51 protein-coding genes and 1 tRNA gene are annotated in these 55,290 nt (G+C 72.2%); 25 read left to right on the forward strand and 27 right to left on the reverse strand.

The genetic code is table 11. The annotated features are described in order from the left end of the window. Positions 1 to 121: 121 nt before the first annotated feature. Positions 122 to 541, reverse strand: coding sequence for a hypothetical protein (locus ACFWFZ_RS29215; protein WP_387126032.1), 420 nt, complete (start codon positions 539 to 541; stop codon positions 122 to 124). Positions 542 to 667: 126 nt separating this feature from the next. Between ACFWFZ_RS29215 and ACFWFZ_RS29220 the strand changes: the two genes are divergently transcribed. Next, the gene (locus ACFWFZ_RS29220) at positions 668 to 1,339 is read left to right on the forward strand and encodes a response regulator (RefSeq protein WP_387126034.1); all 672 of its coding nucleotides are present in this window, start codon (positions 668 to 670) and stop codon (positions 1,337 to 1,339) included. 282 nt (positions 1,340 to 1,621) lie between these two features. Here the strand turns inward: ACFWFZ_RS29220 and ACFWFZ_RS29225 are convergent, their stop codons facing one another. The 4 genes from ACFWFZ_RS29225 to metH form a co-directional block, all read right to left on the reverse strand. Continuing rightward, positions 1,622 to 3,205, reverse strand: a complete 1,584-nt coding sequence (locus ACFWFZ_RS29225; protein WP_387126036.1) for an ABC transporter substrate-binding protein — start codon at positions 3,203 to 3,205, stop codon at positions 1,622 to 1,624. A gap of 71 nt (positions 3,206 to 3,276) precedes the next feature. Further along, on the reverse strand, positions 3,277 to 4,881 hold the full coding sequence (locus ACFWFZ_RS29230) for an ABC transporter substrate-binding protein (RefSeq protein ID WP_387126038.1): 1,605 nt from the start codon (positions 4,879 to 4,881) through the stop codon (positions 3,277 to 3,279). Positions 4,882 to 5,461: 580 nt separating this feature from the next. After that, positions 5,462 to 6,163 carry an HAD family hydrolase gene (locus tag ACFWFZ_RS29235; RefSeq protein WP_387126040.1) on the reverse strand — a complete coding sequence of 234 codons (702 nt, stop codon included), beginning with the start codon at positions 6,161 to 6,163 and terminating at the stop codon, positions 5,462 to 5,464. Between the two features lie 111 nt (positions 6,164 to 6,274). Next, entirely contained in the window at positions 6,275 to 9,784 is a 3,510-nt protein-coding gene (gene metH, locus ACFWFZ_RS29240; RefSeq protein ID WP_387126042.1) for a methionine synthase, read from the reverse strand. A gap of 274 nt (positions 9,785 to 10,058) precedes the next feature. On the opposite strand from metH, the gene ACFWFZ_RS29245 reads away from it, so the two are divergent. From ACFWFZ_RS29245 to ACFWFZ_RS29265, 5 genes are all read left to right on the forward strand, one after another. Further along, a complete protein-coding gene (locus tag ACFWFZ_RS29245; protein ID WP_387126044.1) occupies positions 10,059 to 10,826 on the forward strand; it encodes an IclR family transcriptional regulator in 768 nt (255 codons plus the stop codon). Between the two features lie 314 nt (positions 10,827 to 11,140). Next, positions 11,141 to 11,923: an MIP/aquaporin family protein gene (locus ACFWFZ_RS29250; protein WP_387126046.1), complete on the forward strand. Its 783-nt coding sequence runs from the start codon at positions 11,141 to 11,143 to the stop codon at positions 11,921 to 11,923. Between the two features lie 79 nt (positions 11,924 to 12,002). After that, positions 12,003 to 13,544 (forward strand): glycerol kinase GlpK, encoded by a 1,542-nt coding sequence (gene glpK / locus ACFWFZ_RS29255; RefSeq protein ID WP_387126048.1) that lies wholly within the window; start codon positions 12,003 to 12,005, stop codon positions 13,542 to 13,544. A 40-nt stretch (positions 13,545 to 13,584) separates the two neighbouring features. Beyond that, the gene (locus ACFWFZ_RS29260; protein WP_387126050.1) at positions 13,585 to 15,192 is read left to right on the forward strand and encodes an FAD-dependent oxidoreductase; all 1,608 of its coding nucleotides are present in this window, start codon (positions 13,585 to 13,587) and stop codon (positions 15,190 to 15,192) included. A gap of 126 nt (positions 15,193 to 15,318) precedes the next feature. Next, positions 15,319 to 16,314 (forward strand): PAC2 family protein, encoded by a 996-nt coding sequence (locus tag ACFWFZ_RS29265; RefSeq protein WP_387126052.1) that lies wholly within the window; start codon positions 15,319 to 15,321, stop codon positions 16,312 to 16,314. Between the two features lie 345 nt (positions 16,315 to 16,659). On the opposite strand, the gene mshC is transcribed toward ACFWFZ_RS29265, so the two are convergent. From mshC to ACFWFZ_RS29285, 4 genes are all read right to left on the reverse strand, one after another. Beyond that, positions 16,660 to 17,889 carry a cysteine--1-D-myo-inosityl 2-amino-2-deoxy-alpha-D-glucopyranoside ligase gene (mshC, locus tag ACFWFZ_RS29270; RefSeq protein ID WP_387126054.1) on the reverse strand — a complete coding sequence of 410 codons (1,230 nt, stop codon included), beginning with the start codon at positions 17,887 to 17,889 and terminating at the stop codon, positions 16,660 to 16,662. Positions 17,890 to 17,999: 110 nt separating this feature from the next. Next, complete coding sequence (locus ACFWFZ_RS29275; protein WP_387126056.1) at positions 18,000 to 18,848, reverse strand: SCO1664 family protein; 849 nt, start codon at positions 18,846 to 18,848, stop codon at positions 18,000 to 18,002. After that, positions 18,812 to 19,402 (reverse strand): DUF3090 domain-containing protein, encoded by a 591-nt coding sequence (locus ACFWFZ_RS29280; protein ID WP_387126058.1) that lies wholly within the window; start codon positions 19,400 to 19,402, stop codon positions 18,812 to 18,814. The genes ACFWFZ_RS29275 and ACFWFZ_RS29280 overlap by 37 nt, the downstream gene beginning before the upstream one ends. A gap of 77 nt (positions 19,403 to 19,479) precedes the next feature. Then, complete coding sequence (locus ACFWFZ_RS29285; protein WP_387126060.1) at positions 19,480 to 20,199, reverse strand: histidine phosphatase family protein; 720 nt, start codon at positions 20,197 to 20,199, stop codon at positions 19,480 to 19,482. Between the two features lie 72 nt (positions 20,200 to 20,271). On the opposite strand from ACFWFZ_RS29285, the gene corA reads away from it, so the two are divergent. Then, entirely contained in the window at positions 20,272 to 21,264 is a 993-nt protein-coding gene (corA, locus tag ACFWFZ_RS29290; protein ID WP_387126062.1) for a magnesium/cobalt transporter CorA, read from the forward strand. Positions 21,265 to 21,318: 54 nt separating this feature from the next. On the opposite strand, the gene ACFWFZ_RS29295 is transcribed toward corA, so the two are convergent. After that, positions 21,319 to 22,107: a ferritin-like domain-containing protein gene (locus ACFWFZ_RS29295; RefSeq protein ID WP_387126064.1), complete on the reverse strand. Its 789-nt coding sequence runs from the start codon at positions 22,105 to 22,107 to the stop codon at positions 21,319 to 21,321. Positions 22,108 to 22,371: 264 nt separating this feature from the next. Beyond that, positions 22,372 to 23,421 carry an LLM class F420-dependent oxidoreductase gene (locus ACFWFZ_RS29300; RefSeq protein WP_387126066.1) on the reverse strand — a complete coding sequence of 350 codons (1,050 nt, stop codon included), beginning with the start codon at positions 23,419 to 23,421 and terminating at the stop codon, positions 22,372 to 22,374. Between the two features lie 100 nt (positions 23,422 to 23,521). Between ACFWFZ_RS29300 and ACFWFZ_RS29305 the strand changes: the two genes are divergently transcribed. Together ACFWFZ_RS29305 and ACFWFZ_RS29310 are read left to right on the forward strand one after the other, a co-directional pair. After that, positions 23,522 to 24,505: an aldo/keto reductase gene (locus ACFWFZ_RS29305; protein WP_387126068.1), complete on the forward strand. Its 984-nt coding sequence runs from the start codon at positions 23,522 to 23,524 to the stop codon at positions 24,503 to 24,505. After that, a complete protein-coding gene (locus tag ACFWFZ_RS29310; protein ID WP_387126070.1) occupies positions 24,502 to 26,790 on the forward strand; it encodes an ATP-binding domain-containing protein in 2,289 nt (762 codons plus the stop codon). The genes ACFWFZ_RS29305 and ACFWFZ_RS29310 overlap by 4 nt, the downstream gene beginning before the upstream one ends. Positions 26,791 to 26,858: 68 nt before the next feature. Here the strand turns inward: ACFWFZ_RS29310 and ACFWFZ_RS29315 are convergent, their stop codons facing one another. Then, positions 26,859 to 27,518, reverse strand: coding sequence for a hypothetical protein (locus ACFWFZ_RS29315; protein WP_387126072.1), 660 nt, complete (start codon positions 27,516 to 27,518; stop codon positions 26,859 to 26,861). A gap of 47 nt (positions 27,519 to 27,565) precedes the next feature. Here ACFWFZ_RS29315 and ACFWFZ_RS29320 point away from each other — a divergent pair, with 47 nt between their 5' ends. Next, complete coding sequence (locus ACFWFZ_RS29320) at positions 27,566 to 27,754, forward strand: DUF5703 family protein (protein ID WP_387126074.1); 189 nt, start codon at positions 27,566 to 27,568, stop codon at positions 27,752 to 27,754. A gap of 40 nt (positions 27,755 to 27,794) precedes the next feature. Here the strand turns inward: ACFWFZ_RS29320 and ACFWFZ_RS29325 are convergent, their stop codons facing one another. From ACFWFZ_RS29325 to ACFWFZ_RS29335, 3 genes are all read right to left on the reverse strand, one after another. Next, positions 27,795 to 28,574, reverse strand: coding sequence for a chaplin (locus tag ACFWFZ_RS29325; RefSeq protein ID WP_387126076.1), 780 nt, complete (start codon positions 28,572 to 28,574; stop codon positions 27,795 to 27,797). 156 nt (positions 28,575 to 28,730) lie between these two features. Continuing rightward, positions 28,731 to 28,964 carry a chaplin ChpH gene (gene chpH / locus ACFWFZ_RS29330; protein ID WP_030770277.1) on the reverse strand — a complete coding sequence of 78 codons (234 nt, stop codon included), beginning with the start codon at positions 28,962 to 28,964 and terminating at the stop codon, positions 28,731 to 28,733. Between the two features lie 131 nt (positions 28,965 to 29,095). Continuing rightward, entirely contained in the window at positions 29,096 to 30,421 is a 1,326-nt protein-coding gene (locus tag ACFWFZ_RS29335; RefSeq protein WP_030655868.1) for a M20/M25/M40 family metallo-hydrolase, read from the reverse strand. A gap of 185 nt (positions 30,422 to 30,606) precedes the next feature. On the opposite strand from ACFWFZ_RS29335, the gene ACFWFZ_RS29340 reads away from it, so the two are divergent. Further along, positions 30,607 to 30,694: transfer RNA gene (locus ACFWFZ_RS29340), tRNA-Leu, on the forward strand. A gap of 160 nt (positions 30,695 to 30,854) precedes the next feature. On the opposite strand, the gene ACFWFZ_RS29345 is transcribed toward ACFWFZ_RS29340, so the two are convergent. From ACFWFZ_RS29345 to ACFWFZ_RS29355, 3 genes are all read right to left on the reverse strand, one after another. Then, on the reverse strand, positions 30,855 to 32,294 hold the full coding sequence (locus ACFWFZ_RS29345) for an amino acid permease (protein WP_387126079.1): 1,440 nt from the start codon (positions 32,292 to 32,294) through the stop codon (positions 30,855 to 30,857). Between the two features lie 209 nt (positions 32,295 to 32,503). Further along, positions 32,504 to 34,048 (reverse strand): APC family permease, encoded by a 1,545-nt coding sequence (locus ACFWFZ_RS29350; protein ID WP_387126082.1) that lies wholly within the window; start codon positions 34,046 to 34,048, stop codon positions 32,504 to 32,506. 98 nt (positions 34,049 to 34,146) lie between these two features. Beyond that, complete coding sequence (locus ACFWFZ_RS29355) at positions 34,147 to 35,094, reverse strand: hypothetical protein (protein WP_387126084.1); 948 nt, start codon at positions 35,092 to 35,094, stop codon at positions 34,147 to 34,149. Positions 35,095 to 35,538: 444 nt separating this feature from the next. Between ACFWFZ_RS29355 and ACFWFZ_RS29360 the strand changes: the two genes are divergently transcribed. Further along, positions 35,539 to 35,964, forward strand: coding sequence for an ASCH domain-containing protein (locus ACFWFZ_RS29360; protein WP_387126086.1), 426 nt, complete (start codon positions 35,539 to 35,541; stop codon positions 35,962 to 35,964). A 78-nt stretch (positions 35,965 to 36,042) separates the two neighbouring features. Here ACFWFZ_RS29360 and ACFWFZ_RS29365 read toward each other — a convergent pair whose 3' ends face one another. Next, positions 36,043 to 37,698: an FAD-binding dehydrogenase gene (locus ACFWFZ_RS29365; RefSeq protein ID WP_387126088.1), complete on the reverse strand. Its 1,656-nt coding sequence runs from the start codon at positions 37,696 to 37,698 to the stop codon at positions 36,043 to 36,045. 83 nt (positions 37,699 to 37,781) lie between these two features. On the opposite strand from ACFWFZ_RS29365, the gene ACFWFZ_RS29370 reads away from it, so the two are divergent. The 6 genes from ACFWFZ_RS29370 (at position 37,782) to ACFWFZ_RS29395 (ending at position 42,083) form a co-directional block, all read left to right on the forward strand. Further along, on the forward strand, positions 37,782 to 38,303 hold the full coding sequence (locus ACFWFZ_RS29370; protein WP_387126090.1) for an NUDIX hydrolase: 522 nt from the start codon (positions 37,782 to 37,784) through the stop codon (positions 38,301 to 38,303). 9 nt (positions 38,304 to 38,312) lie between these two features. Continuing rightward, complete coding sequence (locus tag ACFWFZ_RS29375) at positions 38,313 to 38,711, forward strand: YidH family protein (RefSeq protein WP_387126092.1); 399 nt, start codon at positions 38,313 to 38,315, stop codon at positions 38,709 to 38,711. Next, positions 38,708 to 39,025 carry a DUF202 domain-containing protein gene (locus tag ACFWFZ_RS29380; protein WP_387126094.1) on the forward strand — a complete coding sequence of 106 codons (318 nt, stop codon included), beginning with the start codon at positions 38,708 to 38,710 and terminating at the stop codon, positions 39,023 to 39,025. The genes ACFWFZ_RS29375 and ACFWFZ_RS29380 overlap by 4 nt, the downstream gene beginning before the upstream one ends. An 83-nt stretch (positions 39,026 to 39,108) precedes the next feature. Next, the gene (locus ACFWFZ_RS29385) at positions 39,109 to 39,405 is read left to right on the forward strand and encodes a hypothetical protein (RefSeq protein ID WP_387126096.1); all 297 of its coding nucleotides are present in this window, start codon (positions 39,109 to 39,111) and stop codon (positions 39,403 to 39,405) included. A gap of 367 nt (positions 39,406 to 39,772) precedes the next feature. Next, complete coding sequence (locus tag ACFWFZ_RS29390; protein WP_387126098.1) at positions 39,773 to 40,840, forward strand: phosphotransferase family protein; 1,068 nt, start codon at positions 39,773 to 39,775, stop codon at positions 40,838 to 40,840. A gap of 10 nt (positions 40,841 to 40,850) precedes the next feature. Further along, complete coding sequence (locus ACFWFZ_RS29395) at positions 40,851 to 42,083, forward strand: acyl-CoA dehydrogenase family protein (RefSeq protein WP_387126100.1); 1,233 nt, start codon at positions 40,851 to 40,853, stop codon at positions 42,081 to 42,083. Positions 42,084 to 42,139: 56 nt separating this feature from the next. Here the strand turns inward: ACFWFZ_RS29395 and ACFWFZ_RS29400 are convergent, their stop codons facing one another. From ACFWFZ_RS29400 to ACFWFZ_RS29410, 3 genes are all read right to left on the reverse strand, one after another. Further along, complete coding sequence (locus ACFWFZ_RS29400; protein WP_387126172.1) at positions 42,140 to 42,745, reverse strand: TetR/AcrR family transcriptional regulator; 606 nt, start codon at positions 42,743 to 42,745, stop codon at positions 42,140 to 42,142. Positions 42,746 to 42,812: 67 nt separating this feature from the next. Further along, the gene (locus ACFWFZ_RS29405) at positions 42,813 to 44,570 is read right to left on the reverse strand and encodes a class I adenylate-forming enzyme family protein (protein ID WP_387126102.1); all 1,758 of its coding nucleotides are present in this window, start codon (positions 44,568 to 44,570) and stop codon (positions 42,813 to 42,815) included. After that, positions 44,555 to 45,319, reverse strand: coding sequence for an SDR family NAD(P)-dependent oxidoreductase (locus ACFWFZ_RS29410; protein ID WP_387126104.1), 765 nt, complete (start codon positions 45,317 to 45,319; stop codon positions 44,555 to 44,557). Before ACFWFZ_RS29410 ends, ACFWFZ_RS29405 begins: the two co-directional genes overlap by 16 nt. Positions 45,320 to 45,414: 95 nt before the next feature. Between ACFWFZ_RS29410 and ACFWFZ_RS29415 the strand changes: the two genes are divergently transcribed. From ACFWFZ_RS29415 to ACFWFZ_RS29430, 4 genes are all read left to right on the forward strand, one after another. Continuing rightward, positions 45,415 to 46,683 (forward strand): exo-beta-N-acetylmuramidase NamZ domain-containing protein, encoded by a 1,269-nt coding sequence (locus ACFWFZ_RS29415; RefSeq protein ID WP_387126106.1) that lies wholly within the window; start codon positions 45,415 to 45,417, stop codon positions 46,681 to 46,683. A gap of 83 nt (positions 46,684 to 46,766) precedes the next feature. Beyond that, on the forward strand, positions 46,767 to 48,095 hold the full coding sequence (locus ACFWFZ_RS29420; RefSeq protein ID WP_387126108.1) for a serine-threonine protein kinase: 1,329 nt from the start codon (positions 46,767 to 46,769) through the stop codon (positions 48,093 to 48,095). A 95-nt stretch (positions 48,096 to 48,190) separates the two neighbouring features. Further along, the gene (locus tag ACFWFZ_RS29425; RefSeq protein WP_387126110.1) at positions 48,191 to 48,772 is read left to right on the forward strand and encodes a hypothetical protein; all 582 of its coding nucleotides are present in this window, start codon (positions 48,191 to 48,193) and stop codon (positions 48,770 to 48,772) included. Continuing rightward, positions 48,769 to 49,611, forward strand: coding sequence for a 3-keto-5-aminohexanoate cleavage protein (locus tag ACFWFZ_RS29430; protein WP_387126112.1), 843 nt, complete (start codon positions 48,769 to 48,771; stop codon positions 49,609 to 49,611). The genes ACFWFZ_RS29425 and ACFWFZ_RS29430 overlap by 4 nt, the downstream gene beginning before the upstream one ends. A gap of 22 nt (positions 49,612 to 49,633) precedes the next feature. On the opposite strand, the gene soxR is transcribed toward ACFWFZ_RS29430, so the two are convergent. Next, the gene (soxR, locus tag ACFWFZ_RS29435) at positions 49,634 to 50,077 is read right to left on the reverse strand and encodes a redox-sensitive transcriptional activator SoxR (protein ID WP_387126114.1); all 444 of its coding nucleotides are present in this window, start codon (positions 50,075 to 50,077) and stop codon (positions 49,634 to 49,636) included. 108 nt (positions 50,078 to 50,185) lie between these two features. Here soxR and ACFWFZ_RS29440 point away from each other — a divergent pair, with 108 nt between their 5' ends. After that, positions 50,186 to 50,647: a MaoC family dehydratase gene (locus tag ACFWFZ_RS29440; protein WP_030901938.1), complete on the forward strand. Its 462-nt coding sequence runs from the start codon at positions 50,186 to 50,188 to the stop codon at positions 50,645 to 50,647. Here the strand turns inward: ACFWFZ_RS29440 and ACFWFZ_RS29445 are convergent. The 3 genes from ACFWFZ_RS29445 to ACFWFZ_RS29455 all read right to left on the reverse strand — a co-directional run bounded on the left by ACFWFZ_RS29445 (position 50,638) and on the right by ACFWFZ_RS29455 (position 53,032). Then, the gene (locus ACFWFZ_RS29445) at positions 50,638 to 51,273 is read right to left on the reverse strand and encodes a TetR/AcrR family transcriptional regulator (protein ID WP_387126116.1); all 636 of its coding nucleotides are present in this window, start codon (positions 51,271 to 51,273) and stop codon (positions 50,638 to 50,640) included. The genes ACFWFZ_RS29440 and ACFWFZ_RS29445 overlap by 10 nt on opposite strands. Before the next feature lie 106 nt (positions 51,274 to 51,379). Further along, positions 51,380 to 51,667, reverse strand: a complete 288-nt coding sequence (locus tag ACFWFZ_RS29450) for a YiaA/YiaB family inner membrane protein (RefSeq protein ID WP_387126118.1) — start codon at positions 51,665 to 51,667, stop codon at positions 51,380 to 51,382. Positions 51,668 to 51,880: 213 nt separating this feature from the next. After that, positions 51,881 to 53,032 carry an acyl-CoA dehydrogenase family protein gene (locus ACFWFZ_RS29455; protein ID WP_387126120.1) on the reverse strand — a complete coding sequence of 384 codons (1,152 nt, stop codon included), beginning with the start codon at positions 53,030 to 53,032 and terminating at the stop codon, positions 51,881 to 51,883. A 92-nt stretch (positions 53,033 to 53,124) separates the two neighbouring features. Between ACFWFZ_RS29455 and ACFWFZ_RS29460 the strand changes: the two genes are divergently transcribed. Beyond that, positions 53,125 to 53,775: a TetR/AcrR family transcriptional regulator gene (locus ACFWFZ_RS29460; protein ID WP_387126122.1), complete on the forward strand. Its 651-nt coding sequence runs from the start codon at positions 53,125 to 53,127 to the stop codon at positions 53,773 to 53,775. Between the two features lie 248 nt (positions 53,776 to 54,023). On the opposite strand, the gene ACFWFZ_RS29465 is transcribed toward ACFWFZ_RS29460, so the two are convergent. Beyond that, on the reverse strand, positions 54,024 to 55,103 hold the full coding sequence (locus tag ACFWFZ_RS29465; RefSeq protein ID WP_387126124.1) for a Zn-dependent alcohol dehydrogenase: 1,080 nt from the start codon (positions 55,101 to 55,103) through the stop codon (positions 54,024 to 54,026). Between ACFWFZ_RS29465 and ACFWFZ_RS29470 the strand changes: the two genes are divergently transcribed. Further along, positions 55,102 to 55,290, forward strand: a 189-nt coding sequence (locus ACFWFZ_RS29470; RefSeq protein ID WP_387126126.1) for a hypothetical protein, incomplete at its 3' end; no start/stop codon positions are given. The genes ACFWFZ_RS29465 and ACFWFZ_RS29470 overlap by 2 nt on opposite strands.

Consider the following 55,290-nt stretch of genomic DNA (forward strand, 5'->3'; position numbering starts at 1 on the left):
CCGGCACGCACTCTCGCCGCACCGGCCGAAAGCCACGTACGTCCCGTACGAGCGCTTCCGGCCGGCACGCCGAGGGTGCGTGCCGGGCGTCGCGACGCCGCGGGGCAACTCGATACAGGCCCTAGTCGTGCCTGGTCAAGGTGGCCGCTGGCCAGGCGGGACTTTGGCGTAGGGCCTTAGGTCGTGTCTGGAGTTCCGGCGCGGGAGAAGGAGCGGCGTCTGGTGCCGTCGAATCCAAGGCGGAGGAGGGAGTCGACGCGGAGCGTCGGCGGGCCGGGCCGGTCGATGTCCACCAGGTGACCAGCCGGGCGGCTATCGCGTCGGGCCGCGGGCACGGGGATTCGAGACCGAAGTGGTCCTCCAGCTCGTGCTGCAGGAACTCGGCGATCTCGGCCTGGTCGGCGCCGCTGCGGAGCCGTCCGAGGAGCGGCGCAAGCATGCAGTCGTACTCGTCCCGCACCGAGTCGGCGACGCCGATCGGATCCCACTCGTTGATCAGGCGCCGCAGCTCGTTCTCGGTGGAGGTGCTCCAGACTTTCATCCCCTCAGCCTGCCAGCCGGGAACGGTCGCCGTCGCACGGGTGCCGGGGCGGGATTTCTTGATCGTCGGGTCAGGGCAGAATGGGCGTGTCCGCCGAAGCCGTCCGACGAATACGAGGTATCGCCCGTGGCCATCCGCGTTCTCCTGGTCGACGACCAGCCACTGTTGCGCACCGGCTTCCGGATGATCCTGGAGGCGGAGGAGGACCTGGCGGTGGTCGGTGAGGCCGGGGACGGCCTGCAGGCGCTGGACCAGGTGCGGGCGCTGCAGCCGGATGTGGTGCTGATGGACATCCGGATGCCGCGGATGGACGGGGTCGAGGCGACGCGGCAGATCACCGGGCCGGGTCGGGACGGTCCGGCGAAGGTTCTGGTGCTGACCACGTTCGATCTGGACGAGTACGTGGTGGAGGCGCTGCGGGCGGGGGCGAGCGGGTTCCTGCTGAAGGACGCGCCGGCCAACGAGCTGGTGCAGGCTATCCGGGTGGTGGCGGCGGGCGAGGCGATGCTCGCGCCGAGCATCACGCGGCGGCTGCTGGACAAGTACGCGGGGCATCTGCCGTCGGGTGACGAGCGCGTCCCGGACACGCTGGGGACGTTGACCGAGCGTGAGGTGGAGGTGCTGAAGCTGGTGGCGCGGGGCCTGTCGAACGCGGAGATCGCGGCGGACCTGTTCGTGAGCGAGACGACGGTCAAGACGCACGTGGGGCACGTTCTGACGAAGCTGGGGCTGCGTGACCGGGTCCAGGCGGCGGTGTACGCGTACGAGAGCGGTCTGGTCCGGCCCGGAGCCCAGTAGCCCCGCAGGTCCGCCGGCGCCTCCGGCGCGGGCCCCTACGGGGCTCCGGCCCGACGCCCAAGAGCCGTCGCAGGCTGTCGGCGCCTCGGGCGCAGGTTCCTACGGGCCTCCGGCCCGACGCAACCGCTGCACGGGCGAGTGAGCCGAAGGGCCCGCGTCGGCGAAGGAGGGCGAGCGCCCGCAGGAATCCGTGAGGAACGAGCGGATTCCGAGGACGTACGCCCTCCTGGAGCCGACACCAGCGGGCCCGGAGGCGAACCGAGCCTCCGAAGAAGGCTCGCGTCAGCCCTTGCTGATCTCCCAGAAGCGGAAGACGGTGGAGGCGTCCAGGGACCACTGGAGGCCGTTGACGTTCTGGCGGGTGACGGCGTACTGCTTGCCCTGCCAGAGCGGGAGGAGCGGGAGCTCGTCGGCGACGATGTCCTGGAGGCGGTCGTAGTCGGTGTTGGCCGCGGTGCGGTCGGACTTCGCGGAGGTCGACGGGATGATCGTCCCGGTGATCTCCTTGTTGTCGTAGTTGTTGTTCAGGACGTTGCCCGGGCCGAAGAACGGCTGGGTGAAGTTGTCGGCGTCCGGGTAGTCGGGGACCCAGCCCTTGACGTAGATGCCGTACTTGCCCGCCTGGATGTCCTTCTCGTACTGCTCGTACTCGACGGACTTGACGTCGGCCTCGAAGAGGCCGCTGTCGTTGAGCTGCTTGGCGATGACCTCGAACTGCTGGTCGGTGGAGGGGCCGTAGCGGGACGGGGTCGAGTACAGGGTGACCTTGACCTTGCCGTTGATGTTGGCGGCCTTGAGGACGGCCTTGGCCTTCTCGGGCTGCGGGGTGCCGCCGTAGCGGTCGAAGAACGGCGTGGTGTGGCCGGCGATGCCGGCGGGGACGATGGAGTACAGGGCGGTGGCGGTGCCGGCGTACACGTCCTTGACGAGGGCTTCGCGGTCCACGAGGTAGGCGATGGCCTTGCGGACGGGGAGCTTGCCGACGACGGGGTCGTTGATGTTGAAGACCATGTGCTCGACTTCGGCGCCGGTGCCCTGGACGACGTCGACCTTGTCGTCGCCGGTCTTGGTGGAGGCGAGGGCGGCGATGTCCTTGGCGGCGAGGCCGCGGAAGGCGAAGTCGACGTCTCCGTTTTCGAGGACGGTCTTGAGGCCGGCCTGGTCGCCGTTGAAGAACTTCAGGGTGACGCCGGTGTTCTTCGCCTTGGCCTTGCCCGTGTAGGACTCGTTGACGGAGAAGGTGGCGCTCTTGTCGCTGAAGGAGTCGAGCTTGTAGACGCCGGAGCCGACGGCCTTGTTGTCGGTGCGGAGCTTGTCGGCCGGGTACTCGCGGTGGTCGACGATGGAGCCCGCACCCGAGGCGATCTTGCTCGGGAAGGTGGCGTCGGAGGTCTTCAGGCGGAAGACGACGGTCTGGTCGTCGGGGGCGTCGATGCCGGCGATCGAGGCGAGCATGACGGCGGGGCCGTTCTCGTCGTTGATCTTCAGCGTGCGCTCGAAGGAGTACTTGACGTCCTTGGAGGTGAGCTCGTTGCCGTTGCTGAACTTCAGGTCCTTCTTCAGCGTGCACTTGAAGAGCTTGCTGTCGCCGCCCTCGAAGGCGCAGCTCTGGGCGGCGTCGGGCTCGGGGGTGGTGCCGCCCTTGGGGAAGCTCAGCAGCGACTGGAAGACGTTGTTGAAGAGCAGCCAGGAGCCCGGGTCGTAGCCGGATGCCGGGTCGGTGGACTTCACCTTGTCGGATATACCCATGACCACGCCCTTGCCGCTGCCGGCATTGGAGCCATCGGTCGAACCGCAACCGCTGAGCAGCGCGGCGGCGGTGGCTGCGCCGAGCGGGGCCGCCAGCCACTGGTTACGTCGATTCACGCGAACGTCCTTCACAGTCGAACTGTTTCGTTGCTCCGGCCCGCGACACCCGCTGCCGGTCTTTGCCTTGCTCAGCCGCTTACGCCGCGGCCGAGCTCCCACAACTGGAGGTCGGAGATGGCGTTGACCGACCACTCCACTCCGGTGATTCCGTCGCGTGCGGCGACGTACTGCTTGCCCTGCCACAGGGGCAGGACGGGTACGTCCTCGGCGACGATGTCCTGCATCTCCGTGACCGCGGGCGCGGCGACGTTTCGGTCGACCGCGCGCCGGGACTCGGGGAGGAGCCTGGTGCGCACCGCGTTGTTGGCGTACGGCGTGCCCAGGAAGTTGTCCTGCTCCAGGAACGGGGCGAGGAAGTTGTCGGCGTCCGGGTAGTCGGGGAACCAGCCGAGCCCGTAGGCGGCGTGCTCGCCCATCTTCTGCGCGGGCCGGAAGTCCGACCATTCGCTGCCCTGGACGGTGATGTCGAAGAGGTGGGTGGAGTTGAGCTGGGCCTTGAGGGCCTCGAACTCGGCCGCCGTGCCGTCGCCGTAGTGGTCGCTGGTGTAGTGCAGGGTCAGCTTGACGGGGGTCTTGATTCCGGCGTCCTTCAGCAGTGCGGCGGCCTTGGGGGTGTTGGCGTCGCCGTACTTGTTGTAGAAGGAGTTGACGTGGCCGGTCACGCTGGTGGGGACCAGCGAGTAGAGCGGCTGGGCGGAATTGCCGTAGACCTTGGAGACGAGCGCGCTGCGGTCGACGGCCGCGGCGAGGGCCTGACGGACGGCCTTGTCCTTGACGACGGGCGCGTCGGTGTTGAAGCCGATGTAGCGGATTTCCAGGCCGGGCATCGGGACGAGCTTGACGCCCTTGGGCGGGTTGGCGCTGAGCTCGTTGATCTGGGTGGGCGACAGGGTGCGGGAGACCACGTGGATCCTGCCGTCGGTGAGTGCCTTGCCCATGGCCGGGGAGTCGGGGTAGGTGCGCAGCTCGACCTTGTCGTTGTGCAGCTTGAGGTCGCCCTTGTAGTGGGGGTTCTTGCTGAAGACGGCGCGGACGAGGCGGTTGTCCTTGACCTCGGCCTTCATGGTGTAGGGCCCGGAGCCGTCGACTGCGAAGCCTTCGCGGAGCTTGTCGGCGTCGTAGCTCTTCTCGCTGACGATGCCGGCGGCGGGGGTGGAGAGCTTGAAGGGGAAGGTCGCGTCCGGGGTCTTCAGGTGGAAGACGACGGTGTCCTCGCCCTTGACCTCGACGTTGTCGAGGGTGGAGAGGAGCGAGGAGGGGCCGTTCTCGTCCTTGATCGCGAGGACGCGGTCGATGGAGAACTTGACGTCCTTGGCGGTGAGCGGGTCGCCGCTGGCGAACTTGAGGCCGGGGCGCAGGGTGCAGCGGTAGCTCTCGTTGCCGGAGTCGGTGAAGCGGCAGGCGGAGGCCGCTTCGGGGACGGGCTGGCCGCCGCCGCGCGGGGTGTGCATCAGCGTCTGGACGGTCTGGCGCAGGATGTTCCAGGCGCCGGCGTCGTAGGCGTATGCGGGGTCGAAGGGGGCGGGAGCGAAGTCTGCGGCCTCGAACCGGTCGGTGGTGCCGACGACGATCGCCGCGGATCCTGCTCCCCCACCGCTCGCGGTGCCGCATGCGGCCAGCGCGGGGGTGAGCAGTCCGGCCGCGGCCGTCAGCACCATGGTCTTGCGGTTCATGCTGGAAGTACTCCCTGTGACCGGCACTTGCTCAAAGCGGTGTGAAGGGCACTTCGCGGCGGTCGCCCGTTCGGGGCGGAACGATCGGGCCGGTGTTGTGACGATCGGTCCACGCGGTTCCGGCACAGGGGTGTGTGTGTCCGGGACGGCTGGGTGCGGCGCAGTGCCGGGCTCGACACTAGTGGTCCGGGGCGGGATGGCTGGAACTGGCCGGACTTGGGACGTAATCGCACTGTGATCGGAGGGAACTGCCTGTTCACAGGCAGGGCTGCGCAGATTCGGTCAGGGGCTGATCAATGGGGACACATTGGAAGCCGCCAGGGCCTCCGGACAGGTCCGTTTTGGGTGTGACGCGTGACCAAGGTCACCCTGCGCAACGGCGCCGGAGAGGATGGAATTTCAGCCTCCGGGGCCCACGGCGGAAGATTTTTCCGTCGTGGCGCGACGCGACAGGGTTCCATTCGGTACGGAGCGTGCACGGGGGGTTTCGGTGCGTGGTGATGCATACCGATGTACGCCAGTGCATGCCGATGTGTCCACTTGGGCCGGGCGGGCGCCGTTACCGGGCCTGTCGTCACTGTCAGTTCATGGGGACGATGAGGGAGCGCAGGAACTCCAGGTCGACGTCCTCCAGTGAGCGGACGACCGTACGCCCCGGAGCCGGTTCGATCCCGCCGACCGACGGGATGGCCACGACCCGGCAGCCGGCGGCCTCGGCGGCCGCCACACCGGTGCTGGTGTCCTCGATGACCGCGCACCGCGACGGGTGGGCGCCGAGCGTCCGCGCCGCGAGCAGGTACGGATCGGGGTGCGGCTTGGTACGGGCGACCTCGTCGCCGGCGACCGTCATCGTGAAGCGGTCGCGGCCGAGGGTGAGCAGCACCTGGTCGATGACCCGGCGGTGGGAGGCGGAGACGAGGGCGGTGGGCACGTTGTGCCGGGCCAGCTCGGCCAGCAGCCGCTCGGCGCCGGGCATCAGGGGAACCCGGTCGGCGATACGGGCCTCGAAGCGCTCGTTGAGCAGGACGCTCAGCTCGGCGATGCCGATGGCGGCGCCGGTCGCCTCGATGAGGAAGCCCGCGCTGCGGGTCATGGGGCCGCCGACGACCACGTCGCGCCAGGCGTCGTCCAGGCGGTGGCCGAGCTCGCGGAAGACCTCCGCCTCGACCTCCCACCAGAAGCCCTCGGTGTCCACCAGGGTGCCGTCCATGTCGAGCAGCACCGCCTGCAGTGCCGAGCCGTCGGCCGTGCGGGTGACGGGGGCGGGAACGGTGCTCGTCATGCGCCTGCCTCTCTGAGGGGACGAGAAGGCCGGTCGCCTCTTCCCGCGGGGCATCCCCCGGGGAACAGGCGACCGGCCTGTATGGGACCGACAAGTGTACGTCGGCGGAGCTCAGCGTGCGTTGAAATACTTCGCTTCGGGGTGGTGGATCACGATGGCGTCCGTCGACTGCTCCGGGTGGAGCTGGAACTCCTCCGAGAGGTGGACGCCGATCCGCTCCGGCTGGAGGAGGTCGGCGATCTTCGCGCGGTCCTCCAGGTCGGGGCAGGCGCCGTAGCCGAGGGAGAAGCGGGCGCCGCGGTACTTGAGGTCGAACATGTCCTCGACCTTGGCCGGGTCCTCGCCGCCGAACCCGAGCTCGGCGCGGACCCGGGCGTGCCAGTACTCGGCCATGGCCTCGGCGAGCTGGACGGAGAGGCCGTGCAGCTCCAGGTACTCGCGGTAGGAGTCGGACTCGAAGAGCTTGGCCGTGGCCTCGCCGATCTTCGAGCCGACGGTGACCACCTGGAGGCCGACGACGTCGGTCTCGCCGGACTCCTCGGGGCGGAAGAAGTCCGCGAGGCACAGGCGGCGGCCGCGGCGCTGGCGCGGGAAGGTGAAGCGGGTCCGCTCGTTGCCGGCGTCGTCGAGGATGATCAGGTCGTCGCCCTTGGAGACGCAGGGGAAGTAGCCGTAGACGACGGCCGCCTCCAGCAGGTTCTCCGTGTGCAGCTTCTCCAGCAGGCCGCGCAGGCGCGGGCGGCCCTCGCTCTCGACGAGCTCCTCGTACGTGGCACCGCCCGCGCGCGCCTGCTTGAGGCCCCACTGGCCCTTGAAGAGGGCTCCCTCGTCCAGCCAGGAGGCGTAGTCCTTGAGCGGGATGCCCTTGACCACGCGGGTGCCCCAGAACGGCGGGGTGGGCACCGGGTTGTCGACGGCCACGTCCGAGCGGCCGCCGGGCTCCTGCGGCTCCTCCACCTGGAGGGGGGTGTCCCGCTTGGCGACGCGGCGCTGCTTGAGCTCGGGCAGGGCGGCGCCGGGGACGCCGCGCTTGACGGCGATGAGGGCGTCCATGAGGCGCAGGCCCTCGAAGGCGTCGCGTGCGTAGCGGACCTCGCCCTCGTAGATCTCGTGGAGGTCCTGTTCGACGTAGGCGCGGGTGAGGGCGGCGCCGCCGAGGATCACCGGGTAGTCGGCGGCCAGCTTGCGCTGGTTCAGCTCCTCCAGGTTCTCCTTCATGATCACGGTGGACTTCACGAGGAGGCCGGACATGCCGATGACGTCGGCCTTGTGTTCCTGGGCGGCTTCGAGGATCGCGGAGACGGGCTGCTTGATGCCGATGTTGACGACGTTGTAGCCGTTGTTGGTCAGGATGATGTCGACGAGGTTCTTGCCGATGTCGTGGACGTCGCCGCGGACGGTGGCCAGGACGATGGTGCCCTTGCCCTCGTCGTCGGTCTTCTCCATGTGGGGTTCGAGGTAGGCCACGGCCGTCTTCATGACCTCGGCGGACTGCAGGACGAAGGGGAGCTGCATCTGGCCGGAGCCGAAGAGCTCGCCGACGACCTTCATCCCTTCCAGGAGGGTGTCGTTGACGATGTCGAGGGCGGGGCGGGTCTGGAGGGCCTCGTCGAGGTCGGCCTCCAGGCCGTTCTTCTCGCCGTCGATGATGCGGCGCTGCAGGCGCTCGTCCAGGGGCAGGGCGAGGAGTTCCTCGGCGCGGCCGGCCTTGAGGGACTTGGTGTTGACGCCCTCGAAGAGGGCCATCAGCTTCTGCAGCGGGTCGTAGTCCCCGGTGCGCCGGTCGTAGATCAGGTCGAGGGCGGTGGAGACCTGCTCCTCGTCGAAGCGGGCGATCGGCAGGATCTTGGAGGCGTGGACGATGGCCGAGTCGAGGCCGGCCTTGACGCACTCGTCGAGGAAGACCGAGTTCAGCAGGACGCGGGCGGCCGGGTTCAGGCCGAAGGAGATGTTCGACAGGCCCAGCGTGGTCTGGACGTCGGGGTGGCGGCGCTTGAGTTCCCGGATCGCCTCGATCGTGGCGATGCCGTCGCCGCGGGACTCCTCCTGGCCGGTGCAGATGGTGAAGGTCAGCGTGTCGATGAGGATGTCCGACTCGCGGATGCCCCAGTTGGCCGTCAGGTCGTCGATGAGGCGTTCGGCGATGGCGACCTTGTGCTCGACGGTGCGGGCCTGGCCCTCCTCGTCGATGGTCAGCGCGATGAGCGCGGCGCCGTGTTCCTGGGCCAGCCGGGTGACCTTGGCGAAGCGGGACTCGGGGCCGTCGCCGTCCTCGTAGTTCACCGAGTTGATGACGGCGCGGCCGCCGAGCTTCTCCAGGCCCGCCTTGATGACGGGGACCTCGGTGGAGTCCAGGACGATCGGCAGGGTGGATGCGGTGGCGAAGCGGCCGGCGAGCTCCTCCATGTCGGCGACGCCGTCGCGGCCGACGTAGTCCACGCAGAGGTCGAGCATGTGCGCGCCCTCGCGGATCTGGTCGCGGGCCATCTCGACGCAGTCGTCCCAGCGGCCCTCCAGCATGGCCTCGCGGAACTTCTTGGAGCCGTTGGCGTTGGTGCGCTCGCCGATCGCCATGTACGAGGTGTCCTGGCGGAAGGGCACGGTCTGGTAGAGCGAGGCGGCGCCGGGCTCGGGCTGGGGGTCGCGCGGGACGATCGCCGTGCCGCGGACGCGCTCGACGACCTGGCGCAGGTGCTCGGGGGTGGTGCCGCAGCAGCCGCCGACCAGGGAGAGGCCGTACTCGCGGACGAAGGTCTCCTGGGCGTCGGCGAGCTCGGGGGCGGTCAGCGGGTAGTGCGCGCCCTGCTTGGTCAGGACGGGCAGGCCGGCGTTGGGCATGCAGGAGAGCGGGATGCGGGCGTTGCGCGCGAGGTAGCGCAGGTGCTCGCTCATCTCGGCGGGGCCGGTGGCGCAGTTCAGACCGATCATGTCGATGCCGAGGGGTTCCAGCGCGGTGAGGGCCGCGCCGATCTCGGAGCCCAGCAGCATGGTGCCGGTGGTCTCGACGGTGACGGAGCAGATCAGCGGGACGTCGACGCCGAGCGCCTCCATGGCGCGGCGGGCGCCGATGATGGAGGACTTGGTCTGCAGGAGGTCCTGGGTGGTCTCGACGAGCAGGGCGTCAGCGCCGCCGGCGATCAGGCCCTCGGCGTTGGTCTGGTAGGCGTCGCGGATCTGTGCGTAGGTGATGTGGCCGAGGGTCGGCAGCTTCGTGCCGGGGCCCATGGAGCCGAGCACCCAGCGCTGCTGTCCGGTGGAGGCGGTGAACGCGTCGGCGACCTCGCGGGCGATGCGGGCGCCGGACTCGGAGAGCTCGAAGTTGCGTTCGGCGATGTCGTACTCGGCGAGGGCGGCGTGGTTGGCGCCGAAGGTGTTGGTCTCGACGCAGTCCACACCCACCGAGAAGTACGCCTCGTGCACCGTGCGGACGATGTCGGGGCGGGTGACGTTGAGGACCTCGTTGCAGCCTTCGAGCTGCTGGAAGTCGTCGAGGGTGGGGTCCTGCGCCTGGAGCATCGTTCCCATGGCTCCGTCGGCGACGACCACGCGGGTCGCGAGCGCCTCCCGGAGGGCATCGGCCCGGGTCTGGGTGTCGGCGGGCGGGTTCGGCAACGAGGCCATGGACTGCTCCCTGGGATGCGACGGCTGTCGGCTTTGCACCCCTTCTGCGTCAAGGGTGCACGCGGCCAGCGTAACCGCGAGGCACCGGCCCCGGTGTGGGTGTCCCACGTGGCGGACTGCATTCTGTGGCGGGGGCTTGTCCGAGGTGTCCCGGTGGCGGTGCGGCGAACAGATCTCCTACGGTGCGCAAGGTCGGCATCGACCGATACTGTTCAGCATTGTCGAACCACGTCAAGATGGTCAGAGATACCGAAGGTCAGCAGGAGGCTGCGCGATGGCACGGAACATCCAGTCGCTCGAACGAGCCGCTGCGATGCTGCGACTCCTGGCGGGCGGCGAACGCCGGCTGGGGCTCTCGGACGTGGCGTCCTCGCTGGGCCTGGCCAAGGGCACGGCCCACGGCATCCTGCGCACCCTGCAGGCCGAGGGCTTCGTGGAGCAGGACCCGGCCTCCGGGCGCTACCAGCTGGGCGCCGAGCTGCTGCGCCTGGGCAACAGCTATCTGGACGTGCACGAGCTGCGCGCCCGCGCCCTGGTGTGGACCGACGACCTGGCCCGGGCGAGCGGCGAGAGCGTGTACGTGGGCGTGCTGCACCAGAGCGGGGTGCTGATCATGCACCACGTGTTCCGGCCCGACGACAGCCGCCAGGTGCTGGAGGTCGGGGCCATGCAGCCGCTGCACTCGACCGCGCTGGGCAAGGTGCTGTCGGCGTACGACCCGGTCGCGCACACCCAGGTGCTGGAGGTGGAGCGGGAGGCGTTCACCCCGCGTACGGTCACGGACGCCGCCGGCTTCGAGGAGATCCTGGGCCTGACCCGGGCGCGCGGCTGGGCCGCGGACGTCGAGGAGACGTGGGAGGGCGTCGCCTCGGTGGCGGCGCCGATCCACGACCGGCGCCGGATGCCGGTGGGCGCGGTGGCGGTCGCGGGCGCCGTGGAGCGGGTGTGCGGCGAGTCAGGGGAGCCCCACGCCGCCCTCGTCGCCTCGGTGCGCGACTGCGCGCGGGCGGTTTCGCGCGATCTCGGCGCAGGCCGGTTCTGACCTTCCTTTAACAGGCTCCGGCCATCACCTGGCCCCCTTCTGCCCATTTTTCGCCATATCTCGACCTTGAGATGGCCGGATTTGGCTGATCGCACGTGCCGGTAACGATCCGACACATTGGCCTGGCCGACCCTTGACGCATTCTTCACCTGGGCGGAAAACTGCCGTTCACCGGTCGACATTGTCGAACACCTACCGGCAATACGCGCTAGGATGCGACAAGGCCAAGGACCGGTGCAGCACTCACCGAGTGCGCGGAACCACCGGAGGGACCCGGTTTCCGCCCACCCCTGGACGTACGTAAGGAGTCGCGGGTGTCCAGCTCCGACATCTTCATCGGCGAGACCATCGGTACCGCCCTGCTCACTCTGCTCGGCGGTGGCGTCTGCGCCGCAGTGACACTCAAGAGCTCCAAGGCCCGCAACGCGGGCTGGCTCGCGATCACCTTCGGCTGGGGCTTCGCCGTGCTGATCGCGGCCTACGTCTCCGCGCCGCTCTCCGGTGCGCACCTCAACCCGGCGGTCACCGTCGGCCTCGCCGTCAAGACCGGCGAGTGGGGCGACACGCCCGTCTACTTCGCCGGCCAGCTGCTGGGCGCCATGCTCGGCGCGGTGGTGATGTGGGTGACCTACTTCGGCCAGTTCCGCGCACACCTCTCCGACCCCGAGCACATCCGCGACGCCAAGCTCGGCCCGGAGGACCCGCACCCGCACGACGTGGCCGGCCCCGTGCTCGGCATCTTCTCCACCGGCCCCGAGATCCGCAACGTCGTGCAGAACCTCGCGACCGAGATCATCGGCACCGCCGTGCTGGTCCTGGCGATCCTGACCCAGGGCCTCCAGGACGGCGGCAAGGGCCTCGGTGTCATCGGTGTCCTGATCACGTCCTTCGTGGTCGTCGGCATCGGCCTCTCGCTGGGCGGCCCGACCGGTTACGCCATCAACCCGGTGCGCGACCTCGGCCCCCGAATAGTCCACGCCCTGCTGCCGCTCCCCAACAAGGGCGGCTCCGACTGGGGATACTCCTGGATCCCGGTGGCCGGCCCGCTCCTCGGTGCCGTGCTCGCCGGCGGTCTTTACAACATCGCGTTCGCCTGATCAGCATCTGCCGCGCTCGTAAGATCCGCATCGCACTCCTGATTCCGCCTACACACCAGACCTGCCAGGAGCAGCCATCATGACCAGCAGCACCGGCCCCTTCATCGCCGCGATCGACCAGGGCACCACCTCCTCCCGCTGCATCGTCTTCGACCGCGACGGCCGCATCGTCGCCGTCGACCAGAAGGAGCACGAGCAGATCTTCCCGAAGCCGGGCTGGGTGGAGCACGACGCCACCGAGATCTGGACCAACGTCCAGGAGGTCGTCGCCGGCGCCATCGCCAAGGCCGCCCAGGACATTCCGGGCTTCACCGCCGCCGACGTCAAGGCGATCGGCATCACCAACCAGCGCGAGACCACCCTGCTGTGGGACCGCCACACCGGCGAGCCCGTCCACAACGCGCTGGTCTGGCAGGACACCCGTACCGACGCCCTGTGCAGGGAACTCGGCCGCAACGTCGGCCAGGACCGCTTCCGCCGCGAGACCGGCCTGCCGCTGGCCAGCTACTTCGCGGGCCCGAAGGTCCGCTGGCTGCTCGACAACGTCGAGGGCCTGCGCGAGCGCGCCGAGGCCGGCGACATCCTCTTCGGCACCATGGACTCGTGGGTCATCTGGAACCTCACGGGCGGCGCCCAGGGCGGTGCGCACGTCACCGACGTCACCAACGCCTCGCGCACCATGCTGATGAACCTGCACACCCTCGCCTGGGACGAGAAGATCGCGGAGTCGATGGGCGTCCCGCTCAACGTGCTCCCGGAGATCAAGTCCTCCGCCGAGGTCTACGGCCACGTCAAGGACGGCGTCCTCGCCGGTGTCCCGGTCGCCTCGGCGCTCGGCGACCAGCAGGCCGCCCTCTTCGGCCAGACCTGTTTCGCCGAGGGCGAGGCGAAGTCCACGTACGGCACCGGAACGTTCATGCTGATGAACACCGGCGACAAGATCATCAACTCCTACAGCGGCCTGCTGACCACGGTCGGCTACCAGATCGGCGACCAGAAGCCGGTCTACGCCCTGGAGGGCTCCATCGCCGTCACCGGCTCGCTCGTCCAGTGGATGCGCGACCAGATGGGCCTGATCAAGTCCGCGGCCGAGATCGAGACCCTGGCCTCCTCCGTCGAGGACAACGGCGGCGCCTACTTCGTCCCGGCCTTCTCCGGCCTGTTCGCCCCGTACTGGCGCTCCGACGCCCGCGGTGTGATCGCCGGCCTCACCCGGTACGTCACCAAGGCGCACATCGCCCGTGCCGTCCTGGAGGCCACCGCCTGGCAGACCCGCGAGATCACCGACGCCATGACCAAGGACTCGGGCGTCGAGCTCGCCGCCCTCAAGGTCGACGGCGGCATGACCTCCAACAACCTGCTGATGCAGACGCTCTCGGACTTCCTGGACGCCCCCGTGGTGCGCCCGATGGTCGCCGAGACCACCTGCCTCGGCGCCGCCTACGCCGCCGGCCTGGCCGTCGGCTTCTGGCCCGACACCGACGCCCTGCGCGCCAACTGGCGCCGCGCGGCGGAGTGGACCCCGCGGATGCCCGCCGATCAGCGGGATCGCGAGTACAAGAGCTGGCTCAAGGCCGTCGAGCGGTCCATGGGCTGGGTCGACGACGAAGACGCCAGCTGACCGCACCAGCTGAGTCAATCGACGAGGAGCTGAAAGAGATATGAGCACCCTGCAGAGCGTCCCCGCCCTGGGTACGCACCCGACCGCCGGCGCGAACGCGAGCCGTGCCGAGACCCGCGAGCAGCTGGCGAAGGCCACGTACGACCTGCTGGTCATCGGCGGTGGAATCCTGGGCACCTCGGTGGCCTGGCACGCCGCGCAGTCGGGTCTGCGGGTTGCCATGGTGGACGCCGGCGACTTCGCCGGCGCCACCTCCTCGGCCTCCTCCAAGCTCGTCCACGGCGGCCTGCGCTACCTGCAGACCGGCGCGGTCAAGCTGGTCGCGGAGAACCACCACGAGCGGCGGGTGCTGGCCAAGGACGTGGCCCCGCACCTGGTCAACCCGCTCACCTTCTACCTGCCGGTCTACAAGGGCGGTCCGGTGGGTGCGGCCAAGCTGGGCGCGGGCGTCTTCGCCTACTCCGCCCTCTCGGCCTTCGGCGACGGCATGGGCAAGGTCATATCCCCGGCCCGTGCCGTCGCCGACAACCCCGGCCTGAAGACCGACAACCTCAAGGCCGTCGCGGTCTACTACGACCACCAGATGAACGACTCCCGCGTCGCCGTCATGACGGTCCGCGCGGCCGTCGAGTCGGGTGCGGTCGTCCTCAACCACGCCGAGGTCACCGGACTGCGCAAGACGCACGGCCGGGTCACCGGCGCCGAGCTCAAGGACCGCCTGGACGGCACCGAGTTCGGCATCGACGCCCGCGTCGTGCTCAACGCCACCGGCCCGTGGGTGGACCACCTGCGGCGCATGGAGGACAAGCACTCGATGCCCTCGATCCGCCTCTCCAAGGGCGCGCACATCGTCATGAAGCGCAAGTCGCCCTGGAAGGCCGCGATGGCCACCCCGATCGACAAGTACCGCATCACCTTCGCCCTCCCGTGGGAGGACCAGCTGCTGCTCGGCACCACCGACGAGGTGTACGAGGGAGACCCGGCGGACGTGCGCGCCACCGAGTCCGACATCCAGCAGATCCTGGACGAGGCGGCCTTCTCGGTGAAGGACGCCGACCTCGACCGCTCGCTGATGACGTACGCCTTCGCCGGCCTGCGCGTGCTGCCCGGCGGCCCCGGCGGCGTGGAGAAGGCCAAGCGCGAGACGGTCGTCTCCGAGGGCGCGGGCGGCATGCTGTCGGTCGCCGGCGGCAAGTGGACCACGTACCGCCACATCGGCCGCGTCGTCATGGACAAGCTGGCCAAGCTCCCGGGCAGCCCGCTGACCGAGGACATGGAGCCCGTGAAGTCCCTCGTACGCCGCATCGCGCTGCCGGGTGTCGCCAACCCGAACGCGGTCGCGCACCGGCTTCTGGTGGACCGTGGGCCCGGCACCCGGATGGACCCGCTGACCGCGCGCCACCTGGCCTCGCACTACGGCTCCCTGGCCTTCGACATCGCCCGCATCGCGAACGAGGACCCGGCGCTGGCCGAGCGCATCCACCCGGACGGTCCGGAGATCTGGGCGCAGGTCGCCTACGCCCGTGACAACGAGTGGGCCGAGACGGCCGACGACGTGCTGCGCCGCCGCACGACGGTGACGATCCGCGGCCTGGACGACGACGCCGTCCGGGCCCGCGTCGAGGAGATGCTGGCCCGCAAGGCATAGCTCTCACGCAGGTGGGGAAGAGGGGCGGTTCCGAGGGGAACCGCCCCTCTGTCGTGGGCTGTGGCCGGTGTCCCCTCAAGGCTTAGGCTGACCCACATACGCAAGGAACTTCGGAAGGAGACCTGGGTGATCGAGCTTGAGGGCGTGCCCGAGCTGATCGACCCGGTCATGGTGGCCGCGTTCGAGGGCTGGAACGACGCGGGTGACGCGGCCTCCGGTGCGGTCGCACACCTGGACCGGGAGTGGAAGGGCGAGGTCTTCGCGGCTCTGGACGCCGAGGACTACTACGACTTCCAGGTCAACCGGCCCACGGTGTGGCTGGACAACGGGGTACGCAAGATCACGTGGCCGACGACCCGGCTCTCGGTGGTCCGGATCGGCGGCGCCAAACCGCGCGACCTGGTGCTGGTGCGCGGGATCGAACCGTCCATGCGGTGGCGGTCGTTCTGCAACGAGATCCTCGGCTTCGCGCACGAGCTGGGCGTGGAGATGGTGGTCATCCTGGGGGCGCTCCTCGGGGACACGCCGCACACCCGGCCGGTGCCGGTGAGCGGGGTCACCTCGGACGCGGACCTGGCGCGGACGATGGACCTGGAGGAGACCAAGTACGAGGGCCCGACGGGCATCGTGGGCATCCTCCAGGAGGCCTGTACGCATGCGGGCGTGCCGGCGGTGTCGCTGTGGGCGGCCGTGCCGCACTACGTGTCGCAGCCGCCGAACCCGAAGGCGACGCTGGCCCTGCTGAACCGGCTGGAGGACCTGATCGACATCAGGATCCCGCTGGGCGAGCTGCCGGAGGACGCGCGGGCCTGGCAGCTGGGCGTGGACCAACTGGCCGCCGAGGACAGCGAGGTGGCGGAGTACGTCCAGACGCTGGAGGAGGCGCGGGACACCGCGGACCTGCCGGAGGCCTCGGGCGATGCCATCGCGCGGGAGTTCGAGCGGTACCTGCGGCGGCGGGATCCGGCGGCGGGCCCGGCGGCGGAGCCGGGCGACGGCTCGTACCTCCGCGACACGTCGAGCGGTCTGACGCGTCCGACGAAGCGGAAGCCGGACGCCCCGGGCGAGGAGCCGCCCGCCGCTCCGCCGGAGGAGCCGGGGGACGGCACCCCGGAAGCGTGACCCGCGCGGCGCCGCGGCGCAAGCGCCCCGGGCTGCGCCGGGCCAGGTGGGCTCCGCCCCACACCCGCGCCTCGAACGCCGGCGGGGCTGGTTCTCCCAGCCCGTCCGGCGTTTGAGGACCGGGTCCGGGCAGAGCCCTGGGAACGGTGGAAGGGCGGGTAGGGGACGGCTCCTCGCAGCGGCGGCCCGGACCTGCGCGCCCGGACAGGGCGATGCCCCCGGCCCGGGTGGGGCCGGGGGCATCGGCGGCAGGGCCGCGGCGGCTAGGTCCTGTCTGGAGTTCCCCCCGCGGCGTTGCGGCGTCTGGCACCGCTCCTTCTCCCGCGCTGGAACTCCAGACAGGACCTACAGGGCTACGCCCAGGAGGGCGTCGACGGTGCGGGAGACCAGGCCGGGGGCGGACTCGTCGTCGCCGTCGGTGGCGTTCTGGAGCTCCACCCAGCGGTCCACGGCCGCGAGCGCCGCGGGGGCGTCCAGGTCGTTCGCCAGGGCCTCGCGGACCTCTTCGAGGACCGCGTCCGCCGCGATGCCGTCCGGCCGGGAGACCGCCGCGCGCCACCGCTCCAGCCGGGCCACGGCCTCGTCGAGGACGGCGTCCGTCCACTCCCAGTCGGCCCGGTAGTGGTGCGAGAGCAGGGCCAGGCGGATCGCCGCCGGGTCCACGCCCGCACGGCGCAGCGCCGAGACGAAGACGAGGTTGCCCTTCGACTTCGACATCTTCTCGCCGTGCAGGGCGACCATGCCGGCGTGGACGTACGCCTTGGCCATCGGGAACTCGCCGGTCAGCGCCTGCGCGTGCGACGCGCCCATCTCGTGGTGCGGGAAGGCGAGGTCGGAGCCGCCGCCCTGGATGTCGAAGCCCATGCCCAGGTGTTCCAGGGCGATCGCGACGCACTCGATGTGCCAGCCCGGCCGGCCGCGGCCCAGCGAGCCGCCGTCCCAGCTCGGCTCGCCCGCGCGCGCCGCCATCCACAGCATCGGGTCCAGGGGGTTCTTCTTCCCCGGGCGCTCGGGGTCGCCGCCCCGCTCCGCCGAGAGCAGGCGCATGGCCTCGGCGTCGAGGTGGGAGACGCCGCCGAAGTGCGGGTCGGACTCCACCGAGAAGTAGATGTCGCCCTCCAGCTCGTACGCCGCGCCCGCGTCGCGCAGCCGCTCGACCAGCGGCACGATGCCGGGTATGGCCTCGACGGCTCCGATGTAGTGCTGCGGCGGCAGCATCCGCAGGGCCGTCATGTCCTCACGGAAGAGCGCGGTCTCACGCTCGGCCAGCTCGGTCCAGTCGTGGCCGTCGCGCAGCGCCCGCTCCAGCAGCGGGTCGTCGACGTCGGTGACGTTCTGGACGTAGTGGACCTGCCGCTTGGTGTCGAGCCACACGCGCTGCACGAGGTCGAACGCGTTGTAGGTCGCCGCGTGACCGATGTGGGTCGCGTCGTACGGGGTGATGCCGCAGACGTAGATGCGGGCGACGGGACCGGGGGCGAGGGTGATCGTCCCCTGGGTCGCGGAGTCGTGGATCTGGAGGTCGCGGCCCTTGCCGGGAAGGGCGGGGACCTCAGAAGCGGGCCAGGCATGCATGGGTCGAGCCTAACCGGACGGATGTTCCGGAAACGAACTGGACCTGCACTGTTGTCTTGATCGGCGCTCTTGCGGTCTGGCCGGTTCTGTGCGTACGGCCGGTGGCCGGTTCAGACCGGTGGCCAGGGGATCGCCGGCCACTGCCCGGACGGCAGCGGATGCGTTCCGGTGCGCAGCATGTGCGCCACCCGCTCCCGTACGGCGGCCAGCTCGGCCGCCGTGATCAGTTCGGCCAGCCGGGTGGCGAGGGGGGCTCCGTCGGCCAGTTGCGCGGCCAGCGCGGTGAGCGCCTCGCGGGCCTCGTCCGTCAGCGGCTCCCCCGCCCAGCCCCACAGCAGGGTGCGCAGCTTGTCCTCGGTGTGGAAGGTCACGCCGTGGTCGATGCCGTAGATCCGTCCGTCGGGCGCGGGCAGCAGGTGCCCGCCCTTGCGGTCGCCGTTGTTGATCACGGCATCGAGGACGGAGAGCCGGCGCAGCCTGGGGTCGTCGGCGTGGACGAGCAGGGCCGTGCGGCCCTCTGCGACCTCGGCGAAGGCCACGGGCTTCCAGCCCTCGCCGGCGTCCTCGCCGTCGACGAGCGCGAGGAGCCCTTCCTCCGGGGAGTCCGCCGGCGGCTGCCGGGCTTCGATCCACTGCTGGACCATGCCCTCGCCGTAGGGCCCGTCGCGCAGCACGGTGGGGGGCACCAGGCCCCATCCGGTGGCCTCGGAGACCAGGTAGGCGGCGACCTCCCGCTGGGCGAGGCTGCCGTCGGGGAAGTCCCACAGCGGCCGCTCCCCCTTGACCGGCTTGTAGACGCAGTCGGCGCTCACGCCGTCGTAGGTGGCGGTGCACAGCAGGACCGCGTTGGATGCCTCGCGGATCCGGCCGACGACGGTCAGCTCGCCCTTGGCGAGCAGTTCCTCCATGTCCCCCTGGCCCGTCACGCCTGGCGCCGGTAGCCGTTCTGGCGCGGGCACACGTGGCCCTCCGGGTCCAGCGGCAGACTGCACAGCGGACAGGGCGGGCGGCCGGCGTTGACCACGTCCAGGGCGCGCTTGGCGAAGGCGCGGGCCTGGGCGCCGGTGAGGCGGACCCGCAGCATCGGCGGGCCGTTCTCCTCGTCCTGGAGCAGCCGCTCCTCCGCCTCGGCGAGGTCCTCGTCGGACTCGACGTCCAGCTCCACCAGTGCCTGGGCCTCGACGATCATCCGCTGTTCCTCGCCGTCCCAGGCCAGGGCCATGGTGCCGACGCGGAACTCCTCCTCGACGGGGACGTCCAGCGGGGCGGTGTCGGCGGCCTCCGTGGGGGCCATGGCCGGGACCGGGGCGTTTCCGCCGGTCCGCCGTACGACCTCGTCCAGCAGCTCGTCCATCCGCTCGGCGAGTGCGGCGACCTGGGTCTTCTCCAGGGAGACGCTGGTGACGCGGGGGCCGGCGGAGGCCTGCAGGAAGAACGTACGGCGTCCCGGCAAGCCGACCGTGCCGGCCACGAAGCGGTCCGGGGGGTCGTAGAGGAACACCTGACGGGGCACGTCCAGTCTCCAAGTCTCGGCGGCGGGGGCGGGTCTGCGCCCTTGTGTGGGCCCGTCCACCCTACTGCGCCACGCGATCACGCCGCGCCCGCGCCGCCCCCCACGACCGCGTTCCCGGTGTCCTCGGAGTCCTTGTCGGAGGCGACGGGCTCGGGCGTGGCAGGGCGCCGTACGAGGGATCCGAAGTCCCCGGTGTCGCCCAGGCGGAACACGAACGGGCGGGTCCGCGTGTAGCGGATCGCGGTCACCGAGCAGGGGTCGACATGGATGCGCTGGAAGAGGTCCAGGTGCATGCCCAGGGCGTCCGCGACAAGCGACTTGATGATGTCGCCGTGCGAGCACATCAGGAAGACCGCGTCGCTGCCGTCCTGCTCCTCGATCCGCGTGTTCCAGTCGCGTACGGCGTCCACGGCGCGCGCCTGCATGGCCCGCATGGACTCGCCGCCGGGGAAGGCGGCCGCTGACGGGTGCTGTTGCACGATCTTCATCAGCGGTTCTTCGGAGAGTTCGGAGAGTTTGCGTCCGGACCAGTCTCCGTAGTGGCACTCGCCGATCCGCTCGTCGGTGTGCAGTTCCAGCTCGGGCCTCGCGGCCAGCAGGGGTGCGAGGGTTTCCCGGCAGCGCTGCAGGGGGCTGGTGACGGCGGCGGCGAGCGGCACGCCCGCGAGCCGTCCGGGGAGCGCGGCGGCCTGCTCGGCGCCGCGCTCGTCGAGGGCCACGCCGGGGGTCCATCCGGCGAGCAGCCCTGCGGTGTTGGCGGTGGACCGCCCGTGTCGTACGAGGATCAGCGTGGCCATGGGGGCCAGCGTAGGGCCTGTCTTTTGAGACCAGGCCGGATCGGGGGGCGGGCCCGTCGGCGGCGGGGGACAATGTTCGGCGTGATTGTCGACTGCGCGCTGTACCGGGACGGTCGCCGCGCCACGGGTCCGGAGGACTTCTCGGACGCCCTGGAGGAGGCCCGGGCGAGCGGTGACGCCTTCCTCTGGATCGGCACGTACGAGCCGACGGAGGCGGAGTTCGATCACGTCCGCCGGGAGTTCGGCCTGCACCCGCTGGCGGTGGAGGACGCGCTCCACGCGCACCAGCGGCCCAAGGTGGAGGTGTACGACGACTCGCTGTTCGTCGTGCTGAAGCCGGTGCTCTACGACGAGGCCACCGACACGGTGTCCGCGGGCGAGCTGATGCTGTTCATCGGCGACTCCTTCGTCGTCACGGTCCGGCACGGCGAAGGGGCCCCGCTGGCCGCCGTACGCCACCGGCTGGAGCAGGAGCCGGAGGTGCTGCGGCAGGGGCCGACGGCGGTGCTGTACGCGGTCTCCGACGCGGTCGTGGACCACTACATCGAGGTGGCGGCCGAACTCCAGTCGGATCTGGAGGAGCTGGAGGCGGAGGTCTTCGCGCCGAACGCCTCGGACACCAAGAACACCGCGGCCCGGATCTACGGCTTCAAACGGCAGGTGCTGGAGTTCCGGCGGGCGACGAACCCGCTGCTGGCGCCGATGGACCGGCTCGCCTTCGGGCAGGTGCCCTTCGTCCACGAGCACGCCCGACCCTTCTTCCGCGATGTCGCCGACCACCTGACCAAGGCGAGCGAGCACATCGAGGGCCTGGACCGGCTGCTGTCGGACGCGCTGGCCGCGCACCTCGCGCAGACGGGGCTGCGGCAGAACGACGACGTGCGGAAGATCTCGGCCTGGGCGGCGATCGCTGCCGTGCCGACGATGGTCGCGGGGATCTACGGGATGAACTTCGACCACATGCCCGAGCTCCACCGGTGGTGGGGCTATCCGGGGGTGCTCGTGCTCATGGCGGGCGTCTGCCTTGGCCTGCACCGGCTGTTCAAGCGCCGGGGCTGGCTCTGAGGCCCGCCGGACCCTCTCGTCAGGGGTGTCCGGCGGATCAAGGCCGTACGCCGGCTACGCGAGCTCGGGGGCGGTGGCGGGTGCGCCGCCGAGGGCGTTGCGCCGCTCGGGCATCCGCAGGTCGACCATCCGGTGCCAGCCGCTGAAGCGCTCGTACGCGTACATCGCGCGGATCCCGGCGGCCAGCAGGGCGGCCTTCGGCGCGGGCCAGTGCAGCAGCCGTCCCATGTGGTCCATGACGGCGAGGCTCACGTCGCGGTAGACGGAGATCTCGGCGAGGGCGCTCTCGCGCAGCACCCGGTGGATGGTCCGGCCGCGGCCGGCGCGGGCCAGCCGCAGCAGTTCCTCGTGGCAGTAGGCGAGGTGGTTGTCCTCGTCGTTGCTGATCAGGTGGATGGCCTTGCCCACCACGGGGTGGTCGCCGAAGTACTTGACGAGCATGTCCATCTGGTCGGCGGCGCGCTGTTCGGTGACGCGGCTGTGCGCGAGGTAGACGATGATGTCCTCCTCGCTCAGCGCCTCCTGGCGGCGCAGCTTGTCGTGGGCCAGTCCGATGCCGCGGCGCTCGAGCAGCATCGTGTAGTCGGTCTCGGGCGGTACGGGGACGGCCTCCAGGCCGCGTTTGCGGAGCAGGGCGTGGAAGATCCGGCCGTGCTTGTCCTCGTCGGCGCCGTGCCGGGTGATCTTGGGCGCGAGGTCGCGCATGCCGTCCGGGACCAGGGCCGCGATACGGGCGTTCTCCCAGCCGCCCTGGGCTTCCCCGCTGGCGGCGATGGAGCAGAACAGCTGGAAGGAGTCGTCGTTGTCGACGATCTCCTGGAACAGGCTGCGGGCAGAGAGCATGCAACGAGTCAAACGCCGGTCCCGGGGGCGGGCAACCGAGAAGTGGCACAACTCGTCCGAATGAACGAACCGCAGGGTCGGGGCGCGGTGCGTAACCCCTGGGGTGCCGGGCGCGTTGTTGACTGTGTCGGCCGTGGCGGGGAAGACCCCCGAGCCCCCACCACGGCCGCAGAGCATTCAGGCGGCCTCCGAGACCCGGCGTCCGAGAGCAGGCGCCCGGCACCCGCCGTCCGGCCTCGGACGTCCCGCCTCGGACCTCCGGCCTCAGGCGAGGCCCGCGAGCTCCATGGCCTCGGTGCCGGCACGCAGGGCGGCGATCCGCTCGTCGAGGGTGAAACCGGCCGGGGCCAGCGTGAGGGTGGTGACCCCGGCCTCCGCGTAGGCCCGCATCCCGTCGGCGATCCGCGCGACCGGGCCGAGCAGCGTCGTCGAGTCGATCAGCGAGTGCGGGACGGCCTCGGCCGCGCCGTTCTTGTCGCCGGCCAGGTACTTGTCCTGGATCTCGGCGGCTTCCTTCTCGTAGCCCATGCGCTGGGCCAGCTGGTTGTAGAAGTTCTGCTTCCGGCTGCCCATGCCGCCCACGTACAGGGCGGTGTAGGGGCGGAACGTGTCGGCGAGGGCGGTGACGTCGTCGCCGAGGGCCAGCGGCACGGTCGGGCAGACGTCGAAGCCGTCCATCGTCAGCCCGGCCTTCTCGCGGCCCGCCCGGATGTGGGTGAGCGCGGTGGCCTCCAGGTGCTCGGCGGCCGGGAAGATCAGCAGGGCGCCGTCGGCGATCTCGCCGGTCTGCTCCAGGTTCTTGGGCCCGATGGCGGCGATGTAGAGCGGGATGTGCTCGCGCTCGGGGTGCACGGTGAGCTTGATCGGCTTGCCCGGGCCGCCCGGCAGCGGCAGGGTCCAGTGCTCGCCCTCGTAGCTCAGCCGCTCGCGGGACATGGCCTTGCGGACGATCTCCACGTACTCGCGGGTGCGGGCGAGCGGCTTGTCGAACTTGACGCCGTACCAGCCCTCGGAGACCTGGGGGCCGGAGACGCCGAGGCCGAGCCGGAAGCGGCCCTTGGTGAGCGAGTCCAGGGTGGCCGCGGTCATCGCGGTCATGGCGGGCTGGCGGGCGGGGATCTGGAGGATCGCCGAGCCGACGTCGATGCGCTCGGTCTGGGCGGCGACCCAGGCGAGGACGGTCGGGGCGTCCGAACCGTAGGCCTCGGCCGCCCAGCAGACGTCGTATCCGAGGCGGTCGGCCTCCTGGGCGACGGCGAGGTTGTCGGCGTCCATGCCCGCGCCCCAGTAACCGAGATTGATGCCGAGCCGCATGTGTCGTCCCCTTACCGGTGTACCGATCAGTAACGTTGATGTGCGGGGACTGTAGCGCGCCCGGGTGCTCCACGTCAGCGCCCCAGTAGTCTCAGCGCTCATGGAGCAGAGGCATCTCGGCCGCACCGGACTGCGCGTCTCCCGGATCGGCCTCGGCACCCTCACCTGGGGCCGCGACACAGGCGAGGAAGCCGCCGCCGGACAGGTGAAGACGTTCTGGGAGGCGGGCGGCACCCTCGTCGACACCGCCGACGTGTACGGCGGCGGTGAGGCGGAGTACCTCCTCGGGCGGCTGCTGGGCGGGCTCGTCCCGCGCCGGGACCTGGTGATCGCGACGAAGGCGGGCAGCGTTGCGGACCCGGACCGGCGCTTCGACGGCTCGCGCGGCCACCTGCTCGCGGCCCTGGACGATTCGCTGGACCGGCTGGGCACCGACCACGTCGACCTGTGGCAGGTCCACGCCTTCGATCCGGCGACACCGGTGGAGGAGACCCTGCAGGCCCTGGACCTGGCGGTGAGCAGCGGCCGGGCACGGTACGCGGGGGTGGCGGGCTTCTGCGGCTGGCAGCTGGCGAAGGCGGCCACCTGGCAGCTCGCGGCTCCCGGGGTACGGACCCGGATCGCCTCGACGCAGATGGAGTACTCGCTGCTCCAGCGCGGGGTGGAACGGGAGGTGCTGCCGGCCGCGCTGGACCTGGGGGTCGGTCTGCTGCCGTCCTCCCCGCTGGGACGCGGGGTGCTGACGGGAAAGTACCGGGACGGCACCCCGGCCGACTCGCGGGGCGCCTCGGAGTCCCTGGCCGCGCTGGTGGAGCCGTACCTCGACGACGCGGCGGGCCGGATCGTGGACGCGGTGGTGACGGCGGCGCAGGGCCTGGCCGTGACCCCCCTCCAGGTGGCGCTGGCGTGGATCCGGGACCGGCCGGGGGTGGTCGCGCCGATCGTCGGCGCGCGGACGTCGGCGCAGCTCGCGGCGGCGTTGTCGGTGGAGGCGCTTAGTCTTCCGGAGGAGATCTGCCGGGCGCTGGACGACGTGTCGGCGCCGGAGCACCGCTATCCCGATCAGGACTGGAGCACGCTGTGAGTACGGACCGTCAGGCCGAAGCCGCCACCGCCGCCGCGGAGGCCGACAGCGGGCCCGACGCCGAGCCGGCCGGGCAGGCGCCGACCGCGGCAGGAGCCGTCCCGGGCGAGCCCGAGGCCGGGCCCTCCGCGCCGCACGGCGAAGCCGGTGACGGGGGCCAGGGGGCGGAGCCACCGGTGGACGGCCCGCAGGATCCCGCGGCAGCCGCCGACCCCGCCGGACCCGAGGAGGACGCCGACGCCGGAGCCGGGGCCGGGGCCGACAGTGACGGTGGGACCGCGGGCGAGGGCGAAGCCGAGGACGCCGGGGCTGAGCCCGCCGCAGGCGGCGGCCTGAGCGAGGCCCAGGCCGAACTGGCCGCGCAGAAGATCGAGCGGGAGCGGATCGCCCGGCGCAAGGCCGAACGCGAAGGACCCGTCGAGGCCGGCGCCAAGCTCAGCGGTAAGGCCGCCGACCTGCTGGCCGCCGTACGGGCCGTGGAGAGCGGCGCGAAGCCCTCCGCCGACTACTTCGACGACGCACCGGCCGCCCCCCGCAAGGCGGCTCCCGCTCCCCCGGCGCCACGCCCGGCCGCCGCCCCGGCGCCGGCGGCCGCGCCCGCCGCCCCCTCCGCCGACGCCGTCGACGGCGTACGGGCCGTCCTGGCCCGCGGTGGCGCGCCCGAGTCGCTGGCGGGCCCCGTCGCGGCGGTGCTCGGCGACGGCGCCGCGCAGGAGCTCGCGGAGAACCCGTGGCGGCTGCTGGAGGTTCCCGCCGTGCGCCCGTCGCAGGCGGACGGCTTCGCCCGCGCCCTGCTGGGCGCCGGGGCCGGCCCCGGGGACGAGCGCCGCACGGCCGTACTGGTGGGCTGGCTGCTGGAACAGGCGGGCCTGAAGGGGCACACCGCGCTGGAGGCTCCGGTCCTGGAGAAGGCGCTGGCCCAGTACGGCGTGCCGGATCCGGGCGAAGCCCTGGAGCAGTCCATCGCGGAGGCCTCGGTACTGGTCTTCCACGAGCCCCTCGGCCCGCCGGTGGAGGAGGGCCAGGAGCAGCCCGTACGCATCCTCGTGGGCCTGGAGGGCGCGGCGATGGCCGAGGAGAGCCTGGCCGACGGCCTGGCCCGGCTGGCCGGCACCTTCGACGGCCCGGCGGACTGGGAGCAGGCCGCCGCGGCCGCGCCGGACCGGTCCTCCGCCGAGCTGATCCGTGCGGTCGCCGGCCACGGTCTGGTCACTCATACGGGTGGCGAGGCCGCCCGTGCCGAACCGCTCGCACTGGCCGCGGCGGCCCGTGGACTGGGCCTGCGCGTCTGCGTCGCCGCGCACGCGCCCGGCGGCGAGGATTCGGTGACGGTGGCGGAGCTGCTGTCGGGCCGGGAAGGGCCCGGGCGGGACGCGGACGGGCAGTTCGCGCTGGACCTGCTGATCGTGCTGGACGCGCCGCAGCTGGACGTGGAGAGCGCCGCCGCGCTGGTCGAGGGCGTGGCGGACGGGGCCCGGCTGGTCCTGTCCGGAGACCCCGCAGTGCTCGGCTCCGCGGGCGCGGGCCGGGTGTTCGCCGATGTGCTGGCGGCGCGTACCTGCCCCCAGCTGGTCTCCCGAACCCCGGACCCGGGTCCCATCGGTGAGCTCGTCTCCGGCGTGGGGATCGGTGAGCTGAACCAGGTCGACGCCCCCGGCAAGGAGGTCGTCATCGTCCCGGTGCAGGACGCCGGGGAGGCCGTGCACCGCGCGGTGCAGCTGGTGGCCGAGTCGGTGCCGCGGGCCTTCGGGATCCCGGCGGACTGCGTGCAGGTGATCACCGTGGGGCACGGCGGGTCCGCGGGGACGCGGGCGCTGAACGCCGCGCTCAAGGAGCGGCTCAATCCCGGCCCGGGCCGGTTCGGCGGCTTCGACCCCGGCGACCGGGTGGTCCACGTGCCGTCCCAGGGGCGGGCCCTGCCGGCCCGTGTGGTGTCGGCCGACGCCCAGGGGCTGCACCTGGACCGGGCGGGCGCGCGGATCGTCGTAGCGAAGGAGCTCGTCGAGTCCCAGGTACGGCACGGCTGGGCGGTGACGGCGCACCAGGCGGTCGGGGCGCGCTGGCCGGCGGTCGTGGTCGTACTGCCGGGCGACGCGGCGCAGGCCCTGTCGCGGGACTGGGTCTACACGGCGTTCGGGCGGGCCGAGCGGCACCTGTCCGTCGTGCACGGTGTCGACCAGGCGCTGCCGCGCGCGGTGGCCGAGGTGCTGCCGAAGCCGCGTACGACGCGGCTGGCGGGTCTGCTGAAGGCCCTCGCGGCGGCGGGCGAACAGCCGGAGCAGTAGACGGCCGCGGCCTCCCGCCCCGAGGGGCGGGAGGCCACGGTGCCGGCACGCGTCGGAGGCCGGCGGGGTCAGGCGGGGGTCAGGCCGGGCCGGGCGGTCGCGTCCTCCTGGGCGTCTTCGGCGTCGTCGAAGTCGTCGGCCTCCTCGTCGAAGACGGAGCTGACGTCGAACCGGTGCAGGACGTCCTGCGGGTCGATGTGCCCGAAGGGCGAGCCCAGCCACTCCCCCGGTTCCGCCATGTCCTCCGAGGCGGCGATCCAGAGCGTGGAGTCGCCCTCCTCCAGTCCGAAGTCCTTGTAGCGGGAGGCGATCTCGTCGGGCTCGTACTCCCCGAAGAGGACGCCGAGGGCGTCGGCGGTGCCGCCGTCGTGGACGAAGTCGGCGTCCCGGTCGTGTGCGGCGACCCGTTCGGCCTGCGCGATCAGCCGCGCCGGTTCGACGACGGCGTAGTCGCGGCGGATGAGCACGCTGAAGGCGGCGGGGCCGGTGTACGGGACACCGTCCTCGGGCGTCGGGATCTCGAAGGGAGTGACCTCGTCGTAGCGGTCGTAGAGGAGTTCGTCGTACTCCTCGGCGGCGGCGGCGAGTTCGTTGAAGGCGGCGTAGACGTCCGGATCCTCGTCCCCGATCCTGCGCTCGACCGCGGCGAGGTGGCGGTCGAGTGCGGCCTTGACCGCCTCGGCGGCGGCGCGGACCTCGGCAACAGTGGGCAGAGCGGCATCAGACATAGAGCAGACGCTATCCGTAGCAGGGCTCTGCCCGCACAATAGATGCGATGCCGGAATACGAATTTGTCGACGTGTACGTGCCCCGCGGGGTCCCTCGCAAGGAGACGACCCGCCTGCTGACCGACCATGCCGAGTACGGGAACTGGGAGATCGACCGGCTGAGCCTGCACCGGGACGGCAGCCGCCGCGTGCGGCTGCGCCGCCGGATCATCCGCCAGGTCCGCGCGACCTGGTGAGCGCGGGCCCCGGGGGCGGGGCCCGCGTCGTGAACACCCGTCAGGCGGCGTTCCTGGAACGCCGGTAGAGCAGGGTGCCGGCCAGCAGCAGGCCACCCGCGATCGGGAGGCCCGCGGTCAGGACGTCACCGGCACCGGTGGCCGCGAGACCGGGATGCGCCTCGGTCCCGGTTCCCGTTCCGGGGTGCGTGACGGGGGTGACCGAACCCGTACCCGGGGTTCCGGGGTTTCCAGGCGTACCCGGGTTGCCGGGGTTACCGGGGTTACCGGGGTTTCCAGGCGTACCCGGGTTACCGGGGTTACCGGGGTTTCCAGGCGTACCCGGGTTACCGGGGTTACCAGGATTTCCGGGGTGGTCGTCGCACGGTTCGTCGTGGTCGCCGGGCTGGCCCGGGTTGCCGGGGTTGCCGGGCTGGCCCGGGTTGCCGGGGTTGCCGGGCTGGCCCGGGTTGCCGGGCTGGCCCGGGTTGCCGGGCTGGCCCGGGTTGCCGGGCTGGCCCGGGTTGCCGGGGTTACCGGGGTTACCGGGGTTGCCGGGGTTACCGGGCTGGCCCGGATGGCCGTGGCCCGAGGCGTTGGCGCAGTTGTTGCCGAAGGCCGGGTTCAGCAAGGCGATGACGTCCACGGTGTTGCCGCAGGCGTTCACCGGCGCGTCCACGGGCGCCTGCACGGTGTTCCCGGACAGCAGGCCCGGAGAGTTCTTCGCATGCCCTGTCGCGCTGGAATCCGCGTGTGCGTAGCCCCCGCCGAGTGCGAGGACACCCCCCGCGGCAGCCATGGTGATCAGGGTCTTCCTGGTGACCTGTACCGGTCGTCGCATCTGTACTCGTCCCCTGGTGTGTATGTGTCGGCCGGCGCTCGGAGCCCGGCCGTCCAGGCTCCCCCGCCTGGTACTCCGAAAAGTGGTTCCGGGCCGGAAAAGCCCGGTGGCCCCGGAGCGCTGGATTGCGCTCCGGGGCCGAAGACTTCAGATGCGTCAGGCGTTGACGCAGGTGTTGCCGAAGGCCGGGTTCAGCAGGCCGATCACGTTCACGGTGTTACCGCAGACGTTGACCGGGATGTGGACCGGGACCTGGACGACGTTGCCGGACAGGACGCCGGGAGAGCCGATGGCCGCACCCTGGGCACCCGCGTCGGCGACGGCCATACCCGCACCCGCGAGAACGAGACCACCGGTGGCAGCCGCAGCGGCGACAACCTTCTTGAGCATTGTTCCTCCTAGTAGGCAAAGTGCGGTCCCAGCCGCGGACCGCACCACCTGTAACGAGGAGGGATCACCAGGGCTACGAGCGTATGAGTGCATTCACTCTTCTCAGTGGAATGCGCACACCTTCTCGAATGTCAGGCGTTGTCGATGAACCGGTCGAGCACCCGCGCCCCGAACTTCAGTCCTTCGACCGGCACCCGCTCGTCCACGCCGTGGAACATCCCGGCGAAGTCCAGCTCCGGCGGCAGCTGCAGCGGCGCGAAGCCGAAGCAGCGGATGCCGAGGTCGTCGAAGGACTTGGCGTCCGTGCCGCCCGAGAGCATGTACGGGACCGCCCGCGCGATCGGGTCCTCCGCCTTCAGGGCGCCCTGCATCGCCTCGACCAGCCGGCCGTCGAAGTCCGTCTCCAGCGCCTTGTCGCCGTGCACGTCCTCGCGCTTCACACGGGGGCCGAGGATGCGGTCCAGGTCGGCGAAGAACTCCTCCTCGTAGCCCGGCAGGAAGCGGCCGTCGACGTGTGCCGTCGCCTGGCCCGGGATGACGTTGACCTTGTAGCCGGCGCCGAGCATCGTCGGGGCGGCCGAGTTGCGCAGGGTCGCGCCGACCATCTTGGCGATGCCGCCGAGCTTGGCGAGCGTGGCGTCCATGTTGTCCGGGTCCAGCGGGGTGCCCAGCGCGTCCGACAGCTCGTCCAGGAAGGACCGTACGGTCTTGGTCACGCGCACCGGCCACTGGTGTCGGCCGAGCCGGCCCACGGCCTCGCACAGCTCCGTGATGGCGTTGTCGTTGTTGGTCATGGAGCCGTGCCCCGCGGTGCCCTCCACCGTGAGCCGCATCCAGTGCATGCCCTTCTGGGCGGTCTCCACGAGGTAGAGCCGGAGGTTCTCGTTGACGGTGAAGGAGAAGCCGCCGACCTCGCCGATCGCCTCGGTGACGCCCTCGAACAGCCCCGGGTGCTTGTCGACGAGGTGCCGGGCCCCGTAGATGCCGCCCGCCTCCTCGTCGGCGAGGAAGGCCAGCACGATGTCCCTCGGGGGCTTGCGGCCGCTGCGCATCCGGTCGCGGACGACGGCCAGCGTCATCGCGTCCATGTCCTTCATGTCGACGGCGCCGCGGCCCCACAGGCACCCGTCGGCGATCTCTCCCGCGAACGGGTCGTACGTCCAGTCCGCGGCGTTGGCCGGAACCACGTCGGTGTGCCCGTGGATCAGCAGTGCGGGCCGCGAGGGGTCCTCGCCCTCGATCCGCGCCACCGTCGAGGCGCGGCCCTTGTGCGATTCGAAGATCTGCGGCTCCAGCCCGACCTCGGCGAGCTTCTCGGCGACCCACTCGGCCGCCTTGCGCTCCCCGGGGCCCGAGTGGTCCCCGTAGTTGCTGGTGTCGATCCGGATGAGGTCCCGGCAGAGGTCGACGACCTCGTCCTCGCCGGAGACGGTCTTGCCCGCGCTCGACTCGCTCACGCTGCTTCCTCCCACTGATCCGCTCAGTACCGAACATTCCCATCCTCGCGCCCCGGGCCGCTCTCCCCAAGGGCGCTCCCCAAGGGCGCTCCCCGGCCGTCGGGGGGTGTGATCGAGGACCTCCCGCCGTTTGGTAATGTTTTCCACGTCGCAACGGCCCGCGAGGGACGCACGGCACACACCCGGTCCGGGTGGCGGAATGGCAGACGCGCTAGCTTGAGGTGCTAGTGCCCTTTATCGGGCGTGGGGGTTCAAGTCCCCCCTCGGACACCACGGCGAAGGCCGGTCAGGAGAAATCCTGACCGGCCTTTCGTGCGTCTACGGGGCGCGCGGCGCCGGAGCCCGGGCGGGATGCCCGTCCGGCAGCCTCAGCGGCGAGGCCCCCCGCACCGGGGCGGCGCGAGGGGCCTCGTGGGGCCGTCCGGGGCGGGCGTCAGTCGCGGGGGGCCGACAGGGCGGCTACTCGGCCGCGGACCAGGAACCAGCCGCCGACCAGGGCGGCGGCGATGACCGGGAGGAACATGACCGTGGTGCGGCCGACGCCGCCGTCACTCCACATCAGGACCAGGACCGTGGCCAGGAAGAGCAGGGTCACGATCTGGGTGTAGGGGGCCCAGGGCAGGCGGTAGGACGGGCGGGAGACCAGGCCGGCCCTTGAGCGGTGCCAGAAGAAGAGCGAGCAGAGCATGACCATGCCCCAGGTGCCGAGGATGCCGATGGAGGCGAGGTTGAGGACGATCTCGAAGGCCTCGCCGGGCATCCAGTAGTTCAGGCCGACGCCGGCGACGCCGAAGGCGGCGGTGAACAGGACGCCGCCGTAGGGGACCTTGCCCTTGTTCATGACACCGGTGAACCTGGGGGCGGAGCCGGACAGGGCCATCGAGCGCAGGATGCGGCCGGTGGAGTACAGGCCCGAGTTCAGCGAGGAGAGGGCGGCGGTCAGGACGACCAGGTTCATGATGCCCGCGGTGCCGGGGATGCCCAGCTTGTCGAAGACGGTCACGAACGGGGACTGGTCGGCGGAGTAGGCGGTGTACGGGAGCAGCATGGCCAGCAGGACGACCGAGCCCACGTAGAAGACGCCGACGCGCCACATGATGGAGTTGATCGCCTTCGGCATGATCTTCTCGGGGTTCTCGGTCTCGCCCGCGGCGACACCGCACAGCTCCACGGAGGCGTACGCGAAGACGACGCCCTGGACCACCATGAGCATCGGGATCACGCCGGAGGGGAAGAGGCCGCCGTTGTCGGTGATCGTCGCGAGGCCCGGGGTGTGGCCGTCGATCGGGTGGCTGGTGGCGACCAGGTAGATGGCGACCACCATGAAGATCACCAGGGCGCTGACCTTGACGATCGAGAACCAGAACTCCATCTCGCCGAAGTACTTCACCGAGATCAGGTTGGCGGTGAGGACGATGGCGAGGGCGATGAAGGCGAGGACCCACTGGGGGACGTCGGTGAACGCGGACCAGTAGTGGGCGAAGACGGCGGCGGCCGTGATGTCCGCCACGGTGGTCGTGGACCAGTTCAGGAAGTACAGCCAGCCGGCCGTGTAGGCGCCCTTCTCACCCATGAACTCACGGGCGTAGGAGACGAAGGCGCCGGAGGAGGGCCGGTAGAGCACGAGCTCGCCGAGGGCACGGACCACGAAGAAGGCGAAGACGCCGCACACCGCGTAGGCGATCGCGAGGGACGGGCCGGCGCCGGCGAGGCGGCCGCCGGCGCCGAGGAACAGGCCGGTGCCTATCGCTCCGCCGATCGCGATCATGTTGATGTGGCGGGACTTCAGGTCCTTGCTGTAGCCCTCGTCACCGGCGTCGACATGGCGGGAGGACGCCGGGGCGGGTGCCTCGGTCAAGGTGCGGTCACTCATCTACGGCTTCGCCTTCGTGGGTGGGACAGGCAGCCCGGACCGCCGCGCAGGGGAGCTGGGTGGTGTCCCCTGTGGCGCGTTCCGGGTGTTTTGATCGCCATAGGAGACCACGAGGCTCTGCCAGCCGCCAAAATCGCCCCCGGCGCGCCGAAGCCCCTGACGACCTTGGAAACGGTCGCCAGGGGCTTCGTAGGGCCTCGAAAGCGAGGTCAGTCGCCGGGTGTGGCCTCTGCCGCCTGGTCGAGGCGGAAGGCCTCGTTGCCGAGGCCGATACGGGCGTGCACCTCGGGGCGGCTGCGGCGCAGGAAGGCTCCGTACAGCAGCCCGCCCACGACGGCGACCCCGATGATGCCCGGCAGGACCCAGGCGAGGACGGATCCCTTCTCGGCGCCGACGAGGACGCCGAAGTCCTTGACGGTGTAGGCGGCGATGGCGAGCAGGGCGAGGCCGGCGGCGCCGGCCGCGACGAGCCGCCAGACCTGGGCGCCGGCGGTGCCGCGGCGGACGAAGAAGGCGATCACGGCGAAGGAGGCGGCGGCCATGAGGAGCGTCACACCGAGGGCGCCGACGCTGCCCATCCAGGTGAACAGGTGCAGGACGGGCGCGGTGGGGTCGCCGGCCGGCAGGTCGTCGGTGACGGCGAAGGCGATGACGACGAGGGCCGCGATGCCGGTCTGGAGCAGCGAGCCGGTGGCGGGGGCGCCGGTGCCGGCGTTGGTGCGGCCGAAGGCGGCGGGGAGCAGGCCCTCGCGGCCCATGGCGAAGGCGTAGCGGGCGACGACGTTGTGGAAGCTGAGCATGGCGGCGAACATGCCGGTCACGAAGAGGACGTGCAGGACGTCGGTGAAGGTGGTGCCGAGGCGGGCCTCGGTGAGCTGGAAGAGCAGGCCGGGGCCTGCCTCGCCGGCGGTCCTGACGACCTCTCCGGGGCCGGTGGCGACGGTCAGGGCCCAGGCGCTGAAGGCGAAGAAGAGGGCCACGAAGCCGACGGCGAGGAACATCACGCGGGAGACGACGATGTGCGGCCTGCTGGTCTCCTCCGCGTACACCGGGGACTGCTCGAAGCCGACGAAGGCGGCGATGCAGAAGCACAGGGCGGTGCCGAGGCCGGCCCCGCTGAGGGTCTCGGGGTTGAAGGCGTGGAGCGAGAGGCCTTCGGGTCCGGGCTTGGCGAGGGCCGCGGCGTCGAAGACGACGACCAGGGCACACTCGATCAGGAGGAGCACGCCGAGCACCTTGGCGTTGAGGTCGATCTTGAGCCAGCCGAGCGCGCCGGTTACGGCGACCGCGAGCAGGGCGGGGATCCACCACGCGAGCTCGGTGTCGAGATAGGTGGCGAAGAGGCCGGAGATCTCGAAGCCGAGGATGCCGTAGACGCCGACCTGCATGGCGCTGTACGCGACGAGGGCGACGAGCGAGGCGGCCGCGCCGGCGGTGGGGCCGAGGCCGCGGGCGATGTACGCGTAGAAGGCGCCGGCGTTGTGGACGTGGCGGCTCATCTCGGCGTAGCCGACGCTGAACAGCGCGAGGACGAGGCCCAGGACGACGAAGAGCAGGGGCTGGCCGACGACACCCATCAAGCCGAATGTCGTGGGCATGACACCCGCAACCACCATCAGGGGGGCGCTCGCGGCGAGTACGGAGAGCAGCAGGCCGGCGGTGCCGAGGCGGTCGGCGCGCAGCGCGCGGTCCTGGCCCTTGTAGGTGCGTATCTCGGCCGATTCCTGGAGCGTGGTGGATCTGCCCGTCGGCATGGCGGCGTCCTTTCGGGGGCGGGTTCTTTCGGGGGCGGGGTCTTTCGGGGCGGAGTCTTTCGGGGCGGAGCGGGTGGGGCCGTGGGGTTCGGTCGGGGTCAGGCGGTGCCGAGCGCGGTGTTGCGGGCGGCGACAAAGGCCTTCTGCGGGTCCCGGTCGGGATAGGACCAGGGGGCGCGGGTGGCGTGGCTGCCGATGCGGTGGAAGAGCGCGGCGGCCTCGGCGGGGCGGCCCTCGCAGAGTTTGGCGTGGGCGAGGAAGTTGAGGTCGACCCGGTTGCGGGGGTGGTCGTCGCGCTCCCACTCCAGCCACCAGTCGAAGGCGGAGCGCAGGACCTGGCGGGCGCGGCGGCCCGCCCAGTGGGCGGCGGCCGCCTCGGGGGTGTGGCCGTGGGTGGCGGCGAGCACGCGGTAGCGCTCGGCGTGCGCGACCACGGGGAGCACGGCCAACGGTGAGTCGGCCGGGGACTCCTCGGCGGCCCAGGCCGCGAAGTCGTAGACCTCGTGGAGCGGGTCCTGGCCGGGGGCGAGGGTGCGTTCGGCCAGCTTCGCCACCATGAGGTGGTGGGCGTGGTGGTGCTCGCGGTGGCGGGCCCGGACCTGGTCGAAGTGGCGGCTGAACTCCTCCTCGGTGCCGAAGGCGCGGGAGAGCAGGAGCAGTCCGAGCCACGGGGTCGGGTCGTCGGGGAGCAGTACGGCGGCGCGGCGACAGGCCTCCTCGGCGGCGGCCGGCGCGCCCTTGCGGCGCAGGGCGGTGAAGACGGTGGCGCAGGCGAGGAGGGTGGCGGCGTCGGCGCTGTCCGGTTCGGCGAGCAGCCATTCGCGGGCCCAGGCGGTGGCTGCGGGGGTCTGGGCGAGGACGACGACGCGGTGGCCCCGGCGGTCCCAGTCGTCGCCGGTGCCGACGAGGAGGGAGCGGACTCTGGCCCAGCGCCCCTGGGTGAACTGGGAGCGCACGTCGATGAGTTCGGCGTCACAGAGGGCCGGGTCGAAGAGCTGTGCGTCCCGCTTGCGGGCGCGGCCGAGGGGCGGCGGAGGCGGGGACATCCGCGGGGTTTCCCTCCAGGACGCGGGCGGACGGGGATCGGGAGTCGATGGTCGATGGTCGATGGTCGGGGAGCCGGTGATCGGGGAGCCGGTGATCGGTGGTCGGGTCGGGGGCCGGGCCTGCGGCAGCCGCCCGCGCGCGAGGCGCACGCGCGCGGCTCGGCTGCGAGGCCTCGGGGTCGTGCCGGTGGAGCTGTGTCGGAGCTCCGGTGGGGCTGCGGTGGGACCGCGGTGGGGTTTTCGAGGGGACTGCCATGCGACGCCGGGTGCTCGGGCGGAACTCCGGTGAGCACTCCGGTGATCACGCACAGCAAAGCGGTACGCGCAGCTCCGAGTCAAGGTCCAGTCCACTGCGTGGCGGGTTTCAACTGCTTTGACCGCCGTGCCAGTTGGGCAGGCGATATTCGTTCCGGGCAACCGTTTTCCCCGCCGTAGGGTGGCCGTATGACTGCATATGGCGATCTTCCCCGGTACCTGCTGGGCTTTCCCGGCCCGTTGCGCGACCAGCTGGTCGCGGCCGTGCTGAGCGGGGCGAAGACCAGCACCACCGGCCTGCTCGCGGAGTACGAGGCGGAGCGGGAACCGCTGCCGGAGCCCGGCACGCGGTCCCTGCTGGTCGACTCCGACGAGCGCGGGGTGGCGGTGGTGGAGGTGACGGCCGCGGAGGTGCTGAGGCTCGCCGACGTGGGGCTGGGGCACGCCCTCGACGAGGGGGAGGGATACACGTCGGTGGCCGAATGGCGTACGGCCCACGAGGAGTTCTGGCACAGCGAGCCGGTGCGCACGGTGATCGGCGACCCGGGGTTCACGGTCGACGACGACACCCTCGTCGTCGCGGAGCGCTTCCGGGTCACCGAGCGACTGCTCTGACACCCCGGGGCCCGCGACGAGGTGCCGGCGGCCGAGGGCCCGCGACGAGGTGCCGGCGGCCGAGGGCCGGGGCCGGCCTCAGCCGACCGCCTGGGCCGCGGCCCGGCCCGCCGCGCGGCCCGAGAAGATGCAGCCGCCGAGGAACGTGCCCTCCAGGGCCCGGTAGCCGTGGACCCCGCCGCCGCCGAAACCGGCCGCCTCGCCCGCGGCGTAGACGCCCGGCAGTGGTTCGCCCGTGCCGGTCAGGACCCGGGAGGAGAGGTCGGTCTCCAGGCCGCCGAGGGACTTGCGGGTCAGGATGGAGAGCCGTACGGCGATCAGCGGGCCGGCCCCGGGGTCGAGGATCCGGTGCGGGGCGGCGGTGCGGATCAGCCTGTCGCCGAGGTACCTGCGGGCGCCGTGGATGGCGGTCACCTGGAGGTCCTTGGTGAAGGGGTTGGCGATCTCCCGGTCGCGGGCCACGATCGCGCGCCGGACGGCCGCCTCGTCGAGGAGGTCCTCCTTGGTCACCGCGTTCATCCCACGGACGAGGGCGGAGAGGTCGCGCTCGACGACGAAGTCGGCGCCGTGGTCCATGAAGGCCTTGACCGGCCCGGGTACGGCCTGGCGGGCCCGGGTGATGACGTCGCGCACCGACTTGCCGGTGAGGTCCGGGTTCTGTTCGGAGCCGGAGAGGGCGAACTCCTTGCCGATGATGCGCTGGTTGAGCACGAACCAGGTGTGGTCGTGGCCGGTCCTCATGATGTGGTCGAGCGTGCCGAGGGTGTCGAAGCCGGGGAAGAGCGGTACGGGCAGCCGCTTGCCCGTGGCGTCCAGCCAGAGCGGGGAGGGGCCGGGCAGGATGCGGATGCCGTGCTTGGCCCAGATCGGCTTCCAGTTCTGGATGCCCTCGGTGTAGTGCCACATCCGGTCCTTGTTGATGTGGCTGGCGCCCGCCGCCTCCGCGATGCCCAGCATCAGGCCGTCGACGTGGGCGGGGACCCCGGAGAGCATCCGCTGCGGCGGGGTGCCGAGCCGGGCGGGCCACTGCGCGCGTACGAGGTCGTGGTTGCCGCCGATGCCGCCGCTGGTGACGATCACGGCCTGGGCCCGCAGGGAGAAGGACCCGGTGGCCTCGCGGCCGCTGGCGGTGCCCCGCGCGGCGTCGGAGGGCTCCAGGATCTCGCCGGTCACGGTGTCCACGGCGCCGGCGGTGGCGGACAGTCCGGTCACCCGGTGGCGGAACGCCAGGCGGACCAGGCCGCGGGCCACGCCTTCCCGGACGCGCCGTTCGAACGGCTCCACCAGGCCGGGGCCGGTGCCCCAGGTGATGTGGAAACGGGGGACGGAGTTGCCGGGGCCGCCCGCGTCGTAGCCGCCGCGTTCCGCCCAGCCGACGACGGGGAAGAAGCGGACCCCCTGCCGGTGCAGCCAGGGGCGCTTCTCCCCGGCCGCGAAGTCGACGTAGGCCTCGGCCCAGCAGCGCGGCCAGGCGTCCTCCTCGCGGTCGAACCCGGCGGTGCCCAGCCAGTCCTGGAGGGCGAGGGCGTGGCTGTCCTTGATCCGCATCCGGCGCTGCTCGGGCGAGTCCACGAAGAACAGGCCGCCGAAGGACCAGTGCGCCTGGCCGCCGATGGACTGTTCCGGCTCCTGGTCGAGCAGGATGACCCTGCGGCCCGCGTCGACGAGCTCGGCGGTGGCCACGAGGCCCGCGAGCCCGGCTCCGATCACGATCACGTCTGCGTCGTACGTCATGCGGATCCCGTCCTCCGTCGGTGGTGGGGCAGATCCTTTGCTACGGAGCGGTAACCAGTCAACAGCGGTGGTTGGATGAACCTGTGAGTGCCGCTGATGAAGTACTGGACGTGGTGGACCGGGAGGACCGGGTCACCGGGCAGGCCCCGCGGGGCGAGGTGTACGCCCGCGGGCTGATCCACCGCTGTGTGTTCGTGCTGGCCAGGGACGCGCAGGAGCGGATCTTCGTGCACCGGCGCACCGCCTCGAAGCTCGTCTTCCCCTCGCACTACGACATGTTCGTGGGCGGGGTGCTGGGCGCCGGCGAGAGCTACGGGCGGGCCGCGCTGCGGGAGGCCGAGGAGGAGCTGGGGGTGAGGGGACTGGCGCGGCCGGAGCCGCTGTTCAAGTTCCTGTACGAGGGCCCGGGCGGGGCCTGGTGGTCGTACGTGCACGAGGTGCGGTGCGACCTGCCGGTGGCTCCGCAGGTCTCGGAGGTGGCCTGGCACACCTTCCTCACGCCGGAGGAGCTGGACCGGCGGGTCGGGGACGGGGAGTGGCCCTGGGTGCCGGACGGGCTGGAGGCCTACCGGCGGCTGCGCGCGCATCGCCGTTCCCGCCAGTAGATTGATCAGGTGATCGACTTCGTCAAGGACGTACGCCTGTGGTTCGCGCCGTCGCGGCTGGAGGACGAGGGCGACACCCCCGACTACCGCTTCTCGCTGGCCAACGAGCGGACGTTCCTCGCCTGGATCCGGACCGCGCTGGCCCTGGTCGGCGGCGGGTTCGCCGTCGACCAGTTCCTGCCCGACCTGCGGTGGGGGGTGCGGGTGGGGATGGCCTTCGCACTGCTCGCGGTCGGCGCCGCCTGCGCGCTGCGCGCGGTGAACCACTGGGTGAGCTGCGAGCGGGCGATGCGGCGGCACGAGGACCTGCCGCTGTCGCGCTTCCCGGTGGTTCTGAGCCTGGGCGTGGGGCTGGTCGCGGTGGCGATGGTGGTGGTCGTCCTGCTGGGCTGGACGTCGGGGCGGTGAGCGCGCCGGGCACGGACCGCGACGCCGGGTTGCAGCCCGAGCGGACCCGGCTCGCGTGGCGGCGTACGACGCTGGCGTCCTCGGTGGTGGCGGTGCTGGCCCTGCGGCAGGCGCTGCGCGGGTCCGGCTCGTCGGCGGAGGTGGCCGGGGCCGCGGTGATCGCGCTGATCTGGCTGGTGTTCCTGTGGGTGGCGCACCGCAGGATCCGGGCGCTGGCGGCCCGCCGGCCGCCGGGGCTGGCGCCCCGTTCGGCGCTGGCCGTGGTGGTGTGCACGGTGGCGCTGGCGGTGTTCGCGGTGGCGGTCATCCTCTGAGCTGCCTGCCGGATCATCCCACTTCCCCTCACCGGCAGGGACATAACGGGCGATAGCCGACCATGCGCACTAGTCTCGGCGCCATGACGACCCTCCACCACGAACACCCCGCGCACCAGCACGCCCACGGTGCGGACTGCGGCCACCAGGCGGTCCCGCACGGCGACCACGTCGACTACGCGCACGACGGCCACCTGCACCGGGAGCACTCGGGGCACTGGGACGAGTGCGAGCCGGCCGGGCACACCGCCCACGAGGACCACGCCCACGCCCACGGCGCGGACTGCGGGCACGAGACGGTCCGGCACGGCGACCACGTCGACTACCTGCACGACGGACACCGGCACGCCGAACACGACGGGCACTACGACGACCACTGACCTGCACCGCTCCTGACCGGGGCCGTCCCCGACCGGGGCTTCTCCGGCCAGGAGCTGCGGTCTGCTCTTCCCCGGCACGGCGGCGGCGGACGCGATGCCGACCGCCTGCCGCCGACCGCCTGCCGAAGCGAGCCGGGGAGCCGACGGGCGCGCCGCTCGACATACCAGCGGTCCTGAGGAGCATGACGGTGGTGAACGGCGGTACACCCGTCCTCTGCCACGCGTGAGACCGGCGGGCCGGAGGTGTTCTTTTCGGCCCCGCCCTCTGGACGGCATACCGACTGGTCGGCATGATTGCCTGCGGTGGTGTGCCGACGCACCGCCCGCTCTTGCCGCGTCGTCAACTCCCCGCACGGAGGTGCGCACCATGACCTCAGCCCCGGCCGATCCCCGAGGCCTGGACCTGGAGCGGCTGCGCGGTCATCTCGACCGGGCCCGGCCGGGGCTCGTGGCCGGTGCGCTGCGCGGCCGGCTGATCGAGGGCGGCCGGTCGAATCTCACGTACGAGATCACCGACGGGACCGCCCGCTGGGTGGTGCGGCGGCCGCCGCTCGGCCACGTCCTGGCCACCGCCCACGACATGCGCCGCGAGCACCGGGTCGTCGCGGCGCTGCACGGGACGGCCGTTCCGGTGCCGGAGCCGGTGCTGCTGTGCGAGGACGAGGCCGTGCTCGGGGCGCCGTTCTACGTCATGGAGTACGTGGACGGGGTGCCGTACCGCACGGCCGGCGAGCTCGCCGCTATCGGTCCGCAACGCACCCGGCGGGCGGTGCTCGGGCTGGTGGACACGCTGGTCGAGCTGCACGCGGTGGACCCGGATGCGGTGGGCCTGGGCGACTTCGGCCGGCCGGAGGGCTTTCTCGACCGGCAGCTGCGGCGCTGGGGCAAGCAGCTCGCGGCCTCCCGGGGGCGGGAGCTCGCCGGGATCGACGAGCTGCACGGCGCCCTGGGCCGCAGGCTGCCCCGCTCCCCCGCCCCGACCGTGGTGCACGGCGACTACCGGCTCGACAACGTGCTGATCGACGGATCCCCGTCCGGCACCGACACGATCCGCGCGGTGCTGGACTGGGAGATGTCCACGCTCGGCGATCCGCTGACCGACCTCGGGCTGCTGGTGATGTACAGCTCCGATCTGGGCCTGACCGCGTCGCCGGTCAGCACGACGAGCGGGGCCCCCGGCCATCCGGCGCCCGCCGAGCTGATCGAGCGCTACGCCGCCCGGTCCGGCCGGGACACCGGGGCGATCGCCTGGTACACGGCCTTCGCCTGGTTCAAGCTCGCGGTGATCCTTGAGGGCATCCACTACCGCTACACGCTCGGGCAGACCGTCGGTGCGGGCTTCGACCGGATCGGCGAGCTGGTTCCGGTCTTCATCGAGCACGGACTGACCACCCTCCAGGGCCTCCATCCATTCGAAAACGGCCAGGAAGGCTGAGGCACGCAGCATGGACTTCGCATTCGACGCCCGGACCGAGGAACTCCGCGAGCGGCTGCTCGCGTTCATGGAGGAGTACGTCTACCCGGCGGAGCCCGTCGCCGCCGAGCAGCGCGCGCGGCTGGCCTCGCCCTGGGACACACCGGCCGTCTTCGGTGAATTGAAGGCCGAGGCACGCCGCCAGGGCCTGTGGAATCTCTTCTTCGTGGACCATCACGGCCTGGCGGACGGCGAGTCGGGGGCGGGGCTGAGCAACCTCCAGTACGCGCCGCTCGCCGAGATCACCGGCCGCAGCCCGCACCTGGCGCCCATGGCGACCAACTGCGCGGCCCCGGACACCGGGAACATGGAGCTGCTGGCGCAGTTCGGGAGCGAGGAGCAGAAGAAGCAGTGGCTCCAGCCGCTGCTGAACGGCGAGATCCGCTCCGCGTTCGCCATGACGGAGCCCGAGGTGGCCTCCTCGGACGCGACGAACATCGAGACCCGGATCGAGCGGGTGGGTGACGAGTATGTGATCACGGGCCGCAAGTGGTTCATCTCCGGTGCCATGAACCCGGACTGCGCGATCTTCATCGTGATGGGCAAGACCGACCCGGAGGGCGCCGATCCACGCCGTCAGCAGTCGATGGTGCTGGTCCCGCGCGACACCCCGGGCGTCGAGGTGCGCCGGGCCATGACGGTGTACGGATACGAGGACCACGACCACGGCGGCCACGCCGAGGTGGTGTTCGACGGGGCGCGGGTCCCGGCGGCGAACCTGATCGGCGAGGAGGGCGGCGGCTTCGCCATCGCCCAGGCGCGGCTCGGACCGGGCCGCATCCACCACTGCATGCGGCTGATCGGCATGGCGGAGCGGGCCATCGAGCTGATGTGCCGGCGGGCGGTGGAGCGTACGGCCTTCGGCAAGCCGCTGGCCGCGCAGGGCGTCGTACAGAACTGGATCGCGGACGCCCGGGTGGCGGTGGAGCAGTTGAGGCTGCTGGTGCTGAAGACGGCCTGGCTGATGGACACGGTCGGGAACCGGGGCGCGCACACCGAGATCCAGGCCATCAAGATCGCGACCCCGCGGGCGGTGGTGCGGATCCTGGACGACGCGGTGCAACTGCACGGCGCGGGCGGGGTGAGCCAGGACTTCCCGCTGGCCGGACTGTGGGCGGCGGCACGGACCCTGCGGCTCGCCGACGGACCGGACGAGGTGCACCAGCGGTCCCTGGCCCGGCGGGAGCTCAGGCGTTACATGTAGGGAGGTCCGTCAGGGCGTCATGGTGCGGCCCGCCCGCGTGGGCCGTGTCCTGCGGATCAGGGCCGCAGTGCCCGCAGCAGCAGGTCCGCGAGGTGGTCGGCGACCTGCTGCGGTGTGAGCGGGCCGTCGGCCCGGTACCAGGTGGACAGGTGGTGCACAGACCCGAAGTGGTAGTCCACCACCAGGTCGGCGGGGGTGGCGGTGGAGAACACGCCGGTCCGCTGCCCCTCCTCGATCAGCGCCCGGAAGCGCTCGTGGTAGCGCCGGCGCTCCGCCCGTACCTGCTTGAACTTCTCCGGGCTGAGCTGGTGCATCGACCGGAAGAAGATCATGGCGTCGTCGAGGTTCTCGATGGTGGTGACGACGACGTCGGCGGCCGCCGCCCGCAGCCGTTCCTCGACGGGCGCGTCGGAGGCGGCCACCGTGTCGAGGCGCTGCTGCTGCAGGCGCAGCATCCGCGCGTACACCTCGTGCAGCAAGTCGTCCTTGGAGCCGAAGTAGTGGTAGAGCGCGCCCTTGGTGACGCCGGCCGCCTCGACGATCTCCTGGACGGACGTGCGGTCGTAGCCGCGCTCGGCGAACAGCCGGGTGGCGACGGCCAGCAGCCGCTGCGGTACCGGGGCCTCGTGCGTGCCTGCGGGTTCCGTGGTCCTGGCCGCCATGGTGCTGACCTTCCTCTTCTCGTTCTGCCTGGTCGCTGCGACCAGCTGTACGACCATCCGACTGTTTTCAGCCGCGGTCGCGCAGTTCCCGTCGCAGGATCTTGCCACTGGTCGTCTTCGGAAGGACAGGCAGGATCTCGACCTGACGCGGGTATTTGTACGCGGCGATGCGCTCGGCGCAGTACGCCGACAGCTCCTCGGGCTCGGCCGAGGAGCCGGGGCGCAGGCTCACGTACGCCTTGACGCTCTCCCCGCGGTAGGGGTCGGGGACGCCGACCACCGCGGCCTCGCGGACGGCGGGGTGGGTGTAGAGCACGTCTTCGACCTCGCGCGGCCAGACCTTGAATCCGGAGGCGTTGATCATGTCCTTCTTGCGGTCGACCACGTAGAGCCAGCCGTCCGGGTCCATGAAGCCGACGTCCCCGGTACGCAGTTCGCCGTCCGGGAAGGCCTCGGCGGTCTCCGCGGGCAGGCCCCAGTAGCCGGGCACGACCTGGGGGCCGCGGACGGCGATCTCGCCGGTGTGGCCGATGGGCAGTTCGGCGCCGTGCTCGTCGAGGATCCGCACGACCGTGTCGGCGCCGGGCAGGCCTACGGAGAGGGTGCCGGAGGCGGGGTCGACGGGGGCTTCGAGGTGGACGGGCACGGTGGCGCAGGGGGCGGTGCACTCGGTGAGGCCGTAGCCGTTGCGCAGGTAGAAGCCGAAGGCCGCGCGGAGGCGTTCGACGAGCGCGGGCGGCAGCGGGGCGCCGCCGGAGGAGATCACCTGGAAGGAGGCGAAGTGGTCGGGGGTGACGGCGGGGTGGGCGGCGAGGGCCATGAAGGCGGTGGCCGGGCCGACGGTGTAGGCGGGGCGGTGCTCCAGGAAGGCGTCGAGGACGGCGCCTGCGTCGAAGCGGTGGGCGAGGACGAGGGTGCCGGCGTTGACGAAGCAGGCGGCCAGCTCACAGACCATGCCGGTGATGTGGAAGAGGGGTGCGAGGGCGAAGTAGCCGGCGCCCTCGGGGACGGGGTGGGAGGTGACCTGCCGTACGGCGTTGTAGGTGAGCGCGCCGTGCGGGTTCATCGCGCCCTTGGGGGTGCCGCTGGTACCGGAGGTGTAGCTGATGAGGGCGGTGTCGGCGGCGGTGAGGTCCGGGCCGTCCGGGGCGCGGTGGCCCCGGACGGCCACGGTCGCGAGGTCGGCGGTGTGCGGACGGGCGGCTCCGGCGGGACCGGCACCGTCGTCCGCGGGCCTGGCCTGCTGGTGCGGTAGGGAGGGCGGGACCGGCGCGGGGGCGTGCGGACCCGGCTCGAAGATCCGCGGGTCGTCGCGTGTCTGGAAGTCGCGGTCCGAGGCGGTCAGGACGCTGCGCACGGCGCTCCCCCGCACGGCGTGGCGCAGGTACGCCGTCCACGCGCGGCCGTCGCACACGAGCGCGGCCGCCCCGGAGTCCCGCAGGACGTGGGCGACCTCGCCCGCCTTGTACATGGGGTTGAGGGGGACGACGACGGCACCGGCCTTCCAGGCGCCGAGGACGGAGAGCACGAAGTGCGGGGTGTTCTGGAGCATGACCGCGACCCGGTCGCCGCGGCGGACGCCGTGCGCCGCGAGGTGAGCGGCGACGGAGTCGGAGAGCGCGTCGGCCTCGGCGTAGCCGATCCGGCCGTCGAAGTAAGCGAGCGCGGTGCGTTCGGGGGCGCGGGCGGCGGCCTCGCGGAAGGCGTGCAGGACGGTGGGCGGCGGCTCGACGGGCGCGCGCTGGGCCGGGGAGAGCAGGCCGATCCAGGGCCGGGCGGCATAGGCCGAGGCGGAGACGGAGGTGGAGGTCACCGGGTCTCCCATGTCTGCTGGAGGTGGTTCATGCCGCTCAGCCAGCGGTCCGGGTCGGTGGCGCGGACCGCGTAGTAGTCGGCGACCTCGGGGTGCGGGAGGATCAAGAAGCGGCCTTTCTCCATGCCGTCGAACAGCGCGTCCGCGACCGCTTCCGGCTCGATCGCGGTCGGCGCGAGGACGAGTTCGCCCGCCGAGCCCGCGGCGGTCAGCATGTCGGTGCGCACACCTTGCGGGCAGATGGCGTGGACCTGGACACCGCGGTGCCGGTAGGTCAGCGAGAGCCATTCGGCGAAGGCGAGCGCACCGTGCTTGGTGACACTGTACGGGGCCGCTCCGATCATGGTCAGCAGACCGGCGGCCGAGACGGTGGACACGAAGCGGCCGCTCCCCCGCTCCAGCCAGTCGGGCAGCAGCAGCCGGGCGGCGCGGACATGGGCCATGACGTTGACGTCCCAGGCCGCTTCCCAGACGGCTTCCTCGGCGCCCGCGCCGCCGCCCGAGGCGAGTCCGGCGTTGGCGCAGTAGACGTCGACCGTTCCGCCGAGGGCCTCTCGGGCCTCGGCCGCGATCCGGGAGGCGTCGCCCGGCAGCGGGATCGCCCGGGCGCCGATCCCGCCCGCGACCGCGGCCGCCTTGGCGGGGTCGAGGTCGTTGACGACGACCGTGGCGCCCTCGGCCGCGAAGCGGTGGGCGAGTGCGGCGCCGATGCCGCCGCCCGCGCCGGTGACGACGACTCGCTGGTCCTGGTACGCGCTCACGGGATCACACCTCTCGTACGGCCGGTTGCGGATCCGGGCAGACTAACCAGTCGGTATGTCGGGGCGAAAGGGGCACGCTGCCTTAGCGTGTCGGGATGACGTTGTCGCGACGCGGGGTGCTGGGGCTGGCGGGGGCAGTGGGATCGGCGGGCGCGGTGTGCGCCCTGGGCGCGGCGGACACCGCCGGGGCTGCCGGGGCGCCGCGGGCGGCGGGCCGGGTGCGTACCGGCTTCGAGCGGCTCGCGGCGGACGGGTACGCCGTCCTGGCCGGGCAGAAGGTCGGGGTGGTCACCAACCCCACCGGAATCACCGCCGACGCCCGCCACCTGGTGGACGTGCTGCACGCGGACGAACGGGTCGACCTCGTCGCGGTGTTCGGGCCCGAGCACGGGTTCCGGGGGACGGCGCAGGCCGGGGCCTCCGAGGGGGCCGCGCGGGATCCGGCGACCGGGCTGCCCGTGTACGACACGTACGACAAGAGCGGGCAGCGGCTCGCCGACGTGTTCACGGCGGCCGGCATCGACACCGTCGTCTTCGACATCCAGGACGTCGGGGCGCGCTTCTACACCTACATCTGGACGCTCTACGACTGCATGCGCGCGGCCGCCCTCGCCGGCAAGGCGGTGGTGGTCCTGGACCGGCCGAATCCGGTGGGCGGCCGGCGGGCCGCGGGGCCGGTGCTGGAGCGGCCGTACGTGAGTTTCGTGGGCCGGGAGCCGGTCGCGCTCGCGCACGGGATGACGGCGGCCGAGCTGGCACGCCTCTTCAACGGCGAGTTCCTGGGCGCCGGGCCGGTCCGGCTGACCACCGTGCCGATGTCCGGCTGGCGGCGCGGGTCGTTCTTCGGGGAGACCGGGCTGCCCTGGGTGCCGCCGAGCCCGAACATGCCGACGCCCGACACGGCCCTCGCGTACGCCGGCACCTGTCTGTTCGAGGGGACGAACCTCTCCGAGGGACGCGGGACGACCACCCCATTCGAGGTGCTGGGGGCGGAGGGGATCGACCGGCGCTGGGCGGAGGCGGCGAACGCGCTGGGGCTGCCCGGGGTGTGGTTCCGGGAGGCGTACTTCACTCCGGCCTTCTCCAAGCACATGGGGAAGGTGTGCGGCGGGGTCCGGCTGATCGTGCACGACCGGGAGGCCTTCGACCCGGTACGGGCCGGCATCGGACTGCTGGTCACCGCGCGCCGGGCGTGGAGCGGCTTCGGCTGGCGCGCGGACCACTGGGTCGACAAGCTGACCGGCTCGGACCGGGTACGCAGGCTGGTGGACGCGGGCGCCGGGGTGGAGGAGATCGCGGGCGACTGGGCGGCGGGGCTGGCGCGCTTCGAGGCGGTGCGCGCGCGGTACCTGCTCTACACCTGAGGAGGTCGTGCCGGGGGTCTGGCCGGGCGGGCGCCGCAGCAGGATGCTGACCGCACCGGAGACACGGCGTGAAGGGGGACGTCATGGCGGACGTCGTTGGCGGATTCGGCTTCAGGACGGGGACCGGGAGCGGGATCGGGGTGGGGCCGTACGCGGAGCTGACCTTCGACTCCGAAGGGGACGTGGACCGCGCCACGCAGGGAGCGGTGGCACGGATGGAGGCCACGGACGTGCTCGTCTTCGCGCACGGCTGGAACAGCGACCGGTCCACGGCGCTCCGGCTCTACGACCGGTTCTTCGCGCCCTTCCCCGCGCTGGTGGGGCCGGGGGTGCGGCTGGGGTACGTGGGTGTCGTGTGGCCTTCGATGCGGTTCTCCGACGAGCCGATACCCGACTTCGAGGCGCCCGGCGCCCTCGCGGAAGCGGGCTACGGCTGCGCCCTCGACCCCCTCACCCGGCAGGCGCTCGAAGGCTTCTGGCCGGGGCGGCGCGCGGAGCTGGACCGGCTGGCGGAACTGCTGGCGGAGCAGCCGGACTCGGTGGCCGCCTTCGTCGAGTTCGGTGCGCTCGTACGGGAGCTGGCCGGGGTGGACACGGTGCACACGGTGGTCGCGCCGGCGGTCCCCGCGATCTTCACGGAGGACGTGCTGGAGGTCTGCCGGGCTCTCTCCGTCGCCCTGGCGAGGGCCGGGGCCGTGGCCGAGGGGGCCGCCGGGGCCGAGGGGGCCAGACTCACGGTCGGCGGGGGCCTGCGCGGACTGTGGGGCGGCGCCAAGGAACTGCTCCGGCAGGCGGCGTACTACAAGATGAAGAAGCGGGCGGGGGTGGTCGGCGAGCGGGGGCTGGGCCCGGTGCTGGCGGAGCTGGCGGCGGGCCGTCCGGCGCTGCGCTTCCACCTGATCGGCCACAGCTTCGGGGCGCGGGTGGTGTCCTTCTCACTGCGCGCGGTGCCGGACGGCGCCCGGTACGTGAGGTCCGTGACCCTGCTCCAGGGGGCCTTCTCCCACTACGCGTTCGCCGACCGGCTGCCGCACGACAAGGGCCGCGGCGGGGCCCTGCGCGGCCTCCACCGGAAGGTCGCCGGGCCGCTGGTGGCCTGCCATTCCCCGCACGACTCGGCCCTCAAGGTCTTCTACCCGCTGGCGTCCCGGATGGCAGGTGATTCGGCCGGTCTGCTCGGCTTCGACGAGCGGTGGGGCGCGATCGGGCACGACGGGGTCCAGGCGGTGCGGGGAGCACCGCGGCTGAGCCTGGACACCGCCCTGCGCGAGGGGATGCCCGCGGCCGGTTGCGTCAGCGTGGACGCGGGCTCCGTGGTGCGGCGCGGCGGCGCCCCCTCGGGGGCGCACAGCGACATCTGCCACGAGGAACTGGCCCGGGTGGTGGTGGCCGCGGGGCGCATGGGGCGCTGAGTTCCGGCCATGTGCCACCGGCACGCCTCGTCCGCCCCCGCATGCGCCCGCACCCGACCGGGCATGTTGGGCACATCGGCGGAGGTGATGGTGTGATGGCGGGATTCCGGAGTCTGGCCTATCAGGTGCGTGACGCGCGCAATGACCGGGCCCTGCGGCGCCACTCGCTGCGCCGCTGCCTGGAGCGGTTCGCGCCCTACGGGCACCGGGCCACATGGTGGCACCTGTGCGACCGGCACGGGATCGCCCCCGAGGACCGGGGGGCCGACCCGCTGCGGCTGGTCGCCGCGCTGGAGGAGCTGGAGGACGCGCGGACGGTCTGGCTGGAGTACGAGCGCCAGTTCGCGGAACGGCGCCGCAGGGAGAAGCACCACGGGCTGCGCCGGCCGGAGTGGGCGTGGGGCGGCAGCGGGGACGCGGTGGTGCGCTGCGCGGACCCGGGGGTGCGGCCGGAGGGGACGCTGGGCGAGGTGCTGCGGCGGCTGGTCCGGGCGCTGGAGTCGGAGCCGGGGACGGGGTGCCCGGTCTGCGGGGACACCGAGCTGCGCTGGCCTGAGGTGGCTCCGGTGGGCCCGTGGGCGGGGGCGCTGGCGTGGGACGGGCCGGTGTGCGCGGGCTGCGGGATCGTGGTGCCGAGACCGGCCCTGGCGGACCTCCCCTCGGCGGGCGCGGCGTGAGCGTTGCGGGCCGGTCGGCGGTGGTGTCGCTGAACGGTTCGCGCAGCGCCGCCGACGGGCCTGCCGTGCCCATGTCCCCTGCGGATCTCGCGGAGTCGGCGGTGCGGGCGGTCGCCGCCGGGGCGGGTGAGGTGCTGGTGCATCCGCGGACCCCGTGCGGGCGGGAGAGCCTCTCGCCCCGGGTGGTCGGGCCGGTGCTGGAGGTGCTGCGGGGCGCGGGGGTGGGCGTACCGCTGACCGTGCCGGCGGGCATCGGGGCCGAGCCGGATCCGGCGGAGCGGCTGGCGCGGGTCCGGGCGTGGACGGTGCTGCCGGACCGGGCGGTGGTGCACTTCGCGGAGCCTGGGGCGGCCGAGCTTGCGCAGGCCCTGCTGGAACGGGGGGTCGCGGTGGACGCGGTGGTGCCGCTCGGAGGGCCGGCCGGGCCGAAGGCGCTGGGGCGGCTGCGAGCCTGGCTGGCACGGGGCCAGGAGCGGGGACTCGGAGCAGGCCGGGGCGGCGGCGGTCCGGGCGGCGGCCGGGTCCGGGTGGCGGCGGAGATCACCGCGGGGGCGCGGCAGGCGCGGGCGGCCGGCACCGGGGCGGAGTCCCGGGCGACCGCTGCCGGGGCGGGGTCACCTGCGGCCCTGCCGGCCGGCCTGCGCGGCCTGCCGCCGGAGGCGGTGCTGCTGTTCGGGCGCGACGGGGCCTCCTGGCCGGCGCTGCGCCTGGCCGGCCGGTGCGGCACGGCTGTGCGGACCGGCGTGGGGGACGTACTGCACCTGCCGGGCGGGCGGCCGGCGCGCTCGAACGCCGAACTGGTCACGGCGGCTCGGGAACTGCTGCCTCGGGAGCCGTGAGGGCTGAGGGCGGCGGGACGTATCAGAGACGGGAGCCGGTGAGGCGTTCGCCGAAGACGTCGTCGGGGTTGGACAGGGCGCAGGTCTCCATCGAGAGGCAGCCGCAGCCGATGCAGTCCGTCAGGTGGTCGCGCAGGCGGGCGAGTCGGCTGATCCGTTCGTCGAGCTCGGTGCGCCAGGCCTCGGACAGGCGGGCCCAGTCCTCCCGGTTGGGGGTGCGTTCCTCGGGGAGCTGGGCCAGTGCCTCACGGATGCTGGCGAGCGGGATGCCCACCCGCTGGGCCGCGCGTACGAACGCCACCCGGCGCAGCGCGTCGCGGGTGTAGCGGCGCTGGTTGCCGGCCGTGCGGCGGCTGCTGATCAGGCCCTTGGCCTCGTAGAAGTGGAGCGCGGAGACGGCCGCGCCGCTACGGGCGGACAACTGGCCGACGGTGAGTTCGTGGACTTTTTCGGGAATCTGCGGCACCCGGCCGAGGGTAGCCGGAGGTCCGTTGACATACACATACGGTCCCAGCATGCTGAGCAAGCGCTTATTCGTTCGTCAGTCAGTGGTCCGCGAGAGACAGGAACAGGCATGGCCGAGCCGAGGGTCTTCACGTCCGCCGAGGAACTGCACGCCGGTATCGGCGAACCGCTCGGTCCGAGCGGGTGGCTGGAGGTGGACCAGAAGCGGATCGACCTCTTCGCGGACGCCACCGGCGACCACCAGTGGATCCACGTGGACCCGGAGCGCGCCGCGACCGGACCCTTCGGTTCCACCATCGCGCACGGCTATCTGACGCTGTCGCTGCTGCCGAGCCTGGTGCCGCAGGTCATGCGGGTCGAGGGCATGCGGATGGGCCTCAACTACGGGACGAACAAGGTACGTTTCCCGGCGACGGTGCCGGTCGGCTCGCGGCTGCGCGCGACCGCCGTGATCACGGAGGTGGCGGAGGCGGGTGGCGGGGTACAGGTCACGGCCACGGTGACGGTGGAACGCGAGGGCGGCGAGAAGCCGGTGTGCGTGGCGGAGTCGGTGTCCCGCTACTACTTCTGAGGGCGCGGCCGCGCGCCCACCATGCGGAGCACGAGGTCGGCGTAGAGCGCGCCGACCTCGTCGGGCGTGCGCTGTCCGGCCGCGCTGAACCAGCGGGCCACGTCGATGCACAGCGACAGGACGGCGAGGGTGGTGCCCGGCACGTCGGGCACGTCGAACTCCCCCGCCGCGACCCCGTCGGCGAGGATGCGGCGCACGGCGGCGTCGCTCTGCCGGCGCAGCGCCACGATCTCGGAGCGGTGCTCCGGGGCGAGGGCGTCGAGTTCGTACTGGACCACGCGCGCGGTGGTGTGGTGCGCGGCGTGCCACCGCACGAAGGAGCGTACGGCGGCGTCGAGGCGCTCGGCGGCGCAGCCGGGCCCGTCGGCGGCGGTGGTGAGGATGTCGAGGGCCTTGTCGTGCCCGATCCGGCTGATCCGGTGGAGCAGCTCTTCCTTGGTCTTGTAGTGGATGTAGAGCGCGGCGGGGCTCATGCCGGCGCGACCCGCGATGTCGCGGGTGGTGGTGGCGTGGTAGCCGCGCTCGGCGAAGGCGTCGACGGCGGCGACGAGCAGCCGCCGTGCCGCGTCCGGGGTGACCTCGGACCACGGCCGGTAGCCGTCGGCCGTGTCCTCCGCGCTGTCCATCGCCCACTCACCTCTTCACCGTTCGGGAGTGAACACCCTACAGGGTGGGTGAGCAAGCGCTTAGCGTTCTCGGGCCGACCGCTGCGGCCCCCGGGCGGCGCTAGGGCTACTTCGGCGCGAACGGGTCGTACTCGGCCATGATCTTCTCCATTCTGGCCTGATCCACCCGGCTGACGATCTGCGTCACCTCCTGGCGGTCGCGGATGACCTTGGCGAGGGTGAAGGCGGAGGTGGTGAGGTAGAGGACCGCGATCCCGAGGAAGGCGCGGACCCAGCCGTCGGCCTCCAGGCGGTAGATCCCCACGGCCACGGCGATGAGGGCGATGGCGAAGGCGGCGACGGCCTGCGCGTAGTACGCCCCCGTGCTCTGCTGCTTGACCGGTGTCTCGTTCATGCGTCGAGCATCGGCCGCGGCGGAGCGGAGCACATCCGCACGCGTACTCATAGGGGTACTCAACCCGCGGGGCCCCGGGCTCGCCAGTGCCGTGGCCGCAAAGCTGCACCGGATCACGGGACTAGGGTCTGTATCGAGTTGCCCCGCGGCGTCGCGACGCCCGGCACGCACCGAACGCCGCTCCTTGCTCCACGGGGCAACTCGATACAGACCCTAGAAGGCTGAAACCCCGGTGAGGGCGCGGCCGATGAGGAGCTTCTGGATCTGGCTGGTGCCCTCGTACAGGGTCGCCACACGGGCGTCGCGGAGCAGCTTCCCGGTCGGGTACTCGTCGATGTACCCGTAACCGCCGTGCACCTGGAGGGCGTTGCCCGCGGCACGCACGGCGGCCTCGGAGGCGAAGAGCTTCGCGGTGGAGGCCTCGGTGGCGAAGGGGCGCCCACGGTCGATGAGGTCGGCGACGCGCCAGGTCAGCAGCCGGGCCGCGTCCACGTCGACCGCGATGTCGGCAATGAGCTCCTGGACCAGCTGGTGGTGGGCGATCGGCTTGCCGAACTGCTCGCGGTGGGCGGCGTAGGAGACGGCCGCGTCCAGGGCGGCCTGCGCGATGCCGACACAGCCGGCGGCGACCGACATGCGGCCCTTGGCGAGCGCGGACATGGCCACCGAGAAGCCCTTGCCCTGCGGGCCGAGCATCGCGGAGGCGGGGACGCGGACGCCGTCGAGGACGAGTTCGGCGGTGGCCTGGCCGCGCAGGCCGAGCTTGCCGTGGACCTCGCGGCGCGTCAGGCCCGGGGCGTCGGCGGGGACGAGGAAGGCGGAGATCCCGCGGTGGCCGGACTCCTCGCCGGTGCGGGCGAAGAGCAGCACCACATCGGCCCAGGTGCCGTTGCTGATGAACATCTTGTTCCCGTGGAGGACGTAGGAGTCCCCTTCGCGCACGGCGCGGGTGGTGAGGTTCGCGGCGTCGGAGCCGGCCGCGGGCTCGGTCAGCCCGAAGCAGCCGAGCGCGTCGCCGGAGCACAGGCGCGGCAGCCAGGCGCGTTTGTGCTCCTCGGTCCCCCAGGCGGCGATCGTCTTCGCGACCAGGCCGAGGGAGACGGAGACGATCCCGCGCACGGCGGAGTCGGCGCGGCCGAGCTCCTCGGTGACCAGGACGTAGGCGAGGTGGTCGCCGCCGGAGCCCCCGTACTCCTCGGGGACGGTCAGGCCGAGGAAGCCGAGCGCGCCCAGCTTCTTCACGATGGCCCGGTCCACGCTCTCGGCGCGGTCCCACTCGGCGGCGTACGGGACGATCTCGCGCTCGGCGAACTCTCGGGCGAGCCGGCGTACGGCGCTCTGCTCCTCGCTCAGCTCCAGATTCACCGGGACCTCCTCCGGGGGTTGGCGGGGGTGGGGCCGGCGCGGGCTTAACTAGCACCGGTAGTTTTTGGTGGGCAGGCCCTACTATGTGGCGCATGGCCAGACCGCGCAAGCCCCTTCTCAGCCGGGACCGGATCGTCGAGGCGGCCGGGGTGCTGGTCGACGCGGGTGGGCTGGAGGCGGTGTCCACCCGGCGGCTGGCGGCCGCGCTCGGTGTCAGCGGGCCCTCGCTCTACAACCACTTCCGCACCAAGGACGAGATCCTGGACGCGGTGGCGGACGCGGTGAGCTCACGAGTCGACTTGTCGATGTTCGACGGCGGGCAGGACTGGCGGGCGGCCCTCCACGCGTGGGCGCACTCGTACCGGGACGCCCTCGCGGACCATCCCAACATCGTGCCGGTCCTGGCCCGCGGCCCCGGGCGCCGCCCGGCCGGGCTTCGGCTGGCGGACGCGGTGTTCGGTGCGATGACGGAGGCCGGGTGGCCGGCGGCGCAGGCGACCCGGATCGGCGCGCTCATGCGGTACTTCATCCTGGGCTCGGCGGTGGGGTCCTTCGCCCGGGGTTTCGTGGACGACCGCGCGGCGTACGACCCGGCGGACTACCCGCATCTGGGCCGGGCCCACCTGCTGGCGGAGCGGCAGCGCGAGGTGGACGAGGGCGCGTTCGAGACGGGCCTGGAGGCGCTGCTGGACGGCCTGGCCCTCCAGTACGCGGCGCTGGCGCACGCGAACCGGGACGACTGAGCCGCGCGGGCCCCGCCGGCGCGGGGCCCACCGACGCGGGGCCTGCCGACGCGAGGCACGCCGACGCGAGGCCTGCCGACGCGAGGCACGCCGGTGGCGGGCCTGTCGGTGCGGGACCCTGCCAGTACGGGCCCCTGCCGGTACCGGGCCCTGTCCGTGCGGGGCCCCGCCGGTACCGGGCCTGTGGCCGCGGGGCATGTCGGTGGCGGGCCTGTCGCCGCGGACCGGTCCTCCGGCTGCGAGCCCGGTCAGAAGAGGACGAGGGAGCGGCCGCCCTTGCCCGCCAGCATGGCGTCGAACGCTGCCGGGATGTCGTCGAGGGTGATGCGGTCGCTGACGAGGGCGCCCAGGTCGAGGCGGCCCGCGCGGACGTGTTCGGCGATCACCGGCAGGTCGCGGGCGGGGTCGCTGTTGCCGTAGACGCAGCCGGAGAGGGTGCGGGCGAAGTGGAAGATCTCCAGGGCGTGGAAGGTCACCTGCTGCTCCTTGCCGCCGATGCCGACGACGGTGGTGCGGCCGCCGCGGCGCGTCGACTCCCATGCGCCGCGGATGGTGTCGGCCCGTCCGACGCACTCGACGGCGACGTCCGCGCCCTGCCCGCCGGTCAGCGCACGGATCTGCCGGGCGGTGGTGTCCGAGGCGAGCACGAACTCGGTGGCCCCGGCCGCGCGCGCCAGTTCCTCCTTGGCCGGCGAGACGTCGACGGCGATGACCGGGCCCGCCTGCGCGATCCGGGCGGCCTGGAGCGCGGCCAGGCCGACTCCGCCGGCTCCGAAGACGGCCACCGACTCGCCCGGGCGGACCTGGGCGCTGTGGTGGACGGCCCCGTAGCCGGTGAGGACGGCGCAGCCGAGCAGGGCGGCCTCGGCGAGCGGGATCCCGGCGGGTGCGGGCAGTACGCAGTCGGCCGCGACGACGGTCTCCTCGGCGAACGCGGCCACGTTCAGTCCGGGGTGCAGTGCCGTGCCCTGCGCGTCGTGGGCGTAGACCTCCCCGACCCCGGCGAGCGCCGTCGCGCAGAGCCAGACCTCGCCGATGGTGCAGTGGTGGCACTTCCCGCAGGACGGGGCCCAGTTGAGCACGACGCCGTCGCCGGGGCCGACGTGGGTGACGCCTTCGCCGACGGCGAGGACCGTGCCCGCGCCCTCGTGGCCGAGGACGGCGGGTACGGGGACCCGCATGGTGCCGTTGGTGAGGGAGAGGTCCGAGTGGCAGACGCCGGCCGCGGCCAGCCTGACGCGTACCTGCCCGGCGCCGGGATCGGGCAGCACGATCTCCCTTATCTCCAGCGGTGCTCCGACGGCGGGCAGGATGGCGGCGCGGACCATGGGCGTCGTCTCGACTTTCCGGTGCGGGGGCGGGCTCGGCAGGGTGGGCGGGCTCGGCAGCTTGGGCGGGGTCGGCCGGCTCGGCTGGTTCAGCCGGCTCGGCTGGTTCAGCCGGCTCGGCTGGTTCAGCCGGCTCGGCTGGTTCAGCCGGCTCGGCTGGTTCAGCCGGCTCGGCTGGTTCAGCCGG

The sequence above is a fragment of the Streptomyces sp. NPDC060232 genome (genome assembly GCF_042726555.1).
Taxonomy (GTDB): Bacteria; Actinomycetota; Actinomycetes; order Streptomycetales; family Streptomycetaceae; genus Streptomyces.

Bases quoted from the DNA above. Each gene is read 5' to 3' on its own strand.
- ACFWFZ_RS29215 (WP_387126032.1), bottom strand. From the start codon at position 541: ATGAAAGTCTGGAGCACCTCCACCGAGAACGAGCTGCGGCGCCTGATC.
- ACFWFZ_RS29230 (WP_387126038.1), bottom strand. From the start codon at position 4,881: ATGAACCGCAAGACCATGGTGCTGACGGCCGCGGCCGGACTGCTCACC.
- ACFWFZ_RS29235 (WP_387126040.1), bottom strand. From the start codon at position 6,163: ATGACGAGCACCGTTCCCGCCCCCGTCACCCGCACGGCCGACGGCTCG.
- metH (WP_387126042.1), bottom strand. From the start codon at position 9,784: ATGGCCTCGTTGCCGAACCCGCCCGCCGACACCCAGACCCGGGCCGAT.
- ACFWFZ_RS29245 (WP_387126044.1), top strand. From the start codon at position 10,059: ATGGCACGGAACATCCAGTCGCTCGAACGAGCCGCTGCGATGCTGCGA.
- glpK (WP_387126048.1), top strand. From the start codon at position 12,003: ATGACCAGCAGCACCGGCCCCTTCATCGCCGCGATCGACCAGGGCACC.
- ACFWFZ_RS29260 (WP_387126050.1), top strand. From the start codon at position 13,585: ATGAGCACCCTGCAGAGCGTCCCCGCCCTGGGTACGCACCCGACCGCC.
- mshC (WP_387126054.1), bottom strand. From the start codon at position 17,889: ATGCATGCCTGGCCCGCTTCTGAGGTCCCCGCCCTTCCCGGCAAGGGC.
- ACFWFZ_RS29285 (WP_387126060.1), bottom strand. From the start codon at position 20,199: ATGGCCACGCTGATCCTCGTACGACACGGGCGGTCCACCGCCAACACC.
- corA (WP_387126062.1), top strand. From the start codon at position 20,272: ATGTTCGGCGTGATTGTCGACTGCGCGCTGTACCGGGACGGTCGCCGC.
- ACFWFZ_RS29295 (WP_387126064.1), bottom strand. From the start codon at position 22,107: ATGCTCTCTGCCCGCAGCCTGTTCCAGGAGATCGTCGACAACGACGAC.
- ACFWFZ_RS29300 (WP_387126066.1), bottom strand. From the start codon at position 23,421: ATGCGGCTCGGCATCAATCTCGGTTACTGGGGCGCGGGCATGGACGCC.
- ACFWFZ_RS29305 (WP_387126068.1), top strand. From the start codon at position 23,522: ATGGAGCAGAGGCATCTCGGCCGCACCGGACTGCGCGTCTCCCGGATC.
- ACFWFZ_RS29315 (WP_387126072.1), bottom strand. From the start codon at position 27,518: ATGTCTGATGCCGCTCTGCCCACTGTTGCCGAGGTCCGCGCCGCCGCC.
- ACFWFZ_RS29320 (WP_387126074.1), top strand. From the start codon at position 27,566: ATGCCGGAATACGAATTTGTCGACGTGTACGTGCCCCGCGGGGTCCCT.
- ACFWFZ_RS29325 (WP_387126076.1), bottom strand. From the start codon at position 28,574: ATGCGACGACCGGTACAGGTCACCAGGAAGACCCTGATCACCATGGCT.
- chpH (WP_030770277.1), bottom strand. From the start codon at position 28,964: ATGCTCAAGAAGGTTGTCGCCGCTGCGGCTGCCACCGGTGGTCTCGTT.
- ACFWFZ_RS29345 (WP_387126079.1), bottom strand. From the start codon at position 32,294: ATGAGTGACCGCACCTTGACCGAGGCACCCGCCCCGGCGTCCTCCCGC.
- ACFWFZ_RS29350 (WP_387126082.1), bottom strand. From the start codon at position 34,048: ATGCCGACGGGCAGATCCACCACGCTCCAGGAATCGGCCGAGATACGC.
- ACFWFZ_RS29355 (WP_387126084.1), bottom strand. From the start codon at position 35,094: ATGTCCCCGCCTCCGCCGCCCCTCGGCCGCGCCCGCAAGCGGGACGCA.
- ACFWFZ_RS29360 (WP_387126086.1), top strand. From the start codon at position 35,539: ATGACTGCATATGGCGATCTTCCCCGGTACCTGCTGGGCTTTCCCGGC.
- ACFWFZ_RS29365 (WP_387126088.1), bottom strand. From the start codon at position 37,698: ATGACGTACGACGCAGACGTGATCGTGATCGGAGCCGGGCTCGCGGGC.
- ACFWFZ_RS29385 (WP_387126096.1), top strand. From the start codon at position 39,109: ATGACGACCCTCCACCACGAACACCCCGCGCACCAGCACGCCCACGGT.
- ACFWFZ_RS29390 (WP_387126098.1), top strand. From the start codon at position 39,773: ATGACCTCAGCCCCGGCCGATCCCCGAGGCCTGGACCTGGAGCGGCTG.
- ACFWFZ_RS29395 (WP_387126100.1), top strand. From the start codon at position 40,851: ATGGACTTCGCATTCGACGCCCGGACCGAGGAACTCCGCGAGCGGCTG.
- ACFWFZ_RS29400 (WP_387126172.1), bottom strand. From the start codon at position 42,745: ATGGCGGCCAGGACCACGGAACCCGCAGGCACGCACGAGGCCCCGGTA.
- ACFWFZ_RS29405 (WP_387126102.1), bottom strand. From the start codon at position 44,570: ATGGGAGACCCGGTGACCTCCACCTCCGTCTCCGCCTCGGCCTATGCC.
- ACFWFZ_RS29415 (WP_387126106.1), top strand. From the start codon at position 45,415: ATGACGTTGTCGCGACGCGGGGTGCTGGGGCTGGCGGGGGCAGTGGGA.
- ACFWFZ_RS29420 (WP_387126108.1), top strand. From the start codon at position 46,767: ATGGCGGACGTCGTTGGCGGATTCGGCTTCAGGACGGGGACCGGGAGC.
- ACFWFZ_RS29425 (WP_387126110.1), top strand. From the start codon at position 48,191: ATGGCGGGATTCCGGAGTCTGGCCTATCAGGTGCGTGACGCGCGCAAT.
- ACFWFZ_RS29440 (WP_030901938.1), top strand. From the start codon at position 50,186: ATGGCCGAGCCGAGGGTCTTCACGTCCGCCGAGGAACTGCACGCCGGT.
- ACFWFZ_RS29445 (WP_387126116.1), bottom strand. From the start codon at position 51,273: ATGGACAGCGCGGAGGACACGGCCGACGGCTACCGGCCGTGGTCCGAG.
- ACFWFZ_RS29450 (WP_387126118.1), bottom strand. From the start codon at position 51,667: ATGAACGAGACACCGGTCAAGCAGCAGAGCACGGGGGCGTACTACGCG.
- ACFWFZ_RS29460 (WP_387126122.1), top strand. From the start codon at position 53,125: ATGGCCAGACCGCGCAAGCCCCTTCTCAGCCGGGACCGGATCGTCGAG.
- ACFWFZ_RS29465 (WP_387126124.1), bottom strand. From the start codon at position 55,103: ATGGTCCGCGCCGCCATCCTGCCCGCCGTCGGAGCACCGCTGGAGATA.